This is a genomic window from Enterobacter sp. RHBSTW-00318 (assembly GCF_014101375.1).
In the GTDB taxonomy this organism is placed as follows: domain Bacteria; phylum Pseudomonadota; class Gammaproteobacteria; order Enterobacterales; family Enterobacteriaceae; genus Enterobacter; species Enterobacter ludwigii.
Map to the genome: position 1 here is coordinate 1 of NZ_JABXQH010000001.1, position 54,394 is coordinate 54,394.

Here is a 54,394-nt window from a genome sequence, read left to right on the forward strand (position 1 = left end):
ATGTAGCCCACGCCCCGCACTGTCTGGATCAGTTTTGTCCCGTAATCGTTGTCTATTTTAGCGCGGAGTCGCTTTACTGCGACATCAATCGCGTTAGTGTCGCTGTCAAAATTCATGTCCCAGACCTGAGAGGCAATCAGGGAGCGGGGAAGAACTTCTCCCTGATGGCGAATGAAGAATTCCAGCAAGCTGAACTCTTTACTGGTGAGCACAATGCGGTTCCCGGCGCGGCTGACTTTTCTGGATACGAGATCAACCGAGAGGTCAGCCACTTTAAGCTGGCTTTCCGTGATCATCGTGTTTCCCCGCCTGAGGAGGGTTCTTACCCGGGCGAGCAGTTCAGCAAACGCAAAGGGCTTCACCAGATAATCGTCCGCACCCAGCTCAAGTCCTTTGACCCTGTGTTCAATCGTGCCAAGGGCCGTCAGCAGTAATACCGGCATCCCCTTTCCGGCACTGCGCAGCATACGGATGATATCCCAGCCGTTTACATCAGGCAGCATGATATCCAGGATGGCTAAATCATACTCGGCTGTCATGGCAAGATGATATCCGGTCAGACCATTATCAGCGTGATCCACGACGAACCCCGCCTCTGTCAGCCCCTTGCTGAGATATTCACCTGTTTTAATTTCGTCTTCAACGATTAATATTTTCATCATGCTCCCCGGCTGGCTGCTAATGTCATTTTATTGCGCCCACGATCGTTATCAACGGATTACAGCAAAAATGACAACATTGTCATTATCCTGTCACCCGGCAAACAGAGAGCGTTCGGTAAAGTATCCCTATCAATACTCTGGACTTCGTTTGAACCATTTACCAGGTCTGCCTGTACGAGAAGCGTTATGTTCAAATTAAAATTACTCAGCATCAGTACCATATTCATCCTGGCTGGTTGTGTTTCTCTGGCACCTGAATATCAGCGTCCGCCAGCTCCGGTTCCCCAGCAGTTTTCATTGTCTAAAAACAGTCTGACGCCTGCGGTAAACAGCTATCAGGATACGGGCTGGCGAAACTTTTTTGTCGATCCCCAGGTCAGCAGGCTGATCGGTGAAGCCCTGAATAATAACCGTGATTTGAGAATGGCTGCCCTGAAGGTTGAAGAGGCCCGGGCCCAGTTCAACGTCACGGATGCAGATCGTTATCCCCAACTGAATGCCTCATCCGGGATCACATACAACGGTGGTCTGAAAGGTGACAAGCCGACCACACAGGAGTACGACGCGGGTCTGGAGCTCAGCTATGAGCTCGATTTTTTTGGCAAACTTAAGAACATGAGTGAGGCTGATCGCCAGAACTACTTTGCCAGCGAAGAAGCCCGTCGTGCCGTACACATCCTGCTGGTCTCCAACGTTTCACAGAGCTATTTCAGCCAGCAACTGGCGTACGAACAACTCCGTATTGCGCGGGAAACGCTGAAAAATTATGAACAGTCTTATGCATTCGTTGAGCAACAACTGGTGACCGGGAGTACGAACGTTCTGGCGCTTGAACAAGCCAGGGGGCAAATCGAAAGTACCCGCGCCGAAATAGCCAAACGAGAAGGCGATCTGGCTCAGGCAAACAATGCCCTGCAACTGGTGCTGGGAACGTACCGCGCAGTTCCGTCAGAAAAAGGGATTAAAGGTGGGGAGATCGCACCAGTAAAATTGCCACCAAATCTGTCGTCACAAATATTGCTGCAGCGTCCGGATATTATGGAAGCGGAATACCAGTTGAAAGCGGCTGATGCCAATATTGGCGCAGCGCGAGCGGCTTTTTTCCCGTCCATTACCCTGACCAGTGGTCTCTCCTCTAGGGAAGGTGCGAACAAGTCCCTGATATGAGATCATGTTTGTCATCTGGAGCCATGGAACAGGGTTCATCATGAGTCATCAACTTACCTTCGCCGACAGTGAATTCAGCAGTAAGCGCCGTCAGACCAGAAAAGAGATTTTCTTGTCCCGCATGGAGCAGATTCTGCCATGGCAAAACATGGTGGAAGTCATCGAGCCGTTTTACCCCAAGGCTGGTAATGGCCGGCGACCTTATCCGCTGGAAACCATGCTACGCATTCACTGCATGCAGCATTGGTACAACCTGAGCGATGGCGCGATGGAAGATGCTCTGTACGAAATCGCCTCCATGCGTCTGTTTGCCCGGTTATCCCTGGATAGCGCCTTGCCGGACCGCACCACCATCATGAATTTCCGCCACCTGCTGGAGCAGCATCAACTGGCCCGCCAATTGTTCAAGACCATCAATCGCTGGCTGGCCGAAGCAGGCGTCATGATGACTCAAGGCACCTTGGTCGATGCCACCATCATTGAGGCACCCAGCTCGACCAAGAACAAAGAGCAGCAACGCGATCCGGAGATGCATCAGACCAAGAAAGGCAATCAGTGGCACTTTGGCATGAAGGCCCACATTGGTGTCGATGCCAAGAGTGGCCTGACCCACAGCCTAGTCACCACCGCGGCCAACGAGCATGACCTCAATCAGCTGGGTAATCTGCTGCATGGAGAGGAGCAATTTGTCTCAGCCGATGCCGGCTACCAAGGGGCGCCACAGCGCGAGGAGCTGGCCGAGGTGGATGTGGACTGGCTGATCGCCGAGCGCCCCGGCAAGGTAAGAACCTTGAAACAGCATCCACGCAAGAACAAAACGGCCATCAACATCGAATACATGAAAGCCAGCATCCGGGCCAAGGTGGAGCACCCATTTCGCATCATCAAGCGACAGTTCGGCTTCGTGAAAGCCAGATACAAGGGGTTGCTGAAAAACGATAACCAACTGGCGATGTTATTCACGCTGGCCAACCTGTTTCGGGCGGACCAAATGATACGTCAGTGGGAGAGATCTCACTAAAAACTGGGGATAACGCCTTAAATGGCGAAGAAACGGTCTAAATAGGCTGATTCAAGGCATTTACGGGAGAAAAAATCGGCTCAAACATGAAGAAATGAAATGACTGAGTCAGCCGAGAAGAATTTCCCCACTTATTCGCACCTTCCCTCAGACAATCCCGGCTAATGTCAGTTACAACGAATATCAGTTTGTCATTGTGCAGGCGCGTTCTGACGGTTTCGTCGAAAAAGTGTATCCCCTGACGATTGGCGATCATGTGAAGAAAGGCACTCCGCTTATCGATATCACCATTCCTGAATGGGTTGAGGCACAAAGTGAGTTTCTGCTGTTATCCGGTACAGGCGGTACGCCAACCCAGATAAAAGGGGTTCTGGAGCGACTTCGTCTGGCTGGTATGCCGGAAGAGGATATTCAAAGGCTGCGTTCAACCCGCACAATCCAGACCCGTTTTACCATTAAAGCACCTATTGATGGTGTCATTACTGCATTTGACCTGCGCACCGGCATGAATATTTCCAAAGATAAGGTGGTGGCTCAGATTCAGGGGATGGACCCGGTCTGGATCAGCGCTGCAGTGCCAGAATCTATCGCCTATCTGCTGAAAGATACGTCGCAGTTTGAAATTTCGGTACCGGCTTATCCGGATAAAACATTCCATGTCGAAAAATGGAACATTCTTCCCAGCGTGGATCAGACAACCCGCACGCTTCAGGTCCGCCTCCAGGTTACTAACAAGGATGAGTTTCTCAAGCCGGGCATGAATGCCTATCTCAAACTGAATACCCAAAGTCAGGAGATGCTGCTGATACCAAGCCAGGCCGTTATCGATACCGGCAAAGAACAGCGCGTGATTACTGTTGATGATGAAGGCAAGTTTGTGCCGAAACAGATCCACGTTCTGCATGAATCACAGCAACAGTCCGGCATTGGCTCCGGTCTTAATGAAGGCGATACCGTGGTGGTCAGTGGCCTGTTCCTCATTGACTCCGAAGCCAATATTACGGGCGCGCTGGAACGTATGCGCCACCCTGAAAAAACAGAAAACAGTATGCCAGCAATGTCTGAGCAGCCTGTAAATATGCATTCAGGGCACTGAGGAGACGACGATGATTGAATGGATTATCCGGCGCTCTGTCGCCAACCGTTTCCTGGTCATGATGGGCGCACTGTTTCTCAGCATCTGGGGCACATGGACGATAATTAACACGCCGGTCGATGCGCTGCCTGACCTGTCAGATGTGCAGGTCATTATTAAAACCAGCTATCCCGGACAGGCTCCGCAGATTGTAGAAAACCAGGTCACCTATCCGCTTACCACCACCATGCTGTCCGTACCTGGCGCAAAAACCGTGCGTGGCTTTTCACAGTTCGGTGATTCGTATGTGTATGTCATTTTTGAAGACGGGACCGATCTGTACTGGGCCCGTTCGCGCGTGCTGGAATACCTGAATCAGGTTCAGGGCAAACTGCCTGCGGGTGTGAGCTCTGAAATCGGTCCGGACGCCACGGGAGTGGGCTGGATATTTGAATATGCCCTGGTCGATCGCAGCGGAAAACACGACCTTTCAGAACTGCGTTCTTTGCAGGACTGGTTTCTGAAATTTGAACTGAAGACCATCCCGAACGTGGCTGAGGTAGCCTCGGTTGGTGGCGTGGTGAAGCAGTACCAGATTCAGGTCAATCCGGTAAAACTGTCCCAGTATGGGATCAGCCTGCCCGAAGTGAAACAGGCTCTTGAATCGTCTAACCAGGAGGCCGGTGGTTCATCCGTTGAAATGGCCGAAGCGGAGTATATGGTCCGTGCCAGCGGTTATCTTCAGAGCATTGATGATTTTAATAACATCGTCCTGAAAACAGGTGAGAACGGCGTGCCGGTTTATCTGCGGGATGTTGCCCGCGTGCAGACCGGGCCCGAAATGAGGCGTGGTATTGCCGAGCTGAACGGCCAGGGAGAAGTCGCTGGCGGCGTGGTGATCCTGCGGTCGGGTAAAAATGCGCGCGACGTTATCACGGCAGTGAGGGATAAACTGGAGACGCTGAAGGCCAGCCTGCCGGAAGGCGTTGAAATCGTGACCACCTACGATCGCAGCCAGTTGATCGACCGGGCGATTGATAACCTCAGTTCCAAACTTCTGGAAGAGTTTTTCGTGGTGGCCATCGTCTGTGCCCTGTTCCTGTGGCACGTACGTTCTGCCCTGGTGGCGATTATCTCTCTGCCGCTTGGCCTGTGTATCGCCTTTATCGTCATGCACTTCCAGGGACTAAACGCCAATATCATGTCGCTGGGAGGGATAGCTATTGCCGTCGGTGCGATGGTGGATGCCGCCATTGTGATGATTGAGAATGCGCATAAACGGCTTGAGGAGTGGGATCATCAGCATCCGGGTGAGCAGATTGACAACGCCACCCGCTGGAAGGTGATTACCGACGCCTCCGTGGAAGTGGGACCCGCACTGTTTATCAGCCTGCTGATCATCACCCTGTCCTTTATTCCTATCTTTACCCTGGAAGGTCAGGAAGGACGTCTGTTTGGCCCGCTGGCATTCACGAAAACGTACTCCATGGCGGGAGCGGCCGCGCTGGCCATCATTGTCATTCCGATCTTGATGGGATTCTGGATCCGGGGAAAAATTCCTGCCGAGACCAGTAACCCCCTGAACCGGGTGCTGATCAAAGCGTATCATCCATTGCTGCTGCGGGTCCTCCATTGGCCAAAAACAACCCTGCTGGTTGCGGCCTTGTCCATTTTCACCGTTATATGGCCATTGAGTCAGGTGGGGGGGGAGTTTCTGCCGAAGATCAATGAGGGCGACCTGCTGTATATGCCATCAACATTGCCTGGCGTCTCTCCGGCAGAAGCTGCAGCACTCCTGCAGACGACGGACAAGTTAATCAAAAGCGTTCCTGAAGTGGCCTCTGTATTTGGCAAGACCGGTAAAGCAGAGACCGCAACGGATTCCGCACCGCTTGAAATGGTGGAAACCACGATCCAGCTCAAACCTGAGGATCAGTGGCGTCCGGGTATGACGATTGACAAGATTATTGAAGAACTCGACAAGACCGTCCGTTTACCGGGTCTGGCAAACCTCTGGGTTCCGCCTATCCGTAACCGTATTGATATGCTCTCAACCGGGATCAAAAGCCCGATAGGTATCAAGGTCTCAGGGACTGTCCTGGCCGATATTGATGCGACTGCGCAGAGTATCGAGGCGGTAGCCAAAACCGTGCCGGGCGTGGTGTCTGCCCTGGCTGAGCGACTTGAAGGCGGGCGTTACATCGATATCGATATCAACCGGGAAAAAGCGTCCCGTTACGGTATGACTGTTGGTGATGTACAGCTGTTTGTCTCATCAGCCATCGGCGGCGCAACGGTAGGGGAAACGGTTGAAGGCGTGGCCCGCTACCCGATTAATATTCGCTATCCACAGGATTATCGGAACAGTCCAAATGCATTGAAACAGATGCCGATCCTGACCCCGATGAAGCAGCAGATCACGCTGGGCGATGTCGCGGATATTAAGGTCGTTTCAGGGCCGACTATGCTGAAAACGGAAAATGCCCGTCCAGCCAGCTGGATTTACATTGACGCGCGCGGCAGGGATATGGTGTCGGTGGTTAATGATATTAAAACGGCTATCAGTCAGAAAGTGAAACTTAGACCGGGTACCAGCGTGTCATTCTCCGGACAATTTGAACTGCTTGAGCACGCCAACAAGAAACTTAAATTGATGGTGCCGATGACGGTGATGATCATTTTCATCCTGTTGTATCTGGCGTTCCGCCGGGTTGATGAAGCGTTGTTGATCCTGATGAGTCTGCCGTTCGCCCTGGTTGGCGGGATATGGTTCCTGTACTGGCAGGGCTTCCATATGTCAGTCGCAACCGGAACCGGGTTTATCGCCCTGGCCGGTGTGGCAGCAGAGTTTGGCGTGGTCATGCTGATGTATCTGCGTCATGCCATTGAAGCGCATCCGGAACTGTCAAACAAAGAAACGTTCACACCGGAAGGTCTTGATGAAGCCCTTTATCATGGTGCCGTGCTGCGTGTCCGGCCGAAAGCCATGACCGTGGCGGTGATCATCGCGGGTCTGCTGCCGATACTCTGGGGTACCGGCGCAGGTTCAGAAGTCATGAGCCGTATCGCGGCCCCCATGATTGGCGGGATGATCACAGCTCCGCTGCTGTCCCTGTTCATTATTCCTGCCGCCTATAAACTCATCTGGCTGCGCAGACATAAAAAGAGCGTGTCATAACCCTGAAAGGGCACCCCTGCGGGTGTCCTTTTGCATAAATTCACCCTGACGTCAGGGTTTATATCGATAACATACAGAGGTGAGTATGAAAAAAATAATTTTAATGACCCTGGCTTTTGGCCTTTCACTTCCTGCAATGGCAGGTGAAAAAGTAATAGACATGTACAAGTCTGAAAACTGTGGTTGCTGTTCCCTGTGGGGCAAGGCGATGGAAAAGGACGGGTTTGAGGTGCGGACCCACGTCATGAATGATCAGGCCCTGTCAGCCCTGAAAGAAAAATATGCTGTTCCTGCTGAGCTGAGAAGCTGTCATACCGCAGTTACTGGTAATTTGATCATTGAAGGCCATGTGCCTGCAGCCACGATACATAAGGCAATGCTGTCTGGTTCAGGGATTTATGGTCTTGCCACCCCGGGCATGCCTGCGGGGAGCCCGGGAATGGAGATGGGGGCCCGTAAAGAGGCTTACGATGTTATTTCATTCTCTCCGGAGGGCAGTAAAAAAGTCTTCCAGCGAATCGAATAGTCAGCGGAACGGCTGATAACGGGACGCCGGCAGCAGGCACTCCTGTGCCGGCGACATTCGTGGTAATCGCATCCATGACATACCCTGAAGACAGAAAATGCTTCAGGCATGCATAAGGAGAGTTACTGTGAAAAATGACAATGTAGTGCAACACAACAACCAGACTGCTTCTGAACAGACATTATCCCCGGACGAGAGCCACGTATTGCATAAGGTGAGAGATCCCGTGTGCGGGATGGCATTCCTGCCCGACAAGGCGCACAGCAGCATTCGATACCAGGACCATCAGCTTTATTTCTGCTCTGCCAGCTGTGAGAGTAAATTTACAGCCCATCCCGACCGTTATCTTACCGAAGATGCCAGTGAACATTCCCACCACCACCACGATCACCACGAAGTCAGCCCAGACCAGATAAAACAGCCTCACCATCAGGCGGAGAAAGATATTTCTGAAGGTGTGTGGACATGTCCGATGCACCCGGAGATACGCCGCAGTGGTCCCGGAAGCTGTCCTGTCTGTGGAATGGCACTGGAACCGCTCGTAGCCACGGCATCGACGGGGCCGAGTGATGAACTTCGCGACATGACAAGACGCTTCTGGCTGGGGTTGTTGCTGGCGTTTCCGGTTCTGATACTCGAAATGGGATCTCATCTGTTTCCCGCCTTGAGGAATACAGTACCGCCACAATACAACACATGGCTGCAGCTGCTTCTGGCCTCTCCAGTCGTGTTGTACTGTGGCTGGCCATTCTTCGCCCGGGCCGGAATGTCGTTGCGTAACCGCTCCCTGAATATGTTTACCCTTGTTGCAATGGGGACCGGCGCAGCCTGGGTTTACAGCGTCATTGCAACCGTCTTCCCTTCCTGGTTTCCTGCATCGTTCAGAAACATGGATGGCCTGGTGGCCGTTTATTTTGAAGCCGCAGCAGTAATTACGGTGCTTGTTCTGCTGGGACAGGTTCTTGAACTGCGGGCACGGGAACAAACCTCAGGTGCCATTACTGCGCTTCTGAACCTTGCCCCCAAAACAGCCAGGCGGCTGGATCATGACGGTCATGAAACGGATATTAATGCAGAAGATGTCCTGCCTGGCGATAAGCTCCGCATCAGACCTGGAGAGAGTATTCCGGTCGACGGTATCGTGGTCGAAGGCAAAACAACTGTTGATGAATCGATGGTGACCGGGGAGTCTATGCCGGTTACCAAAAAAGAGGGTGAACCTGTCATTGGGGGGACGATTAATCAGACAGGTAGTCTTATCATCCGAGCAGAGAAAGTCGGTGATGAAACGATGCTCTCACGAATTGTTCAGATGGTCGCTGATGCACAGCGTTCGCGTGCCCCCATCCAGAGAATGGCAGACAGCGTTTCAGGCTGGTTTGTTCCTCTGGTGATACTTATCGCGGTTGTTGCTTTCGTGATCTGGTCTGTCTGGGGGCCCGAGCCCAGGATGGCGCACGGTCTGATTGCGGCTGTGTCGGTCCTGATTATTGCCTGCCCCTGCGCACTGGGGCTGGCCACACCGATGTCGATAATGGTGGGGGTAGGCAAAGGAGCCCAGGCCGGGGTGTTAATCAGGAATGCCGAAGCCCTTGAACGTCTTGAAAAAGTGGACACGCTGGTTGTCGACAAAACAGGCACGCTCACGGAAGGTTCGCCTACGGTGACAGGGATTATCAGTCTCAATCCGGGTGGGGAAGCATCTCTTTTACGTGTAGCGGCCGCAGTGGAAAAAGGCTCGCAGCATCCGCTGGGTATGGCTGTAGTCCGGGCAGCCCAGCACAGGGGGATCATGATACCCGCAGTCAGTGATTTCAATGCTCCGTCGGGGAAAGGTGTTTCAGGCGATGTTGAAGGTCAACGGGTTGTTATTGGTAATGAACTGGCTATGCAGGAAAACAGTATCGTTATTGATAATCAAAAGGCCGTTGCGGATACGTTGCGGATGGAAGGCGCTACCGTTATCTATGTGGCCACAGATGGGTACCTTGCAGGCCTGATAGCTATCTCGGATCCCGTGAAAGCAACCACGCCGGATGCGCTTAAAGCTTTGCGTCAGGCGGGGATCCGCATTGTTATGCTCACCGGGGATAACCAGCTTACTGCTGAAGCAGTCGCACGGAAACTGGGAATAGATGAGGTTGAAGCCGGGGTTCTGCCTGACGGCAAAAAAGCAGTGATAACCCGACTGAAAGCGTCTGGTCATGTGGTTGCGATGGCGGGGGACGGTGTAAATGATGCCCCGGCGCTGGCAGCGGCTGACGTGGGCATAGCTATGGGAACGGGTACAGATGTGGCAATTGAAAGTGCCGGAGTCACCCTTCTCAAAGGCGACTTGATGATACTGAACAGGGCCCGTCATCTGTCAGAGATCACCATGAAAAATATCCGACAGAATCTGTTTTTTGCATTTATCTACAACGCACTTGGCGTGCCTGTGGCTGCAGGTCTGCTTTATCCTGTGTATGGAATACTGCTGTCGCCAGTTATTGCGGCGGCGGCCATGGCTCTTTCCTCCGTCAGCGTCATTGTGAATGCGTTGCGTCTGAAAAGTGTCAGGCTCGGGAAATAACACTGAGTGAAGGGTCAGTTACGAACAGAAGGAGTCCAGTATGAAAAGTACCACCTATGCGCTTATTGCTGTCGCCGCGATCGCGGCATTTGCCCTCCTGCGCGAACACTGGTCACATGTGGCAGGTTACTGGCCATATCTGTTATTGCTGGTCTGCCCGCTAATGCATCTTTTCCACGGCCACGGAGGGCATGGAGATCATCAACATCACGGAAGTGAAAACGATAAAAAAAATTAATCCGGCAGACGGGGCCGCGTCGCGGTCCCGTTATCAGTCCAGGTATCGTTCGTAGTCTCTGACATGCGCAAAGGCATGCTGTTCGAGTTTGTTATCAGCGGGTGCCGCTGCCCGGAACGCCAGAGAGTTAACAGGGTTGTTATTGATGACCAGCTCGTAATGCAGATGAGGACCGGATGAACGTCCGCTGTTACCGGATAACGCAATAGCACCTCCCCGTGTAACCCTGGCCCCTTTAGTAACGAGTATTTTATTGAGGTGGAGATAGCGAGTTTTAACACCGGCTTTTCCCGTTACTTCAACAAAATATCCCATGGTACTGTTGTATTCGGCCCGGGTGATTTTTCCGTCGATGACGCTGACTATTTTCGTGTTCATGGGCATGGAATAATCAATGCCATTATGGGGACTCACTTTTCCCGATACCGGGTTAAGTCTTGCAGGATTGAAAGGCGAACTGAGTCTTGCTGTGGCCGGTAACGGATAATCGAGACTGCCTTTCCCGGAAGTATCGGAAAGGTTATAGAACTTTTTATCTGATATACGATACGCCGTGTAATTAAATGAACCGGACGTAAATTTATAGGCCACGACACGTGATTTTCCCGCTTTCTTTTGCAGTACGAGTTTTAATGATTCATTTTTTTTCAAATGCCGCAGATTAAACCGGGAAGGCAAGGAGCGCTGAAGAGTAGCGATCTCGTTCGATTCCAGCCCCGAGCGGGTGGCTGAAAGGTAGGCATTTTCTTTTACGACATCGGTAGAATACATTTACTGGAATTCGCCGTTAGCATGAACACTGCGGCGTATGCTAGGGGTTTTCAGGAGGCGTGTCATCTGTCAGTTAATCGGGAGCACCGTTGATGGTCGTCATTTTTGTAACATATCTTGTTTCCCGTTTGCTCCTGAAGCTCTGGGAACTGTATGACCAGCCCGACGGTGATGATTAACGGGACTGAAACAGGTTACGGCAGAGCAATATGGGGCTCATGTCCTGCTACGTAACCCGTCAGTAAAGCCCTGCTGCGCACCTGACGCTAAGCACTAACCCGCCTGCAGTTACCTGGAGGAATACAGGCCGCGAAGCTTTCTTGCCTGTGTCTGATGAGCTTCCGCACCGGCATTATTGACCTGCTCATGCACGAGGGCGGCTTTCTCTCCGGCATTCAGTTCGTTAAAAGAAGAAGAGGAGGTCTTTGAATTTGCACCACTGTCGGACAGCATTTTTTTATGTTCCTCAATCATTTTCTGATGTGCATAGGACGCGCTGTTGTTCATAAATGAATGAGCAACAATGGCCCTTTCATGTTCATTCATTTCAGAGAATGAGGGCGTGTTGTTTTTATTAACCCTGTCCGGTAAGTTTTCATGCGTCGAGGAATTCACATGACTGACGGCTGAGGCATTATTAACAAATCGATGTGCTTCATGGGCAATATCACTGGACTGAGCAAAAGCTGCCCCACAAAATAAAGCTGTAAACGCAGTGGCCGTGATTAATATATTCATGTGTAATTACCTTCTGAGGTACATAAAAGATGTCCTTATGATCATATATAAAAATAATCAACCTGTGGGGAAGATGACGTAAATGTAATACAGCTATGTACATTACACGATTGTAATGAATTTGTTTCTTAAGGTGTGCTAGATTCATTTCATTGTAAGTGGATGAACCAGTAATTTAATTTAAATCGGTTCTCGAATTCTGTCAGTAACCATACTTTAAATAAGGGAATGCGCATGCTGTTGAAAACGTCTCGACGAACTTTCCTGAAGGGGTTAACCCTCTCTGGCGTAGCCGGAAGTCTTGGCGTATGGAGTTTCAATGCGCGTTCCAGTCTGAGCCTGCCAGTTGCCGCATCCCTGCAGGGTACTCAGTTTGACCTGACCATTGGTGAAACGGCCGTCAATATCACGGGCAGTGAGCGTCAGGCCAAAACAATCAATGGAGGCCTGCCGGGGCCCGTTCTTCGCTGGAAAGAAGGTGACACCATTACCCTGAAGGTCAAAAACCGTCTTAATGAACAGACGTCCATTCACTGGCACGGCATTATTCTTCCGGCCAATATGGATGGTGTTCCGGGGCTGAGTTTTATGGGCATAGAGCCTGATGATACCTACGTTTACACCTTTAAGGTTAAGCAGAACGGGACTTACTGGTACCACAGCCATTCCGGTCTGCAGGAACAGGAGGGGGTATACGGTGCCATTATCATCGATGCCAGGGAGCCAGAACCGTTTGCTTACGATCGTGAGCATGTGGTCATGTTGTCTGACTGGACCGATGAAAATCCTCACAGCCTGCTGAAAAAATTAAAAAAACAGTCGGATTACTACAATTTCAATAAACCAACCGTTGGCTCTTTTTTCCGCGACGTGAATACCAGGGGGCTGTCAGCCACCATTGCCGATCGGAAAATGTGGGCTGAAATGAAAATGAATCCGACTGACCTCGCGGATGTCAGTGGCTACACCTACACCTATCTCATGAACGGGCAGGCCCCGCTGAAAAACTGGACCGGACTGTTCCGTCCCGGTGAAAAGATACGCTTACGGTTTATCAACGGCTCGGCAATGACCTATTTCGATATCCGTATCCCCGGGCTGAAAATGACGGTCGTGGCTGCAGATGGCCAGTATGTAAACCCGGTTACCGTTGACGAATTCAGGATTGCCGTTGCCGAAACCTATGATGTCATTGTGGAGCCTCAGGGTGAGGCCTATACCATCTTCGCACAATCCATGGACAGGACCGGTTACGCTCGAGGGACACTGGCCACGAGAGAGGGGTTAAGTGCTGCCGTTCCCCCCCTCGATCCCCGTCCTCTGTTGACCATGGAAGATATGGGTATGGGGGGAATGGGACATGATATGGCAAGAATGGACCACAGCCAGATGGGAGGCATGGATAACAGCGGAGAGATGATGTCTATGGACGGTGCTGACCTTCCGGATAGCGGGACATCCTCCGCGCCCATGGATCACAGCAGCATGGCCGGTATGGATCATTCCCGGATGGCCGGAATGCCGGGTATGCAAAGTCATCCTGCGTCAGAAACGGATAACCCACTGGTTGATATGCAGGCGATGAGCGTCTCTCCGAAATTAAATGATCCGGGTATTGGTCTTCGAAATAACGGAAGAAAGGTTCTCACGTACGCGGATTTGAAAAGCCGCTTTGAGGATCCTGACGGACGTGAACCTGGCCGTACCATAGAACTGCATTTAACCGGCCACATGGAAAAGTTTGCCTGGTCATTTAACGGAATCAAGTTTTCAGATGCCGCACCGGTGCTGCTGAAATACGGTGAGCGGCTCAGGATCACGCTGATCAACGATACCATGATGACTCACCCCATTCACCTGCATGGTATGTGGAGCGATCTGGAAGATGAAAACGGTAATTTCATGGTTCGTAAACACACAATAGATGTTCCCCCTGGTACAAAACGCAGTTACAGAGTGACAGCAGATGCGCTTGGCCGCTGGGCGTATCACTGCCATTTGCTCTATCACATGGAAATGGGAATGTTTCGTGAAGTCCGGGTGGAGGAATGATGCGAATGAAGAGAAATTTGAAGGCCATACCTGTTCTGGTCGCCGGTTTGTTTACCTCACAGCTTTCTATTGCGGCGGGCTCCGTCTCTGCAGATCCCCACGCCGGGCACGACATGTCTGCCATGCAGATGCCAGCAGATGAGAATTTCACTGAGATGACGTCAATGGAGCCCATTGTAACTGAGAGCAGAACGCCAATTCCGCCTGTTACCGATGCCGACCGGAAGGCTGCATTCGGCAATTTACAGGGGCATGCGATTCACGACAGTGCGATTAATTATCTGGTTCTGCTGGATCAACTGGAATGGCAACGGTCGGATAACACCAACAATTTCAGCTGGAGTGTTAACAGCTGGATTGGAGGCGACACAGATCGGATTTGGCTAAAGAGTGAAGGTGAACGAAGCAATGGGGAAACGGAGGCGGCTGAAGCGCAGTTACTCTGGGGACATGCGGTTGGCCCATGGTGGGATTTGGTTGCGGGTGTCAGGCAGGATTTCAGACCTGCTTCTGCCCGGACCTGGGCTGCTGTCGGTTTTCAGGGGCTGGCACTCTATAATTTTGAGTCTGAAATTACGGGTTTTGTCAGTAATGGCGGAAAAGCAGCCCTTCGTCTGGGAGGAGAATACGACGTTTTACTGACTAACCGGCTCATACTCCAGCCATCCTATGAGGTGAATTTCTACAGTCAGGATGATGAATCGCGGGGTCGCGGCAGGGGACTGACTGACACAGAGCTGGGGCTCCGGCTGCGCTATGAAATACGCCGTGAGTTTGCACCCTATATAGGCGTTTCCTGGAATCAACTTTACGGGAAAACATCCGATATGGCGAAAAGAGAAGGTGAGAAAGACCATCAGGTAGTATTCCTGGCGGGAGCCAGAATCTGGTTTTAACGCACTGATATAAAACACTCAACTAAACAGGTAAATAAAATGTCGATTTTAAATAAAGCCATTCTTACAGGTGGCCTCGTTATGGGCGTTGCTTTCTCTGCTATGGCCCATCCGGAATTAAAAAGCTCTGTGCCACAGGCTGATTCAGCCGTAGCGGCCCCGGAAAAGATTCAGCTTAATTTCTCGGAAAATCTGACCGTGAAATTCTCAGGTGCAAAATTAACGATGACGGGTATGAAAGGCATGTCATCACATTCTCCGATGCCGGTCGCGGCAAAAGTGGCGCCAGGCGCTGACCCTAAATCGATGGTCATTATTCCGCGAGAGCCTTTACCCGCTGGCACTTATCGTGTTGACTGGCGCGCGGTTTCTTCAGATACGCACCCTATTACCGGTAATTACACCTTTACAGTGAAGTAATATTATGAACGACCTGATTATGATTGTTATTCGTTTTCTTCTTTATCTGGATTTGATGGTAATATTTGGATTGCCATTTTTTCAGATATATGGAATAAGCGGTGTCAGACATGAAACCTATAACCTGACTAATTTCAGGTCGTTTATAACCTTTGCTGTTGTTACAGGCATCATTCTTACTGGCATTAATATGCTCCTGGTATCTAATGCCATGAGTGGAGTAACTGACCTCAGAGAATTATCCATCCATGTTATCGAGATGGTGATAGAAGAAACTGATGTGGGTATTAGCTGGATTGTCAGGCTCTGTGCCCTGTTTACCACACTCGGTGCTTTGTTCCTTTACACTAATAAGAGAGTATTGTCCTGCCTGCTGATGACGATGAGTGGGGGCGTGGCGCTGGCTACACTTGCCTGGGGAGGACACGCCGTTATGCATGACGGTCTGCATTACTATCTCCATTTACTGAGCGATCTGACCCATCTCGGCGCTGCAGGTGCCTGGACAGGTGCTCTGGTTGCATTTGCTATCCTGCTGATGCGCAGAAACGAGCATAATGCACAGAGCGTCATTGTGATATCTGACTCCCTGGCAAAATTTGCCACGGCAGGAACGGTGATTGTTGTAGCCCTGATCCTGAGTGCGCTGGTCAACTATCTGTATATTGCTGAGGGTAACTTAACTCCCTTATTCAACAGTTCCTGGGGGAGGATATTGCTTGCCAAGACGGCTCTGTTTGTTCTGATGCTTCTTCTGGCTGCAGCAAACCGGTTTCACCTGGGTCCCCGGCTTGAAGTTATGGTCAGGGAAGGGAATTATGATCGCAGCGTTGCCCTGATGCGAAACAGCATCCTGACAGAATTCGTTGTTGCGATTATCATTCTGGGCGCCGTAGCGTGGCTCGGAATGCTTGCTCCGTCTCAGGTCAGCTAGGGGACAGCCAAAGCTCATGCGTGAGATTTTTACTTTCATATCAGCGAGTTGACCATGCAGCGTATTTTAATCGTTGAAGACGAACAAAAAACAGGTCGTTACCTGCAGCAGGGACTGGTTGAGGAAGGCTATCAGGCCGATCTCTTTAATAATGGCCGCGATGGTCTCGGGGCCGCGTCGAAGGGACAGTATGATTTGATAATACTGGACGTGATGCTGCCTTTCCTCGACGGGTGGCAAATCATCAGCGCACTGAGGGAGTCCGGGCACGAAGAACCGGTCCTGTTTTTAACCGCAAAGGACAACGTGCGGGACAAAGTGAAAGGACTGGAGCTTGGCGCAGATGACTACCTGATTAAGCCCTTTGATTTTACGGAGCTGGTTGCACGTGTAAGAACCCTACTGCGCCGGGCACGCTCGCAGGCCGCAACAGTCTGCACCATCGCCGATATGACCGTTGATATGGTGCGCCGGACCGTGATCCGTTCGGGGAAGAAGATCCATCTCACCGGTAAAGAATACGTTCTGCTTGAGTTGCTGCTGCAACGCACCGGAGAAGTGTTACCCAGGAGTCTTATCTCGTCCCTGGTCTGGAACATGAATTTTGACAGTGATACGAATGTGATTGATGTCGCCGTGAGACGTCTGAGAAGTAAAATTGATGATGACTTTGAGCCAAAACTGATCCATACCGTTCGCGGTGCCGGATATGTCCTGGAGATCAGAGAAGAGTGAGGTTCAAAATTTCCCTGACCACACGCCTGAGCCTGATTTTTTCTGCGGTGATGCTTACGGTATGGTGGTTATCAAGTTTTATCCTGATTAGCACCCTTAATGGCTATTTCGATAATCAGGACCGCGATTTTCTGACAGGTAAACTTCAGCTCACCGAAGAGTTTCTTAAAACAGAGACGTTCAGGAACAAAACGGATATTAAGTCATTATCAGAAAAAATAAACGATGCGATGGTGGGGCACAATGGCTTATTCATTTCTATAAAAAACATGGAAAATGAAAAAATTGTTGAACTCTATGCCAAAAATTCTGTTGTTCCAGCGGTCCTGCTTAATAAGTCGGGTGATATTCTCGACTATATGATCCAGACGGAAGAAAATAACACCGTGTACCGCAGTATCTCGCGGCGGGTTGCCGTGACGCCGGAACAGGGTAAAAGCAAACATGTCATCATTACGGTTGCCACGGATACTGGGTATCACACCCTGTTTATGGACAAACTCAGTACCTGGCTGTTCTGGTTCAATATCGGTCTGGTCTTTATTTCTGTTTTTCTGGGCTGGCTGACCACACGTATTGGTCTGAAACCGCTACGGGAAATGACCAGTCTGGCTTCCTCCATGACCGTACACAGCCTGGATCAGCGTCTAAATCCCGATCTGGCTCCGCCGGAAATCTCTGAGACCATGCAGGAGTTCAATAATATGTTTGATCGCCTGGAGGGGGCATTCCGGAAACTGTCAGATTTCTCGTCTGACATCGCGCATGAGCTGCGCACACCAGTCAGTAATCTGATGATGCAGACGCAGTTTGCACTGGCTAAGGAAAGGGATGTTTCGCATTACCGCGAAATTTTATTCGCTAACCTGGAAGAACTGAAAAGGTTGTCACGAATGACCAGTGACATGCTTTTTCTGGCACGTTCAGAGCATGGTCTGCTGCGGCTGGATAAACATGATGTGGATCTGGCAGCCGAACTGAATGAATTACGTGAGTTGTTCGAGCCCCTGGCAGACGAAACAGGAAAGACAATCACGGTTGAAGGAGAGGGCGTTGTTGCCGGAGACAGCGATATGCTCCGACGTGCTTTCAGTAACCTGCTTTCCAATGCAATCAAGTATTCTCCCGATAACACCTGTACAGCGATACACCTTGAGCGTGACAGTGACTGTGTGAACGTGATGATTACGAATACGATGTCCGGCCAGGTTCCCGCTAATCTGGAACGTTTGTTTGACCGGTTCTATCGCGCAGACTCATCAAGGTTCTACAACACGGAAGGCGCGGGGCTGGGATTATCAATTACAAGGTCGATCATTCATGCTCACGGCGGCGAGCTGTCAGCAGAACAGCAGGGGCGTGAAATTGTGTTCAAAGTGCGCCTGTTAATGGATTAATCCCGTTGTTCAGGAGAAACCTGGAAGGTGACAAAATTGTCATCATTCAGTCACGCGATAAACAGAGGCGGTTTTTTATAATTATTCATAAATCAGGAGCAGCGTGATAACACAATCACCTGGTTCCTGGAGTGATGATTAACCCGCCCTGAGATCAACTGCTTTCTCTGTTATAAGCCATTGATTGTTTGGGTATGTAAACACCGGAGACCCAACCATGAAAAAGATTCTCGTATCATTTGTTGCCATTATGGCTGCCGCTTCATCTGCCATGGCTGCAGAGACAATGAACATGCATGACCAGGTAAATAATGCACAGGCACCTGCCCACCAGATGCAGTTGATTAGACGTGAGATAAATATAGGGGGTACCGTAAGATAAATGGGACTTTATGGTACGTGATGGGAAGAGACAAACAAAAGGTTATGTAATTCATTTACAGTATATGAAAATTAAGGGGGACGATGCCCCCCACTCATTCAGTAACCAAACAACGCCCATTTTAGTAGTGCATCTGCATCATTCTTCAAACTTCCAAGGTCTTTTCCTGGTGAAATTGTTGCCGCTACACCAAGCGCATTAAGTCGAAGCTGTGCCTGATGGAATCGACTCTCTTGCTGTAGGCCCAGAATTTCATTTTTATTCGCGACAGCATAACGCTGAATGGCTGACTTCGATACGCTGTAACCTTTATCGGCTAACCAGAGCGAGAGCCATTCATAACCGGTGAAGTTTGTGCGCGATAATTCGCTATGAAGCTCGGCACGAACATCCTCTGGCAGTTTATCAATATTGCTTGGTCTGGCCATCTGTCCTCCTATAAATAGCTTAGCTATTTTCCACCTTCTCTGAATCAGAGTCACCATCAAACAGTTTGCCCTGCATCCGATCCAATTCTTCTTTTCTGACCCGCTTCACCACGCTGTAAACCCACTGTAGTGAAACACCGAATTTGCGGGCCAGTTCGTGATGGTTGCGTCCGTCAAACTCCAGGAAGATTTCCCGGTCGCGCTGACTGACCTTCCAGACCATGCCCATCGGAAAATAGACGTTTTGCCCACCCCAGACCTGCATCATGCGGTTCGCGACGGCCTGACCAATCTGGTCGGCAACTGCGGGTTCGATATCAATAATCTCGCGGACGGTCTCAGAGGTATGCTGTGCCAGTTCTACCAACAGTTCCGGCCCTTTACTACGAAACTGATTCAGGTCGCTCATTGCTTCACTCCCGCAGCTCTGCGCTGCCACTTCTTCAGTTTCTCAATCACGCTACTTGCCTGCTCATTGCTGAGCCAGCGTAACGCGCTGATGCCTGTTTCCCGTTTAACCCACAGCGCCAGCGCCTGCTCTGAACTGTCTCGGACGATGCCTGCGGCAGCCATTTCAAGCCATAGCGCACGGATTTTCTTTGACTGCGGATGACTATCCAGCGGTAAGCCGGACTTGGCTTTCCCGGCAGGCTTAATGCGAAAGCCTTTATTTTTCATGGATTCCAGCACGCGGTTTAGCTGTGGGGTATCCATCCCTTTGGTTGAGGCTTTGCCGGTCAGCCCCTGTAGCATCTGGCGGTAGGTATCCTCATCCATCTGGAGGTCGCTGCGGGCAATATGGATGAGTTGAATAAGACGCTGTTTAGTCATCATCGCCGCTCCTTCTACCTGCGCCACCGATATAATCGACATATAAAGGAAGCGCTACAGGCCAGCACAGGAACATAACGGCCCAACTGATCCAATGACTGGCTCCGGTGTAACGTGAATAAAACCCAGAGCGCCGGTGCAATTCAGCAGTACACCAGCCCACAAAACCATACCAGAACAGGGCACAAACAATAGTTTCAGCGATCATAATGAATCCCGCCCCAGTTGATATGAATATTACGGGCCGTAATAATCGGGTTGTTATTCCACCATGCACCTGACATGTAATTTTTAACTTGCTCGCGTCCTGCAATAACACCAATTTGAATCCCAGGCCTTACGTTCTTAAAAAAGGCGCGAGCAAAAAGATATTTAGCAGTAGTACGGCATGGTTTTGATGCTTTCTTCTTGCGTAAGAACTTCATCATTTAGCCCCCAGCTTCCACTGTTCCTGTTCGTTCACTGGCTGGTGACGAAGCATTGCAGCACGACAGTTGTTCCAGCCGTTTACATAGTCATAGGTGTTATCGTGGTCTGGCATAATCTCTTCCGGCACTGGTGGCTGTGCAGCCCTGAATTTCTCAACAATGCGCGATAGTGAGTTGTAATTGATAAATGGAACTTCCTGATGGCCCTTGTAAATATTACCATTCCAGGCGTGCTGGTTGCCGCCAGTAACCTCTGCTACTGCTGCGTTGAGCGCATCGAATGAAACAGGTTCAGACGTACCTGATTTGCGGTGATCTAACAACTCAGCCAGTGCTACAACGCAGTCATGAAATATTGGGTCTATCTTTTGACCGCTGATATAGCTGTTTAATACGGCATCATGATCGGCCCAGCGCTTCAGGCTTTGATAGATAAAGAGCAGACGTTCTTCAGTTAGCTTATTATTCTGTGGCATAAGTCACCCCCAGACGTTTGGCGAGGCGTTCCAGCTTTTGCTGCTTATGATAGTCAATCATCAGGCCCATCCCGTTGAGGCGGAACTGTTCAATCATGATTTCAACGTCGGCCAGTTCGCCAGCCAGGTCAACTTCACTGCCCAGCCCATTCATGTTGCGGGCGGCAGCAGCGGCCAGTTCGGCGGCTTCTTCCATCAACTTCAGCGCCTGTGCTTCAGGGCCGAAGGTTTTCAGGGCCAGGCTATAAATAGTGGAGCGGTTATATAATTTCATGCCTTTCATTTTTTCGCCTCGCAGGGGATGAACTCCATGGCAGGGACTTCCACGTAGTAATGCTGGCTGCAGTGAGGGCATACCAGCGTGACGAGAACCGCAGGGACACGGTATTTACCGGAGGTAATGACGCTGGCCTCGCTGAACTTCATGGTGGTAATACCTTTCTGGCAGTTGGTACATTTGATGGACATGTTTAATTCCTTAAAGCTGTTTTCGGCGTGCAGAAACCCACGACGCTGACGCCGAAATAAAAAGAAATTGAATTAAAATTAAATGGCAGCGATATCTAACGGGATATTAATTAGCTTCCCGTGTTTGTCTTTCTCCCGGAAATTAATATAGGTTTTGGACATGGCTACCTGCAGTGATTCCGATATCGCCTCCATCGCCCGGTTCCAGCGTTCGTCCTGAATTTTGACCCGGCGCAGGGAAAGAATACGCCCGGTATTAAGCTGGCCCTCTTTGTCAACCTGGAAGGCGTCACCAATGATGGCCCGCAGGTTGGCGTTCGCGCCTTCAGACCACTCGGTAACGCACTCGTCAATCAGGTCTTTGGCGATCTGCAGCTCAGGCCCGAAAGTCAGGGTTTCCTGCACACGGATAGTGATTTGTTCACTGCCGTCAAAGCTGCTGAATGTTACGTTACCCTTAACCCCGCCACGTGTTCTGCCGTACTTCTCGGCCACGAGGTCAAGCCAGGCATAGCACTCATCAAAAGCACGCTGCTTGAAGTCGCTGAGGTCAGCACTTTTGACCTTAGCTGCCGCGACCTGCTCTTTGACAAAGGAATCCATCGCCAGATCGTAATCGGACACCTGCGCAACCGGCACCAGACGGCCTTTGCGGTCTTTCATATATTCGTCTTTGTTTATTTCGCTCATTTTTGTTCACCTTGTGGTTAATGTAATGATTCTGACCAGGTAATCCGGCAGCCATGCAACTCAAAGACGCCCTGACGAAAGCGGCCTGAACCGTCATGGCCAACATGGATATAACTTGCTTTCCCTTGTGCAAGCAGGCGGGCACAGTGACCGTTTCTGGCGATGCGGATGACCGGCTTGCTGCCTACAATCATGACGCTCTGAACGGTGCTGTTCATGGCGTTCAGCGCGGCAATGGCAGACTGCAAATGGTGCAACTGCTGGTTGATATCGGTAATACATTTCATTGTTAAACCCCTTTGACGACGTCGGCGTTAACCTGTGGAACCCCGATTTCAGCAGCCAGATTCATGGCGGCTATCACCAGGTTACTGACGGCCAGCGGATACAGCAGGCTGACCATGCTTTTACGGTTGCGGCCCAGATTGCTCAGGCGGGCACGAATGGCGTCCACCGCGCTGGCGTCCATAACATCGGCCAGCTGCTTACCGGCGCGTTGCAGCTTGAACGCCAGAAACTCTTCGAGGCTGTTGTCCAGTGGCAACAGTTCAACCACCTCGCAGCGCTGTACGACTTCACGTACCTCCATGTTGCGTTCAGAAAGTTTGTCTGCCAGCTCCGGCTGGCCAATCAGCACGATGGACAGCAACCGTTTAAACCCGGACTCCAGCTCAAAGAAACGTTTGAGATGCTTTAAAGTTGGGATCGGTAGGCTGTGGGCTTCCTCAATCACCAGAACGTGGCTGAAACCCGCTGAGCAGCTGTCTTTCAGTACGCGGTGCAACTGACGAAAGCGGGCGTCCTGACTGCGTTTGATATTCTCCAGCGGCGCGATGGTGCTGACGATGGCCTCGGCGATAGCTGCCGCCTTCAGGGTCTTCCCTTTCACGTCGTTGTCTTCCATGGCGATGATGTAGGGTTCAATGACCACCACTGGCGCATTCTCACGGTTGATGCGTTCAATCAGGTCGCGGCGTAGCGTGGATTTACCCGCGCCGGACTCACCGATAACCGCCATAAAGCCACCGTGGCGGGCGGTCTGGTAAAGCGCTTCACGCACATAGCGGATATCGGGCGTGGTGAACACATCCTCTGCGCCCTGCATGGCATCATCGGCAAACGGGTCACGGAATAGGCCAAACGCTTTTTTAGTTGCTGGAAATAACACCTGCTTTTTGAGTAACATGTTCTCTTCCTCACTGAGGTTGGTTTTATCGGTAGTACCCGCTGTACGGGGCGTGGCTGCGCCCTGTGCAGCATCAAAACTCTTCGCTGTATCAATCCCCTTACTTTCCAGATACAACGCCAGACGCTGGCGTACCTCTTCGGGGCTGGTGCGGGGCCACTCGTTATGGTTCACAATCTGGGCCAGCGTGGCCTCGGAAACGGCGACGGCTCTTGCCACCACCGCCTGCGGGATGCGGGCCTCTTTCAGTTGTTGCTTCAGTACCAGCATGCCTTCCTCCTCAGTTACCGTTAACGATGCTGATAACGCTGTTGCGGGCCGGAGTGGTCAGGGTGACCATGACCTCATCCAGCGTGGCTTCCGGTACGCCATCCGGGTACTGCGCCGTTAACTGGCGGTAATGTTCCGGCGTCCAGATGTGGCCGTTAACGCTGAACTTCTCGCGCAGGGCTTTCGCGGCCTCCACATGGGTCAGCGGACGCTGCTCAATACGCGGCCCGCGCACGTCTGAAGCCTGACCGCGCTTCGGCATATAGGCCGGAAGCGTGGTGTCGTCGATATGTTTGTACGGGTCAAGTCGCCCGCCGAACGGCAGCGCCTTCGCCTTGCGTGCAGCAGCTGCATCGGTGGCGTTATCGGTGCCCGTGACCAGCTCTTCGATTTCTTTTGCAGCCGTCTGCGCCGGGGTCTCCGGCAGGGCTTTGTAGCTTTCGCCAAATACCGCCGCGCTTTCGGCAAAGCCGAACTCGTTCTTTCTGACCTCTTCGACCAGGAAGAACGTCTCGTGCCCGTCCTCACCGGTCAGTACCACCTGCGCCACATCGTTGCGCCACGGGTTACGGGTAATCATCAGTTTTTCGCCGACCAGTACGCCCGGTACCGTCGAAACGTCAAACTCATTGCCCCGGAACGAGACGCGCAGTTTTGACGTAACCTTGCGGAGTTCAGGTGCGGCCACCGCCAGTTCGCGGCAAACCTCAACGGATGGCGCTTTTTTCAGCTGGTCAGCAGTAATCTTCAGCCAGATATCCGTGCGGGTTTTACCGTGGCGGCTGTGGACCGCCGTGGCGTTAAAGTGGCTGCGCCATTTCACCGCCAGCGCGTTCAGTTCGTCCAGGCTATGAACCGGCTGGAATTTGAGACCTGGCTCCAGTTTGCGTTCGATAATGTCACGGGCCTTTTCCACCTGCCCGGTGGCGCGGGCGTTATGCGGCTTGTGCGCTATCAGATTGATGCCCAGCGAGCGGCACATGTTTTTCGTCATGCCAGCGGTGTTCGCCGAGCCGGGGTCGAGGTAGAGTATTTTGGGCACGCCGTGCAGCACGTCAGCGCCGCCGCGTTCCTGCATGGCGTTAATAAGAACAGAACAGAGGTTCTCACCGGACTCCGCGCCCATCACGTATTCAACGTAAATCCAGCCGCTGGTATGGTCGGTAATCTCATAACTCCACACGCGGTCACTGGCGATGCGGGCGATGTTGGCAGGCTTGTTCTTGTAGAACTTAGCGCTGTCCATCACCTGCAGCCCTTTATGACCGTTGCTCAGGTAGTAAAGCGTACAAAGTGAGGCATCAATCTCCCAGACGTGATTGGGATGCAGGCTGGCCATCTCGGATGACGGAGCCGGTGCGTCAAGCTGTTCCGGGTGCAAACCATAGTTCCGCAGGGCGCGGCTGATGGTGTCCTCAGACAGCGGGAAAAACTCGCCTGTGGCCTCGTCCGTTCTGCCAGCAGTGATAAAGCCGTTTGACCGCAGGGTCTCCACCGCATCCGCGATGGAATACAGGCGTTTACCGTTCTTACGGGTGGCCTCGCGCAGCGTGGCGGAGATCAGCGCGGCCTCGTCGCGGCTCAGGGCGCTGCGCCCGGCATCGGCGCGTTTTTTGCGTTTGTCAGTCACTGATACCTCCTTCAGCTTGCGCAGCAGGGTGGCGCGGGACATGCCCAGTTCAGCGCAGGCGGCGTCGTATATCGCACCGCGCTTACCATGCCCCGCGTCACGTGCCGCGCGGGCAACATAAACCAGTCGTTCAGTCAGGGCGGCACTCATCGGTTATGCCTCCTGCCCGTTAATCTGTGGCGTCGGTTCAGTCAGCCATGAAGGGGCGGCGTTACCTGTCGGCTCATCCGGCAGGTCAAATGTGGAGCGCAGGCTACGCGCGGTGCTTTCCAGCTGGCAGACCAGACCGGCCATAAAGTCTCTGGGGGTATCAATCATATTTTCAGCACAGTATGCGCACAGGGTCTCAAAGGCGCTGGACAGTCGAACGGCGATGGCAGATTCCGCCTCAACCGCTAATGCCGTCACTTCCGCGCGCAGTTTCTTCACCTCTTCGTCAGGCTTAGGGGGCTGGATACGGGATTTCTTCTCCAGTTTGGTGGAGAGAGAGTCGATTTTTTCGTTTTTGTCGGCGAGCACGCGCTGTTGTGCTGCGTTGGTTTCGCGGGCTTCGCGTAATGCAGCCCGGAGTTCGCGGCTGGTCATGCGATCGATATCATCTAGGGTTAAGCCTGCAATGGTGCCGCCTTCGGCTAACTCTGATAGCTCTTCGTCGTCCTCTGCTATTAATTCGAACAGTTTAGTTTTGCCCAAATGTGCCAGCGCTGGCACATTTGATTTCAGTGTGGGAGATAAATATTTAGTAGCAGCCTGCATCATTCTTACGGAAGTTCGGTATGGTAAGCCCAACTCATTTTCGAGGACGTTAATAAACTCCCCATGCGGCTCATTCTCTTTCAATATCACCAAACGCTTACCGGCTTCGAGCATAGACTCGGCACTTTGCGCCATATAAAAGCGAGCCTCATGAATAATCCGATCACGTTCATACGGCAGGCCATCACCGAACTGCTGCATGATTTCGAGGCGATGTTCAGTCATGGCATTAAGACTAATGTTGAGGCCATCACTTACCGGCGCATCTTCCATCAGTTCAACTGGTTGTGATTTTGTGCGTCCCATTTCAACTCCTTAGCGACTGCCAGCCATAACACGCTGGTTGATTTCATTAATACGATCCTGCGCCCGCGCCATCTCGGTGCTGTGCGCCATGGCGATTTGTAAGAGCTGGACTCCAGGGGCGAAGCGCCCGTTATCCAGTTTCAGGGCCAGTCCTTCTTCGATAAGGGTATTGAGCGCACGATTGATATTCGCCGGTGACTCGCCCAGAGCCGATGCCAGTTCACCGTTAGAAACACCGTTCAGGGCGTGGCCACGCAGTGCTTTAAGAACGCGCAGAATGCGGGAGCCAGAACTGGATACATTTGCCTTACTCATGTCACATTCCCCTTTTTGCGATATGTGATAATCTGTTACACGGACTAAAACGTTACGCCGCATTCGAATCTGGTTTCAGACCCAGCTTCACGGCAATTTCGTGTGATTTGCCGTAACGAGCTTTGGTGAAGCCGTTAAGAACACGGTAGACCTCATTGCGGCTGTAGCCGTTTTCTTCAGCCCAGCGGGTGAAAGTGACCCCGCGCTGGCGGAAGAGAGATTTGACTTGTTCTGCAGTCATCGTTGTCTCCTTTGTTCATGCAATGATGTTTGCCTTATGTGTGATAGATTATGGTGCAGATTTCCTCACCAGTCAACTTTAAGAGTGCAGAAATACTCACATGATCGGTTTACGTATTAAAGAAGAAAGAGAACGTCTATCCCTTACGCAGCAAGGGTTAGCTGACGCTATAGGTGTGGCGAAGAGAACTTTCATAGATTGGGAGAAAGATCGCACTTCCCCAACTGCAGTGCAGTTATCTGCACTATCAGAAATCGGCGTGGATGTTTTGTATGTAGTTACTGGGATGAGGAGCCAACCTGTTGTTGCACCTTACGAGTCACAAGAAAAGAAAGAGTTAATGGACGCGTTCGACGACATGAGTCCCGAGCAGCGGAGGGCTATTCTTGAGGTCGGCAAAGTCCTCACTCAGCCAAAGCCCAGCAAGTTTGCTAGTTGAGCACACTGGTAAAAAGGGGCTGAAAGTAAAGATAATGTGGTCGATTTTGCTACCTTTCGCAGGCTAAGTTACAAAAAGAATAAATAGGGTTAGAACGTTCTAACAGACAACATAAGGATATATATGCGTAAGATGTTTTTGGTCTTAGCTCTGTCATTGCTGGTCGGTTGTGATAGTGGATCAGATGGTGTATCGGATTCTCCTTCTACTCCGTCCGTAGAATTCAATGTAAAAACGGACGATTTGACTGTAAACAAGCTGTTGCCTGCTATCAAAAATCTACTGCCAGGGTTAAATCGGTACGCAGATCAGTTCGAAAATATTCACGTTGAGCAAAATCATTGGCTCACTATCGTGTTTCATGTTCCCGAAAATGCAAACATACCCGCAGATTATCTCTCTCAGGGGAATAATTGCTTCATCGAGATCAATAAAGAAGGTACAGCTATAAAAGTGCCTAAAAGAGCCTGTAAATCCGTTGCCCTAGATAGAGTTGTGCAGGATTTAGATAGCGACTATTGGTTCTATTTCAATGCCGACGAATTAACCTATGTGCCGTATGATTTTGCAAAGTTAAACGACAAACAACGTGTAGATATTGGTGTCGCATATCTAAAAAAAATGTGGGATATCGTGCAGATGGTTAAGCAAAAAACAGACTGGCAACCAGATGATTTTCCTAACTACGCCAGATTGTTCAGGCAACTGGAGAGTGAGGGTAAGCAGTTTGTAATGGAGGGGGATATGTTCCCAGCTTATGGCTCTTGCAGGATGGCGGGGGCTAACGCTCAGCAATGGTGGTCTACACAAATTAGCTCACTTAAAGATTTATCTTCAAATGACCCTCAACGAGCGGGTTCCGCTTTAAAACAAATTAAACGTCAATATGACTCATATCATGAAAGCGCTGTGAGTTGTGCAAAAGAAATCAGGCAAGCTCCACCAGTAGAGAAAAAAATGGAGGTGTTACCCCCTACGTCAGACAATAAACCTCCAAGAGCGGGCTGTCTGATGATATTTACACCTGATGACAAGACTAGCTGGAGCTGCCCGATAAACTGACATTAGCAAGGCTTTCTGCTTTGGGGATTGGCGCTGATGGTCAGTCTTATCTCTCCAATGAGTATTCCTTTCAGCTTATTTTCAGGGAGCATTCGTGGCGTTTTCTCCACCTGCTCAAGCGCGGCCTGCATCTCTCTTATTGCCTCTGCCAGATTGTCGGCATTGACGCTAAGTGTGTAGATTTTTGCTGCAGTTTCATGCTCATCGCAGGTTATTCCCATTAAGTATGAGTGTTTGGGTTTATTAGTTGCTGAACTCATGCGTTTCTCCTTTCAGAAATTGCATATCACAAGTTCCTGGCGCGGTGATGACTTACCCGACAGGCTGTAGTTGATGCAAACGGTCTGGATGTTGAGGCCTTTGAAAGCCTGCCTCATCTCTGGGATATCGTTCACCGATATAATCATTTTCCCTTTGATACTCCGCGCCAGTTCCGACATGTGGATATAGTTCCCTATTGGAAAATCCACCCCATAGCCCTCTGTTCCCCAGTACGGTGGATCACAGTAGAACAGCGTATGCGGGCGATCATAACGCTCTATGCATTGGTGCCAGTCCAGATGCTCTATCAGCGTTCTGGACAGGCGCAGGTGTGCCATCGACAGTTCTTCTTCGATGCGCAGGAGGTTAAAGCGCGGCGCACTTGTGGTGGAGGTTCCGAACGAGTGATCGGCCACCTTGCCGCCAAACGCCTGTTTCTGCAGGTAGTAGAACCGGGCCGCCCGCTGAATGTCGGTGAGCGTTTCTTCCGGCGTATCCTGCAACCATTTATAAATCTGACGGCTGACCAGCGCCCATTTGAACTGGCGAACAAATTCTTCCAGATGATGCTTGACCACCCGATAGAGGTTCACCAGCTCCCCGTTGATATCGTTAATGACTTCGGTCTTGCTGGGCGTCTTGAGAAAATAGAGCGCAGCTGCCCCGCAGAACGGCTCCACATAGCAGGTATGGGCCGGAAACAGCGGCAGAATATGTTTAGCCAGACGACGTTTGCCGCCAATCCATGGGACGATGGGTAAAGATTGTTCTTTCATTATCCGTAAGCTTTTTGCAATCAATGAAAATATGGCAGGCTAGTCAGGTCTCGCGAGACTGACTGAACCCTGGTCGGCTCACAGTGCATACCTGTGGGTTGATGACCAGCCTGGTGTTACAGCACCGGGCTGGTCGTTCTTTCAAAGCCATCATGCGGTTCACGTCCGCATCCTCACTATTAACGCTGTTTAAAATCCCTTTCCCCGACCATTTGTGATGCTGTCTCCACTACACAAGGAGACACCCATGAAAAACCTGAAAAAATTCATTCCCCCTGTTAAAAAGCCACGTCTCAGCGGCTGGCTGCTGACCTCAGTGCTGCTGCTCGGCACCATCGGTCTGGTATCGCCCCAGCAGCTGCCGGTGGTTGTCTACAAGCTGTCACTCATCACGCTGGCGGCAGTATTGGGCTACTGGCTTGACCGTTCGCTTTTCCCCAAAGCCAGGCCAGGTCAGTACCTGAAGCATGACGACAGGCTGATGGCCGACGGGCGTTACCCGGTACAGACAGGCCTTCACCTGGTCTTTTCCGCTGCGCTAATCCGCCGTGCGCTGATTGTTGCCGCAGTCTGTCTGGCCGTAGCGACGGGGCTTTAATGATGACCCTCTATATGTACTGGCCTCAGGTTGTCTGGGCCGTGCTGGTACTGCTGGGGCTGGGCATCGAACTGGCCCGCCACGGGCAGGTCCGCACGGGTAAGCACAGTTTCTGGTGGCAGCTCTTTGGTTCAGTAACGGTAGCCTGGCTGCTCTGGTGTGGCGGCTTCTTCAGTCAGGCCCGCGCAGCCCAGCCACCGCAAGCCGCGCTGCAGTATCGCGACGATGTGATCCGTAATGCCCGGCTTGAATGGGGAATGGCTGCGCCGGTGGCAGACTTCGCCGCGCAGCTGCATCAGGAGAGCGGCTGGCGACCTGATGCGGTCTCGCCGGTTGGCGCTCAGGGGCTGGCGCAGTTTATGCCCGCCACCGCCGACTGGATAAGCCAGCTGATGCCGGGGCTTAACAGCCGTGAGCCGTTCAATCCGGCATGGGCCATCCGGGCGCTGGTCAGCTATGACCGCTGGCTGTGGCAGCGCGTCAGCGCCGTCAACGGCTGCGAGCGTATGGCCATGACGCTGTCGGGCTATAACGGCGGTCTGGGCTGGGTACAGCGGGACAAGCGGCTGGCCTCGCAGCAGGGGCTGGACAGCACCCGCTGGTTTGGTCATGTCGCCACGGTGAATGCCGGACGCAGCGCTGCCAACTGGCGGGAGAACCGTCATTATCCGCAGCGCATCCTGCACGAACTGGCCCCCCGTTATCTGACATGGGGGGGCGGCAGCTGTGTGGACTAACCTGCTAAAAAATCTGCCGTGGCGCAGTCTGCTGCTGGCAGTGGTCATAAATGCTTTTCTGATTGGACTTTATTACCTGGGCTACAAAAGCGGGCATGAAAACGCCACGCGCGACGGCGATAAGGCGATCAGTGAGTTGCAGTCAGCATTCGACACGTACAAAACGGAGCAGGCAACGCTTGAGAACGCTGCGCTGCGGGCCTGGGCAAAACGGTATCAGGAGCAGGTTGCCGCCGGGCAGCAGGCTGAAGCCAGTTACCTTGAGCAGATTGCTCAACTGGAGAGCCAGAACAAACAACTACAGGGGCAAATTAACGATGTCACACAGCGCTGGATTGATGAAAAAGGTAAGAGCCATCCCATTGAGTGCGTGTTTACTCGCGGTTTCGTGCGCCAGTACAACGCCGCGCTCGGATATGTCAACGCATCCGTCGACACCGGTCATTCAGACTCAGTTTCCGCCGCTGGCACCGGCTCTGGGGCAGCGTCCGGGCGACCTGAAACCGCTGACGCCTGGCTACGCGACTCAGGCGTCTCCCAGCGTGACGTCCTCGCCAACATCATCGACAACGCGAAGCAGTGCCGCAGCTGGCGCAGCCAGATAAACGGGCTGCTGGACGAACGGGAAGGATTACAGAAATGACGTTGCAGGTTGAATTCTGGACGGTGGTGGGCTTTCTCATCACATTCATGAGCTTTGTCGGCGGTATGGCCAAGTGGCTGTTCAGTAAAGCGGAAGAGCGTCAGGCGGCGCGGTTCGCCTCCCTTGAGCAGTCGCTACAACAGTCCGCCTCCAACTGGGGCGAGCTGGAAAAAGAATTTATGCGGTTTAAGGCGGATTTACCGCTGAACTACGTCCGCCGCGAGGATTATATCCGGGGCCAGACGGTCATCGAAGCCAAGCTGGACGCGCTCTACAACAAACTGGAACTGGTACAGCAGTACCGCCATACAGGAGGTCGTAATGGTTGATATCGCCCGCGTGCGCCGGGAGTCCCTGCGCTGGAGTCTGCTGGTTGCTCTGAACAAAACCCGCCCGTACACCGCCAGCGAGACGCTGCTGCTGGACGTGTCCCGCGCCATCTACCCGGACACCACACCGCTGGAACTGCGCCGTGAGCTGGATTATCTGGCTGATCGCAAAATGGTTGATCTGGAGAAAAAACCCTCCGGCGACTGGTTTGCCGACCTGACCCGCCTCGGTGTCGATCTGGTTGAGTACACCGTGGAATGCGGCCCCGGCATCGCCCGCCCGGAAAAGTACTGGAGTGAATGATGGCCAGACGCAGCACGATAGAAAAGCTGCCGGAAGACGTGCGTCGCTGGCTTGAGCGGGCGCTGACTGAATCCGGCTTCAGCGGGTATAACGAGCTGGAGTCCCTGCTGCGTGAGCAGGGTTATGTCATCAGCAAATCGGCTATCCATCGCTATGGCCAGAAGATTGAGCGCCGCTATGGCGCTATCCGTGCAGCCACTGAAGCGGCCCGGATGCTGACCGAAGGTGCGGCTGACGATCAGGATGCACGTTCGGAGGCGGTGATCGCCCTGATTCAGACCGAGCTGTTCGAGAGCATCGTCCAGCTGCAGGAAGCGGAAGAAGGCGAAGTCGACCCCAAAGAGCGCGTGGCGCTGTTGTCGAAGGTGGCAAAGAACGTGGCCACGCTGTCCCGCGCTTCCGTCAACCTCAAGAAGTTCCAGTCTGAAGTCCGGGCCAGAGCGCAGCAGGCGGCCAGCAACGCCGAGAAAATTGCCCGTAAGGGTGGACTGTCAACCGATGCGGTACAGGCGCTGCGTCGTGAAATTCTGGGGATTGCCTCATGAGCCAGCTTGCTCCTGTTTTGCCTGACACCTCGGCGCTGGATATCCCCGCCGTTCTGATGCCCTACCAGCAGCGCTGGGTGGCTGACACGTCTCCGCTCAAGGTGATTGAGAAGAGCCGCCGTACCGGTATCACCTGGGCTGAGGCGTCCGATGACGTGCTGACCGCAGCCTCTTCAGCCCCTGCGGGTGGGATGAACGTGTATTACATCGCCTATAACCAGGACATGACCGTCGAATATATCCAGGCGTGTGCGATGTGGGCGCGGGCATTCAACTATGCCGCCAGTGAAATCGAAGAGGGTTTCTGGGAAGAGGACGAAGACGACAAGCATATCAAGACCTACACCATCAAATTCCCTGACTCCGGCTTCCGCGTTGTCGCGCTCTCCAGCCGTCCGTCTAACCTGCGTGGCCGTCAGGGCATCATCGTTATCGACGAAGCGGCGTTCCATGAGCAACTGGACGAACTGCTGAAGGCGGCGCTGGCGATGCTTATCTGGGGCGGTAAAGTGCGCGTTATCTCCACCCATGACGGTGACGATAACCCGTTCAATACGCTTATCGGTGATATCCGGGCCGGGCGTCAGGGGGGCAGCGTACATCGCATTACTTTTCAGGAGGCTGTGTCCCAAGGGCTGTTCCACCGCGTCTGCCTGCGTACCGGGAAAGAATGGTCGGAAGCATCCGAGCAGGCGTGGATGGCATCGGTGTACAAATTCTACGGTGCCGGTGCATCGGAGGAGCTTGACTGTGTTCCGGCCAACGGTGGCGGAGCCTGGCTGTCCCGCGCCCTGATTGAGTCCCGTATGTCGGCTGGCACGCCGGTGTTGCGTCTGACCTGCCCGGAGGGTTACGAGCTGAAGCCCGATGATGTCCGCTGGAGCGAGACGCAGGAGTGGCTTGATACACATCTGAAACCGTTGCTGGAGGCGCTCCCCGCTGACGCACGTTCTTTCCTGGGTCGCGACTTTGGCCGCAGCGGTGACCTGTCGGTGGACTATCCCCTGCTGCAGGAGAAGAACCTGGTTCGCCGCGTGCCGTTCGTGCTGGAGCTGCGCAACGTGCCGTTCAAACAGCAGGAGCAAATCGCCTGGTACCTGATGGACGGCCTGCCAAACCTGATAGGCGCGGCGCTTGATGCCCGTGGTAACGGCTCTTACCTCGCCGAATACGCCATGCAGCGCTACGGCTCCAGCCGGGTTAAGCAGGTGATGCCAACTGAAAACTGGTATCGCGAGCATATGCCGCCGGTCAAGGCTGCGCTGGAAGATGGCAACCTGGTGGATTTACCGAAGGATGAAGATACGCTGGATGACCTGCGGGCCGTTCAGGTGGTAAACGGCGTTCCCCGCGTGCCGGAACAGCGCTCAAAAGCGAAGTCTGACAGTGGCAAGCGTCACGGGGATTCAGCCATCGCACTGGCGCTGGCGTACTTCGCCAGTCGTGAAATTAACAAAGGGCCGGTGAAGGCAAGCTCACGCCGTCGTCGTCAGGCGGCCCGTATGCTGGAGGATTACTGATGGCCCGTGGACTCTGGGTTTCACCCAGTGAGTTCGTCAAATTTGCCGAACCTAATAAAACACTGACGGAGCAGATCGCCTCGCGCAGCCGTTCCATCGACTTCTTCGGGCTGGGGATGTACCTGCCTAACCCTGACCCCATTCTGAAATCTCAGGGCCGGGATATCCGCATCTATCGCGAGCTGCGTACCGACCCGCTGGTCGGTGGCTGCATCCGCAGGCGTAAGGCGGCGGTCAAATCGCTGGAGCGCGGTCTTGAACGTGGTCATGCCCCGGCGCGGGTATTCAGCTTCATCCGGGATATGCTCGACGATCTGGATCTGTCCCGCATCATCGGCGAGATGACCGACGCCGTTCTCTACGGGTATCAGCCCTGTGAGATCATGTGGGGACGCTCTGTTAAATCCTGGGCCATTGCCGATATCGTAGGTAAACCCCCTGAGTGGTTCCAGTTCGACAACGACAACCTGCTGCGCTTTCGCGCCAAGGACGCCGGGCTGGAAGGCGAGCCGGTACCGCTGAACAAGTTTGTGGTACCGCGTCAGGACGCGACCTACGATAACCCGTATGGCTTCCCTGACCTGTCGATGTGCTTCTGGCCCGTGACCTTCAAAAAAGGCGGCATGAAGTTCTGGGTGCGCTTTGCCGAGAAATATGGCTCACCGTGGGTTATCGGCAAGCATCCGCGCGGTACCGCTCAGGGTGAGATTGACCTGCTGCTGGATTCCATGGAGGCAATGGTGGAAGACGCGGTGGCCGCTATCCCCGACGATTCCTCCATTGAAATTAAGGAGGCCGCAGGCAAGGCCGACAGCAGCGATATTTATCAGAACCTGATCACGCTTGCCCGCAGTGAAATCTCCATCGCCCTGCTGGGGCAGAACCAGACCACCGAGGCCAACAGTAACCGCGCCTCCGCGCAGGCCGGACTGGAAGTCACCGATGATATCCGTGACGCTGACGCTGATATCGTGGAAAGCGCGGTGAATCAGGCCATCAGGATGGCGGTATCAATGAACTTTGGCGATGTGGCCAGCCCCGTCTGGAAGATGTGGGAACAGGGAACGGTCGACGATACCCAGGCAACCCGCGACGAGAAACTCAGCCGTGCCGGTGTGGTCTTCACCCCGCAATACTTCAAGCGTGAGTACCAGCTGCAGGACGGTGATATTGACGAGACACCACCGTCAGAACGCCAGAAGAACATGCTGCCGCTGTCATTTGCCGAGGCGATTGATGCCGATATTCAGGCACAGCAGGCCCTGGACGACGCGCTGGATATTCTGATGAACGGAGGCGCGTTAAATGGCACGCTGGAACCCGTACTGGCTCCTCTGTTTAAGCGGGTTGAAGATGGCGTCAATCCGTCTGAGCTGCTGGGCGAACTGGCCGAGCTGTACCCGCAGATGAACGCTGAAGACCTGCAGGAACGGCTGGCACGGATTATGTTTGTTGCAACTGTCTGGGGGCGTCTGCATGAGCGTGACAACGGCTGAACTGGCGTACTGCATGACGCTGCCCCCCAAACGGGCTATCAGTTACCTGAAGTCCAAAGGGTATAGCTTCACGTGGGACTGGGAGGAGATGTGGCAGGATGCCCATGCCCGCGCCTTTACCGTCGCCAAAGTGACCCGCCTTGATATCCTGGAAGATATTCGCGGGGCACTGCAGCAGGCTGTCGATGAAGGAAAAACAGGCCGCTGGTTCCGGCAGGAGCTGGAGCCGGAGCTGCAGCGCAAGGGATGGTGGGGGCCACGTGATACCACCGACCCGGTAACGGGCGAGCCGGTCACCATCCAGCAGGGCAGCCCGTGGCGGCTCGACACCATCTTTCGCACCAATATGTCCGTACTCTACAGCGCCGGTCGCTGGGCCGAGCAGATGGAGAACGTCGACGACAGGCCGTACTGGATGTATACCGGCATCAACGACAGCCATACCCGCAAGAGCCATCTGGCGCTGCATGGTCTGGTGCTGCGCTATGATGACCCGTTCTGGCAGGCGTTCTACCCGCCGAACGGCTGGCGCTGCCGTTGTGGCGTGATTGCCCTGAGCGCGGCGGATGTGCGTGCCCGTGGCCTGAAGGTGTCAGGTTCTGGCTCAGCCATGGGATGGGAGCTGAAGCTGGTCTCAGAGAAAACAGGCGAGATGCAGAATGTCGCTACCTTCAATACCGGCACCACGAAGGTGGCCACCGACGTCGGCTGGTCTTATGCGCCGGGGGCTGCATACCGTCCCGACCTTGCCCGCTATCAGGGTACGCTTCAACCGCTGGCACAGCAGGAACTGAGAGGATAACGATGGCTTCCGATAACCTGGTCAATGTCACCATTAACGATGAATCCCTGCGCCGGAGCCTCCGTGCGCTGGATCTGGCTGCCACAGACCTGGAACCCGCGATGCGCAAAATCGCCGGAACCCTGCTGGCGGAAACGCAGTTTAACTTTCTCGATGAGGGGCGTCCGGGGTGGACTCCCTCGCTGGCAGCGCAGGAGCGCGACGGGCAAACACTGCAGGATACCGGGCGTCTGATGGGGTCAGTATCAACCGATCATGATGACCGGCAGGCTGCTGTCGGCACTAACGTTGTTTACGGCGCTATTCACCAGTGTGGGGGTAAAACGGGGCGTAATGAGTCCGTCGAACTTCCGGCCCGTCCTTTCCTGCCGCTGACGGGGGACGGTGAACTGCAGCCTGAAGTGGTTGTCCCCATCCTCGATACGATTGTCCGCCATCTTGAAGCAGCGGCCCGTCGCTGAGTTTTGTCTCTACAGGCGGGTGATTTATCATTGCCAGCCGCTGAGGGGCTGTATTACCTTTATAAAGGCTTTACAGCCCCCGCTTTGCACCACTATTCGCCTGCAGCGTGACATTCCCCGTACTGATACCCCCGATTTTTTCTAAAGCAGATTAAAAGCGCCGCTGACGCTTTTTCCACAGACTGTCCCCGACAACGTAACGCGGGACAGCAAAATGCCAGCCATTCACATTTTTAAAGCCGGTACTCATACCGATATGCACGGCACGAAACTGCCGTTCACGCAAAGCGATCTTGCCGCCTGCGTGAAAGCCTATGACCCGTCCGTCCATGAAGCACCACTCGTTATTGGCCACCCAAAAACGGAAGACCCGGCGTGGGGCTGGGTGAAGTCCCTGTCGCTTAACGGCGGCGATCTGCTGGCAGAGCCTGACCAGCTCGACCCGCAGTTTGCCGAACTGGTGGGCAACGGACGCTTCAAGAAGGTCTCCGCCTCGTTCTATCTCCCTGACTCACCGAACAACCCGAAGCCCGGCACGCTTTACCTGCGTCATGTCGGCTTTCTGGGGGCGCAGCCACCTTCCATTAAGGGGCTGAAGCAGGTTTCGTTTGGTGAGAAAGAAGAAGGCGTCGTGGAGTTTGCCGACTGGAGTGATATCACCAATGCCTCTTTATGGGGCCGTCTGCGCGATTTTCTGATTGCTCAGTTCGGGCTGGACGAGACCGATAAGGTGCTTCCTTCATGGCAGGTGGACTCCCTGCGTGAAGAGGCTTACCGCGACACCGGGAAGTCTGAACCGGACTTCAGTGAGCACAATCCCAACCCTCAACAAGAGAACAGCACCATGACTGAAGAAGAAATCAAAGCGCTTCAGGCGGAAAACACACGTCTGAAAGCGGAAGCCACCCAGCGGGCAGAACAGGAAGCGAAGAGCAAGCAGGACAAACTGCACGCGGAGAACGTCTCCTTTGCCGAGAAGCTGGTTGGCGATGGCCGCCTGGCCCCCAAAGCGAAGTCGGTAGTCGTGGCCATCCTGGACGCGGTTTCTGCAGGTGACAAGCCGGTTGAGTTTGCTGAAGGCGATACCCGCACCCCGCTGGCCACGGCGTTTAAGACGCTGCTGGACAGCACTGATCCGGTACTGAATTTCAGTGAGCACGCGACCAAAGACCGCGTGAACACGGATATCAAAACGACGTCAGCGGAGTTTGCTGAAGCCGACCCGGAACGTCTGGCGCTGCATCAGAAAGCGCTGGAACTGTCGAAAAAAGAAGGCATCAGCTACGACGCTGCTGTCTCCCGCTGCCTGTAATTAAGGAGAGAACATGTCTGACTATTTAAAGGGTAAGCGCGTCGTTGACCCGGTGCTGACCAGCATCGCACGCGGTTATAAAAATGCCGAGTTCATCGGCGAACGCATCTTCCCCATTGTCCTTACCGATAAGGAAGGTGTGACCGTGCCGACCTTCGGTAAATCCGCTTTTGTGGAGTACGACACCGAGCGTGCCGTGGGGGCTGACAGTAACGTTCTGGTGCGCGAGAAAACCGGCAAGCTGGACCTGGTTCTCAACGAGCACGATCTGGCTGCGCCGGTGGACTATCGCGAGCAGGCGGAGTCGATGTTCAACGAAGAGGCCAAAGCCATTCGCCGTGTGACGAGCGGCGTCAACCTGAAGCGCGAACTGTATGCGGCCCGTCTGGCCCAGGACAAAAACGTCTATCGCGCGGCTAACGTCAAAGCGCTGGCTGCGGCTGACCGCTGGGGCGGTGGCAAGGGTGACCCGATTGGCATCATTGAAGGCGGGATCGAAGCGGTGCGTAACGCCACCGGCCTGCGTCCGAACCTGATGACCATGGGGGCCAGCGTGATGTCGCTGCTGAAGTTCCACCCGGCGATTCAGGCCGCGATTGGTGCCAACGAGCGCAAGCGTATCACCATCGAAATTCTGAAAGACCTTTTCCAACTGGAAGATGTGGCGATCGGCGAGCCGGTCTCCATGGCCTCCATGAAAGACGCGCAGAACAAGGACAAAGTCCCGACCGATATCTGGGGTGACAACCTGATGCTGCATTACGTTGGCAAACCGCAACCAGGCACCGACAGCGCCGACGAAAACGAGCCGTCATTCGGTTACACCCTGCGCCGTAAAGGGATGCCGGTGGCGGATAAATACGACGGTGTCGGCGGCAAAGTGAAGTACTGCCGTTATACCGATATCTACAAAGTCGCCGTGGTCGGTGGCGATGCCGGGTATCTCGTCACCAACATCGTGAAATAAGGAGACGGTCATGGGTACAACTCAACAGGTCATTCTGACCACCACCGTGACGGCCAGCGCGGCGCTGACGCAACAGCGCTTTGTCGGTGCCGATAATGGCCCCTGTCAGGCCGGTGCCGTGGCGCTCGGTGTGGCAGAGGTGGATGCTGCTGCCGGTGATGTAACGCCGGTCAACGTACTGGGTATTGTTGCCGTCGAGGCTGGTGCTGCGATTGCTAAAGGGCAGAACGTCCAGTCGGATGAGAATGCCTGCGCCGTTCCCCAGACAGCCGCATCGGGCGAGACCCCGGCGGGCATTTCTGCCGGGATTGCGCTGGATGAGGCGCTGGCCGAAGGTGACGTTATCCGTATCCTGCGCGGGGTGTGATATGTACTGCACCCTCGCGGATTTGCTTGAACAGGTTCCTGAGCGGACGCTAATCCAGCTCACCAATGAGGAGCTGGACTTCGACTCGCCCGCGACGGTGAAAACTGAGGTGGTGGACAGCTGTATTCGCTATGCCGATGAACTGATTGATGCCCATCTGCGCGGACGCTATACCCTGCCGCTGGCGGAGATACCGACCGTTCTGCGGGACATTGCCATCACGCTGGTGCGTTACCGGCTCTACACCCGCCGCCCGGAAGGGGCTGTCCCGGATACCGTGAAGGATGACCACAAAGAGGCCCGGCGACAGCTGGAGGGGTTGCGTGACAACAAGCTGACGCTGGGGCTGCAGTCCACTCAAAAAGACGTGCCTGAGTCCGGTGAAATCCGGGCGCGGGCACGTCGCCCCACCTTTGGCGGGCGCGATGGCTTACTGGAGAAATACTGATGAACGTTCTGCCCGTCCTCGATGCAGTACTGACCCGGTTACGGGAGAAGCTGCCGCAGCTGCAGGTGGAGTACTTCCCGGAGAAACCGGCTGAGTATCGCCTGAATCATCCGGTTGGGGCGCTGCTGGTGAGCTATGCCGGGTCGCGCTTCGATAAGCCGAATGATATCGGTGCGGTGCTCCAGACTCAGACTATCCAGCTCTGCGTCACGGTAGTTTTCCGCCAGCTCAACGGTAAAAGAGGCGCGATTGACGTTCTGGATGCAGTCCGTCGCATCCTCGGTGGCTACACCCCGCCGAACTGCCGCCGTCGCATCTGGCTGACCCGCGAGGTGTTTATCGGTGAGGTCAAGGGGCTGTGGCAGTACGCCCTCGACTTTGCCACTGAAAGCGTCTTTATCGAAGACAGCGATTTACCGTCCGGCCCGCTGTTAACCGAAGTGAACTATGAGGAAAGCGAGTGATGAAAGAATACCGCTATTCCGGCCCGGCCAGCGGCGTCACGCTGTCGGACGGAACCGAAATCCTGCTCTGGCCGGGGAAGAATGTTTCCCTGCCGGAGGAGCATGACTATGTGAAGGTACTGGTGGCGCTGAAGCATCTGACACCGGTATCTGAAGAGACTAAACCCGCCAGCACACCGGTTGTGCAGTCACCAAAGCGCAGGAACGCCGGCGACAACGATGTGAAAACGGAGGACTCCCATGGCAGCTAACTATCTGCATGGCGTCGAAACCATTGAGGTGGAAAACGGTGCCCGCCCGGTAAAAACGGTGAAGTCTGCCGTCATTGGCCTGATTGGTACCGCCCCGATGGGGGACGTCAATACGCTGGTGCAGTGCCTGTCTGAGAAAGATGCAGCGGCGTTTGGCAGCCAGCTCACCGGTTTTACCATTCCGCAGGCGCTGGATGCGATCTACGACCATGGGGCAGGCACCGTTCTGGTCATTAACGTGCTTGATCCGGCTGTGCATAAAACCGCTGTGGCCGATGAAGATGTAACGTTCGACAAGGCGACGGGCAAAGCGAAGCTGGCTAATCCGGTGGTCGCGCAGCTGGTACTGAAACCGGACAGCGATGGCCAGCCTTATGTGGAAGGTCAGGACTACTCACTTGATGCACAGACCGGGGTGATTACCAACCTCGGTAAGAGCATCGCGGCAGATGCAACGGTGAAGGCCAGCTATAACTATGCTGATCCCACTAAAGTCACCCCGGCTGATATCATCGGTGCCGTTAATGCGGCGGGCAACCGTACCGGCATGAAGCTGCTTAACGACAGCTTCAACCTGTTTGGCTACTTCGCAAAAATCCTGATTGCCCCGGTCTTCTGCACCCAGAACAGCGTCTCGGTTGAGCTTATCGCCATGGCTGAGAAGCTGGGCGCGGTGACCTACATCGACGCGCCGATTGGTACCACTTTTGCTCAGGCTCTGGCGGGGCGTGGCTCGGAAGGCACCATTAACTTCAACACCAGCTCCGACCGCGTCCGTCTGTGCTACCCGCACGTCAAGGTGTACGACGCGGCCACCAACAGCGAACGGCTGGAGCCGCTGAGCCAGCGTGCTGCAGGTTTGCGTGCAAAGGTCGACCTGGACAAGGGCTACTGGTGGTCGTCCTCCAACCAGGAGATTCTGGGTATCACCGGCGTGGAGCGCCAGCTGTCAGCAATGATTGACGACCCGCAGAGTGAGGTGAACCTGCTCAACGAACAGGGCATCACCACGGTCTTCAGCAGCTACGGCAGCGGCCTGCGTCTGTGGGGCAACCGTATGGCGGCATGGCCAACGGTCACCCATATGCGCAACTTTGAGAACGTTCGCCGCACCGGTGATGTGATCAACGAGTCCCTGCGTTATTTCAGCCAGCAGTACATCGACATGCCGATCACCCAGGCGCTGATTGATGCGCTGACAGAGTCGGTCAACGCCTACGGTCGCAAGCTGATTGGCGACGGTGCGCTGCTGGGCTTCAGCTGCTGGTTTGATCCGGCCCGCAACGAAGAGACGGAGCTGGCCGCCGGTCACCTGTTGCTGAGCTACAAATACACGCCGCCACCGCCGCTGGAGCGACTGACGTTTGAGACCGAGATCACCTCGGAATATCTGTTAACCCTGAAGGGGAATAGCTGATGGCAAAGATTGAGATCAACCGCATCACGAATTCCAACATCTACCTGGATGGCGCTAACCTGCTGGGCCGGGCCGAGGAGGTCAAACTGCCTGACGTCTCCATGACCATGCAGGAGCATAAGGCGCTTGGGATGGTGGGCAAGGTGGAACTCCCGGCAGGCTTCGACAAGCTGGAGGGTGAGATCAAGTGGAACAGCTTTTACCGCGATGCGATGCTGTCTGCCGCGAACCCGTATAAGTCGCTGGCGCTGCAGTGCCGTTCCAGCGTCCAGCGTTACAGTTCGCAGGGGCTGATTGACGAAATTCCGCTGGTCACATTCCTGACAATCATGTTCAAGAAGAACCCGCTGGGGACGTTCAAACAGCACGAGAACGCTGAGTTCTCCAGTAGCTTCACCTGCACATACATCAAGCAGGTACTGGATGGTGAAGAGCTGCTGGAGCTGGACTATCTGGCCAACATCTTCCGCGTCGGCGGCGTTGACCAGTTGACCGACTACCGCATCAATATCGGGGGCTGACGGTGACCGTCGAGATTGAAGATAAAGGCGGGAACTGTGGTTCGATTGGCATGGGAAATGGTACGTGGTTTACCATCCTTGATATTCCGGGGGTGGAAAACCTTTTTAATACCCAGAAAACCAATTACCCGATTGACTGCACACGCTCTAAAGCACGAAAGCTCGCTGACCTGATTGAGGCATGGGAGCCACCTGACCACTGGTTCACCGGCATCGGCAAATCTGAAGGAAAGGCGCTTCTTATCGCCTTCCTGCGTAACTGCAAAGGCTTTCGCACTCACTGATATCACAGGGGCTTCGGCCCCTTTCTTCTTAATCCCCTTTAATATCCGTCACGTCCACCTCCAGACATACTGCTCTGAACTTACACAGGAGCACGATCATGTCACAGACCCAATCCGATACTTTTAAGCTGTCTTACCCCTTCACCACCGCAGCAGGCACCAGAGTTGAGCAGGTTGAACTGAAACGCCTGACGGTCAAAGACCTGAAGCAGGTGCGCAAAATCAGTAAAGACCCGGCTGACTGGGACGAACCGCTGATTGCCCGTAGCACCGGTATTCTCCCGGAAGACCTCGATAACATGGATCTTGCTGACTACATGGAGCTGCAGAAACGATTTCAGCAAGTCACTGGGCTGGGTAAGAGCGACGAAAACGCTGATGCAGGCGCAGGGGCTGCTGGCGAGGTGGTTTAGATTTCAGCCGGGGGAGATTGATGCCCTCGATACTGACGATCTGGAGATGTGGCTGGAGCAGGCTGAAGAGCAAATCAAAAGCGAGTTCGGCGACAATAAGTAACACCTCATCACTTAACAGCCGCCACACGCGGCTGTTCTGCATGCCTCTCAGACACTTTCCTTCCGTTTTTCCGCTTTCAGAGGATAACCACCGTGGCCAGTGAATTTTCAGTCGGCGTCATTATTGGCGGCATTGTCGGGAGCAGCTTCCGCTCAGCCGTCAGTGGCACCCGACGCGCCCTTGATTCCCTGGGTGATACATCCCGACGCCTGCAGGAGCGCCAGAACGCCTTAACCCGTGCAACTGAACGTTATGGCCAGTTAGGCTCTTCCCGGATGCAGCGCCTCAACAGTGAGCTGCTGCGGGTAAGCCGCACAATGGAGCAAATTGAACGCCAGCAGCGCCGTCTGTCAGCAGTATCAGCCACCAGTGACGCGCTGAAAGCTAACCGCATGGCGCTCTATGGCCAGGGGGCAGAGACTTATGGTATCGCCCGAACGCTGGGCGCACCGGTCATGGCCTCTGTCAAACAATATTCATCGTTTGAATCCCAGCTACGCGATATCAGTGTCACCGGTGATCTGGATTCAAGGCAGGAACAGGCCATCGGTACTGCCATTCGTCGGGCATCCCTGCAGGTCAATCAGCTCCAGGAATCTCTGTTGGGCGGCGTGGGTCAACTGGTTGCCGATGGCATGAATCCGCAGCAGGCAGCGACCTTTGCCGGGATGCTCGGTAAAGCGGCCACGGCCACCAAAGCGGATATGACTGACCTCGCAAAAATGACCTACGCCTTTAGCGATGCGCTGAAAATTACCGATGCCAAAGAGCTGGAGCAGGCGTTTGGGATTGCGGCAACCGGGGCCAAGCTAGGCTCGTTTGAGCTGAAGGATATGGCGAAAGCGTTACCCGGTATGGCCAAAGCCTTCGCTGCACGTGGTATTTACGGCAAAGACGCTATAACCCAGATCGTCGCCAGTCTGGAAGTGGGTAAAGGCAGCGGCTCAGCGGAAGAGGCCGTCACCAATATGTCAAACTGGCTGGCGGCAATGGGACGCGGAGATACCACGCAGAAATACGCTAAGGCTGGCGTGGATTACCAGGGATCAATGCAAAATTATGTAGCCCAGGGGTTCTCTCAATATGAAGCCTCCCTGATGATTGCCAACCGGTTTATCGACGGTAAAGGCAAGGCATTTGTGCAGCAATGGAAGGCGGCAGGCTCAAGAGGCGATCAGGAAGGCCAGCAGAAGCTGATGGAGTCCTTCGGACTGGCGGAAGTCTTTACCGATATCCAGACCGTGAACCATCTGCTGTCTATGCGTCAGGGCTGGGATAAGTACCAATCTAACAAGCAGGAAATGAACACTCCCTCTGCAATGTCTACGCTGGACAAGGATGCAGCGAAACAAAATGATACGCTCGAAGGACGTTGGCGCAGAACGCAGATTGGGTTTAACGACTCGGCCATTAGCATCGGAGAATCATTACGTCCGGCGTTGATCCAGCTGGGGGAAACATTCATCCCCTTAATGAACAGCGTTGGAAAATGGATAGCGGCTAATCCGCAACTCGTGAGCGGCACAATTCAAGTGATTGGCGCATTACTTGCGTTCAAGATGGCAACCATCGGCCTCAAGCTCGGGCTGAATCTCCTTATTTCACCTTTCGTCAACGTCTGGAAAAATGCCGTGCTCCTGCGGGCCAACTGGCTTCGCCTGACACTCGCACTGGGTGAAGGCGGCAAACTTCGCTGGCTGGTGACCGGCTTCAGCGCCGTCGCCAGAGGAGCCAGAACTCTGGGGGGGGCGCTGTCAGGCGGGCTGGTTCGCGGCATTATGATCGCCGGGCGTGCCGTTCTCTGGATTGGGCGGGCACTGCTGATGAATCCCATTGGTCTTGCTATCACCGCCGTCGCGGCGGCGGCTTATCTTATTTACCGCAACTGGGGCGCAGTCAGTAGCTGGTTTAAACAGCGCTGGGCTGACATTAAAGAGGCTTTTAACGGCGGTATCGTGGGGATTGGTAAGCTGCTGATTAACTGGTCGCCGGTTGGTCTGCTCTATAAAGCCTTTGCGGCTGCGCTGAAATATCTCGGCGTTGATCTTCCCGCGAAGTTCACTGACTTCGGTGGCCATCTTATCGACGGGCTGATAAACGGCATCAAAAACAAATGGGAGTCGCTCAAAACCACCGTCACAGATATGGGCGACAGTGTCGGCGGCTGGTTCAAGGAAAAGCTGGGCATCCATTCGCCGAGCCGCGTGTTTATGGGCTTTGGTGACAACATCGCGCAGGGTGCTGCTATCGGCCTGCAGCGTACCACACCATTGGCCGCACTCGCGGGGCAACGTCTTGCCACCGAAATGACCCCGGACGTTCCCCGCATCCCGTCGCCGGAAATCATGGCTGCGGGATATTCAGGCCGTGGCGCAACTGCAGCCGGAGGCGGTACATCTGGCGGTATTCAGGTCAGCTTTAACCCTCAGTTTTTCCTCAATGGCAAAGAAATCGCAGCGCCTGCCGGACTGACCGGCGCACTGAATATGAGCCTGCATGAACTGGAGAAAATGCTGGAACGTCTGCTGGCTCAGAAACAACGTCGGGGATACGAATAATGTTTGCGGTACTGGGTGATATTGAGTTTGAACTGATTACCTACTGGGACGGCTTTGAGGCCACTTTCGGTGTCGATTATGCCGAACATGCCCGCATCGAGGGTAAGCCCGGCCTGCAGTTCGTCGGCGATAAGCTGGACGAAATCCAGATAAGCCTGGTCTTCCATCAGCATTATTGTGTGCCTGACGTGGAGCTGGCGCGTCTTCGAACGGCCATGAAAGCCCATCAGGCGCTGGCGCTGGTTTTCGGCAACGGTGACTATCGAGGCTGGTTCGTGATTACCGACGTGACCGCGACCAGCGAGCAGACCGACAGCACCGGCAACGTGCTGGCCGTTAATGCCACCGCGTCTCTCCGGGAGTACATTGGCGACCCGAAAAACCCGCTGCAGCCGCCTGCAATAAGCACTCAGGTACCCGGCGTCGGGGCAGTCTCCGGTGCCGTTCCTTCACCTTCTGGGGTAGCGCAGTACGTCCGTGACGGCGTGAACTACGCCAAACAGGCGCAGTCTGTTCTCCAGACTACTATCAGTGCCGTTCGGGTGGCGCAGAAAATGAAGGATAACCCCGCCGTTGCACTGACCCGTGTACCGGGGCTGATGAGCGGGCTGGGCAATGTATCCGGGGCGTTAGGCCAGAGCGTTCCGGCGTTTAATGCTCTCTCTGAATCCATGCCTGATGCCATCAGTCTGGCCAGAGCCACCAGTGATGCGGCAACGTATGTACAACAGGCACAGTCTTCGCTGAGCGGAGTGGACGGCAGCAATATCGCAGCGGCGCTGGATGCCGTTTCCGGGCAGCTTAACTCCGCCAGCACCACGTTCACCCGGATGTCGCCAGGGTTAAGCACCATGGCAGCTAAAATTCTGGCGAGGAGTGTGTGATGTTTCTTGAACATGTCACCCGTGACGGAGAGCGCTGGGATTCTCTGGCATGGCAGTACTACGGCGACCCACTGGGCTATCCCCGGATAATTGCCGCCAATCCGCACGTGGCCATTACGCCGGTGCTGCCCTCCGGGTTGTTGTTACTGATCCCGGTGATCGAGGCTGAAGAAGTCAGTACAGAAGAGGATATTGCCCCATGGCTGAGATAAACAGCACTGCACAGGCCGCATCAGCGTTAACCGGCGTCAGCGATGTTCTGAGTCCGGTGTTCACGCTGTGGTATCTGCAGAAGAACATCACCACCGATATCGCCCCCTATGTCACCCGCGTGACCTACAGCGATAACATCAAAAGCGAGTCCGATACCATTGAGGTGGAGCTGGACGACACCGATGGCCGCTGGCTGGATAAGTGGTATCCGGGCAAGGGGGACACGCTGACGCTGAAAATGGGTTATCAGGGCGAGAAGCTGCTGTCCTGCGGTACGTTCTCTATAGACGAGATCGAGGTGAGTTCGCCCGCGTCCGTTGTCGCTATCCGGGGTGTGGCCACGTCGGTCAACAACGCCCTGCGGACTAAATCCAGTCGTGGTTTCGAGAGCACCACGCTGGCGGCCATCGCAGGGCGGATTGCCAAAAAGCATCAGCTGAAGATGGTTGGCAGTATTGAGTCCATCAAAATTGACCGGGTGACCCAGTACGCTGAAACGGACGTGGGCTTCCTGCGTCGGCTGGCCAGCGAGTATGGTTATGCCGTAAAAGTGGTCAGCGACCAGCTGATTTTCTCTCATCTGGCCACACTGCGCGGTCAGGAGCCGGTAAAACAGTTGAAGCCACAGGATGTGGCCAGCTTTTCCCTGCGTGACACCATCAACCGCGTCTACAAATCCGCAAAGGTAAAACACCAGAAGAGCAGCGATAAAAAGCTGATCGTCTACGAAGCTGATGGCGGTACCAGCGAAAGCGACAAACAAACCAAAGGCGGTAAGGTCACCAGTGCCGACTCACTGAAGGTCAACAGCCGCGTCAGCGACCCGGACAGCGCCCGGATTAAAGCGGATTCGGCGCTGGCCAAGCATAATGAATACCAGCAGAACGGCTCCCTGACGCTGATGGGGACGCCTCAACTGACTGCAGGCAACAAAATTGAACTGGTGGGTTTTGGACAGTTATCCGGGCCATGGCTGATAACCACTGCCCGCCATGCGTTTGACCGCAACAGCGGCTATATCACCGAACTGGAGGTGGCGCGAGGGCCGGTCACGCAGGGCAAGGCGAAGAAAGGTAAAAAGACCGGCAAGAGTCAGACACTGACCGTCTATAAACCGGACGGCAGCACATCTACGGTAACAAAGGAGAAGAAATAATGGCAGGTGTCACCCGTCAGGTCGGTACGGTCAGCGCCGTCGATGCCGACAAGGTTCAGGCCCGCGTTCGTCTGCCTGAGTGCGATAACCTGCGCACTAACTGGCTTAACGTACTCCAGCGCAACACCCAGGATAACAAGGATTACTGGCTCCCTGACGTGGGGGAGCAGGTTGAGGTGCTGCTCGATGCCAACGGCGAGGATGGTGTCATTCTGGGCGCGGTGTACTCAGACGTCGATAAGCCACCGTTCAGCGACAAAAACGTCCGGGGCACGAAATACGCGGATGGCGCAGAGTTCAGCTATAACCGCGCGACCCATACGCTGACGGTCAAAGGTGGTATCGAGCGCGTAGTAATCGAGGTTGCGGTAGGTATCAGCCTGAAGGGGAAAACCATTGATTTGACCGCTGACACCACCACGGTGAACGGCAACCTTGAAATCAACGGCAATGCCCACTCCACAGGTAGCATGCTGTCTGACGGCCAGAACTCTAATCACCATTCCCACTGACCTTCTTAAACGCCTTTAATATCGGCGTTCCCGCACAGGGGCAATACTGCCCCCATGAAAACAACTTCCGTATTCTGGCAACCGGCCCTGCAGGCCCCTGGCGAAATCGTCCGGGGGCTGGATGATATCTGGCAGGCCATTCAAATCATCCTGCGAACTCCTCGCGGCAGCGACCCGCATCGCCCGGAGTTCGGCAGCAACCTGCATCTTTATATCGACTGGCCCATCGACCGGGCTATCCCACATGTGGTGCGCGAGTCCGTTGATGCCATCCGGCGCTGGGAGCCTCGCTGCCAGCTTATGTCGGTTAAACCCGCCGTCGACGGCGAACATCTTACGCTCCGGGTGAGCTGGAAAGGCTCTGACGGACAGCCCCGGACTCAGGAGTTGCTATGGCGCTGACAGAACCCGATTTTATTGAACGTGATGCCGACAAAATCACGGCTGAAATGATTGCACAGTACGAAGCCGCAACCGGCAAAACGCTGTACCCCGCTCAGGCTGAGCGCCTGTTGATTGACCTGTGGGCATACCGCGAAATGCTGGTCAGGGTAGCGGCGCAGGAAGCAGCCAAACAGAATCTGGTCGCCTTTGCCCGTGAGCCGATGATTGATTACCTCGGTGAACTGGTCGGTGTTTACCGCCTTGCCGCGCAGCCTGCCACCACCACGCTCCAGTTCTCCGTGGATGAGGCACTGGCCATTGACGTGCTGATTCCGGCGGGTACCCGCGTCAGTGCTTCCGACAGCATCATTTTTGCCACCGACACGGACGTGGTGTTAAAGGCCGGATTGCTGCTGGTCAATGCCACGGCCACCTGTACCGAGCCGGGGGCCGCTGGCAACGGCTGGCAGCCTGCACAGGTCAGTCAGTTGCTCGATGAAATTGATAACGTCGACCTGCAGGTGACCAATCTGGCGGCCAGTTCTGGTGGTTCAGAGCAGGAAGACAATGACAGGCTCCGCGAGCGTATCAAACTGGCCCCGGAGTCATTCACCAACGCCGGAAGCCGTATGGCATACCGCTTTCATGCAATGCAGGCTCATCCCAACATCGTCGACGTCGCTGTGCTCTCCCCGGTTCCCGGCACCGTAGAACTGTATCCGCTGCTCAGTACCGGCCTGCCGGACGACAGCATTCTCACGCTGGTAGAGAGTTTCTGCTCGGACGAAAAAGTCAGGCCGCTCACTGATACCGTGCGGGCTAAAACACCTGTACAGGTGGATTACGCCATTGAAGCCAACATGACTATCTATCGTGACCAGGATGCCAACTCGATAAAGGACAATGCCAACAGCGCCATACAGAACTGGGTAGCGTCCCGTACCGCCACGCTGGGGCGCGATATTGTCCCCAGTCAGATTATCAGCGTGCTGTCCGTTGCCGGAGTGTATCAGGTCGAACTGGTGACACCGGTGCTGAAGGTCGTGGCAGAAAACGAATGGGCAAACTGTACGGCGATCACTCTTAACATGACTGGAGTGTCTGATGGCTGAGCCGCTACAACTCCCGCCGCCGCTTGAGGGTGATATCAGTCTCAGAACGCTGGGAAGACTGGCCGGGCGGCTGGATAACATCGACCTGAGCGTACTGATGGTCTATCTCGTCGATATCGTCGACAGTTCCGCGCTGCCATGGCTGGGCGAGCAGTTCTCACTGTTCGGCGATGGCTGGGAGCTGGCGGAATATGACGATGTTCGCCGCATGCTTATCAAATCCGCTATCGAGCTGCACCGCTACAAAGGGACGCCGTGGTCAATCAGGGAAATTATCCGCCGTTTCGGCTTCGGCGAAGTGGATCTGATTGAAGGCACTGGCCAGATTGGCTACGACGGCAAACACACTTACAACGGGCTTTTCGTTCATGGCGATGCGGAAGCCTGGGCGGTATATCGCGTCATCCTTCAACAGCCCATCACTAACGATCAGGCGGCGCTGTTACGCCAGACGCTCGCTGCTTTTGCTCCGGCCCGCTGCCATCTGGCAAGCCTGGAGTATCAGTCTGTCGCCATTCGCTACAACAACACCGTCAACTATGACGGCAGCTATAACCACGGGAGCAGTTAATTATGGCAAACCTACCCGAAACCCCGCAGTGGGAAGAAGGCATCTACCAGATTGAGGTCTCTGACCCCGTTCTGGGTGGGCCTGACGGAATTTCTAACCGTCAGGGTAAACAACTGGCCAGCCGCACGCTGTACCTGAAACAACAGGTTGAGAAAGGCGGTACAGACCTTGCGAAACACATCGCGGCAGCAGACCCGCATACCCAGTACGCACCGAAAGCCAGCCCGACATTCACTGGCACGCCAACAGCGCCTACGCCTGCAAATAGCGACAACAGCAAGAAGCTGGCGACGACGGAGTTTGTGGCCAAAGCACTTGCGGCGCTTGCAGGCAGCGCCCCTGAGACGCTGGATACGCTCAAAGAGCTGGCTGATGCCCTTGGTAACGATCCAAACTTTGCAACCACGGTCCTGAACAAGCTGGCGGAGAAGCTGGCCAAAGACCAGAACGGCACAGATATTCCTGACCCGGCGCTCTTTGTCAAAAACCTTGGTTTGGGAGATGGCACAGGAAGACTTATAAATGCCCAGACTTTTACAGCTAGCGGGACATATACCCCAACGGCCGGAACTAAATTTGTTATCGCTGAGGTTCTTGGCGGTGGTGGCGGCGGTGGTAGTAATGCGGCTACGCCAAGCGCAGGGGCTGCCGCAGGTGCCGGAGGAGCTTCAGGTGCTTATGCGGTTTGCAAGCATACACCGACAGGGCCGGTGAGTATTGTTATTGGTGCAGGTGGGGCTGGCGGAGTATCTACGGCAGCTGGAGCCGATGGTAGCACAGGAGGAACTTCATCTTACGGCGCGGTTTCAGCTCCCGGTGGTCGTGGAGGCCCCAGAGGCGTAGCGTTTAATACCTTCCCTACGGGTGGAAACGTTGCGACAGGTTCATCTGGTGTTACTGGTTCCGTTATTGTTGGTACACCAGGTACCGGCGGATCATATGGCATTCTTTATTCAGATTCGAATGCTACAGGCGGCGGTGGAGCAAACAGTATTTATGGCGCAGGCGGAATTGCCATAACAATCAACAGCGGTGGATCAGGTACTACACAAGGGTCTGATGCCAGTGGTTATGGTTCTGGTGGCGGTGGTGCTGTTTCTGTGCATACGGCGACAGCAGCCAGTTCACGTGGAGGCAATGGCACGCCGGGGATTGTAATTATCTGGGAGTACGCATAATGAAAGAGTTTGCAGTAATTAAAGATGGTCTGGTGGTTAATATTATATTGTGGGATGGAGAAGATAATGCCTTTGCGAAAGATATTGATGGTGAGCTTATCGCAATTCCAGAAGATACTCAGGTCGGTATTGGCTGGAGTTATGACGGTAAGAAATTTACATACCCTCCTGAGCCCGATAAAACCAAAGAGCAGCTTATTCAGGAAGCAAACCTTGAAAAAGAGGGGCGCATAAATTCAGCTAATGATTACATGAACAGCAGGCAATGGCCCGGTAAGGCAGCGATAGGAAGACTCAAAGGAGATGAGCTGACACAGTATAATCTATGGCTGGATTATCTTGATGCACTGGAGACTGTTGACACCTCCAGCGCACCTAATATCGAGTGGCCTACATCCCCGGTGGTATAGGCCAGTTAAGGTCCGGAGCAGCTGATACGTCAACGGCTCCGATACTGTCAAGGTAATCCAGCCAGGCGTTATATTTCGCCTTATCTGTATCGTTCAGGCGGCCCATGGCCGCTTTTCCTGGCCACTGATTGCTGTTTATAAAGTCATTCGCAGCATCAGTTCGGCTCTGCTTTTCAACCCCCGCTTGCGCCACAATTTCTTCACGGGTCGGAGGGGGAATGTCTTCCCATTCAGGAAATCCATTTTTTCCAGCTACTCTTTTTTGTCCTTGAGGAGGCTCACCTGTAAATTCGCTGTATACCTGTTCTGTTACCTCGACTGCATCCTCTGGCCAACCGATGCCATTGATATAATCATCTTTAAGCTCAAGCGGGAAAAAGCTGTTGTGTTTAGCGCTATAAAAATATGTGTTCACATTAACTCCCAATAGCAAAAAAGTATGCATTGAAACCGCCTGCGCCGGACATATACGCCCCAAATCCTGCGCCGTTTACTGTATTATTCACCACCGCTAAAGTTGGCGAGGGGGTTACACCAGAAAAGTTAATATCTGCAAATGTAAGCTGAATATTGCTAACCACACTGGGGAAATTGATAGGGAAAGGAACTGAAATCTGAGTTTGCCCCACAGGAAAACCTGCTTTTCCCCACTGTAATATTTTCCCACCTGGCAATTTTTGCCACCCACTCGCGTTGGTAAAGCTGGACATGTCAGGTATCTGTCCGGCACCGACTCCTACGTTCTTCGTTGCCGCTGTTCCCAAACCAAGGTTTTTGGAAAAGCGGTTACACATAGCGAAATCTGTAAAAATCCTCCCTCCGCGACATAGAGGAGGAGAATTGATGGCCGTCATTGGTTATATCCGTGTATCAACAATCGACCAGAACAGCGATTTACAGCGTAATGCACTCACAAGCGCAAACTGTGACCGCATTTTTGAAGACCGTATGAGCGGAAAAGTTGCCAGCCGCCCCGGTCTGAAACGCGCTTTAAAGTGCGTTAATAGCGGAGACACCCTGGTTGTGTGGAAACTGGACAGGCTGGGGCGCAGCGTTAAGAACCTGATCGCACTGATATCAGAGTTGCATGAGCGCGGTGCCCACTTCCGCTCTTTAACAGACAGTATTGATACCAGCACTGCCATGGGGCGTTTCTTTTTCCATGTGATGTCGGCACTGGCGGAGATGGAACGTGAGCTAATCGTCGAACGTACACTTGCCGGACTGGCAGCAGCCAGAGCACAGGGACGCATAGGCGGAAGGCCCAATGCATTAAAGCCGCATGAGCGGGAACAGATTGGGCGGCTATTAACTAAGGGGCATACCCGCCAGCAGCTGGCTATTATCTACGGGGTGGGGTTATCGACGCTCTACCGGTATTTTCCGGTAGATGGTCAGAGGAAGGATGACGCGGTAGGATTGTAATTCTTTTGCAACTACTGAAACGCCGCAGCGGTGCCATTTATCTCACGGAAATGGGCGCATTTATCGCGCGGCGCATCATGCAGTCATCTGCTGAAAAAAGTGCAATTCAGGGAGACAGCATGACAATGATGGATATGAGCAGTCACGATCAGGCCGCAATGTCCCATGACATGATGCAAAACAGCAATTCTGCTGCCCACCAGGACATGGCTGAAATGCATAAAAAAATGATGAAAGCTAAACCCGGAGCTACCAACGAAACAGCAAAGTCATTTTCTGAAATGAGCGAGCATGAGAAGGCCGCAGCTGTACATGAGAAGGCGAATAATGGTCAGTCTTCCGTTGTTCACCAGCAGCAGGCTGATAAGCATCGCAGTCAGATCACCCAGAATTAACCCGCAGCTCCACTTGTTAGACCCTCATTTGACGCCGAAGTCACTGGCTTACGCTCCCGTCCGGGAGCGTTTTTTTTTCCCATATATCAAACTTTAACTCTGAAGAGGTGGAAGTATCTGACCAACACTGTCACGTAACGCCAGATAACTACAAAAACACCTTTTTCCTCCTGTAAATTGCAGTTCCTGCAAGAACATCAAGGCATAATGTTGGAACAGCGTGTGATACACACTTAGCATCATGTTTTGTATGTGTTTTTTTTAAAACTTTACAACTTTAAAGTCTT

The 54,394-nt window shown here is 53.8% G+C and carries 66 protein-coding genes and 5 pseudogenes; 49 read left to right on the forward strand and 22 right to left on the reverse strand.

Going from position 1 to position 54,394, the window contains the following annotated elements; genetic code table 11:
* On the reverse strand, positions 1-659 hold a 659-nt coding region (gene silR, locus HV157_RS00005), incomplete at its 3' end, for a copper/silver response regulator transcription factor SilR (protein ID WP_182269181.1).
* A 189-nt stretch (positions 660-848) separates the two neighbouring features.
* Here silR and silC point away from each other — a divergent pair.
* From silC to HV157_RS00040, 7 genes and pseudogenes are all read left to right on the forward strand, one after another.
* Positions 849-1,799, forward strand: a pseudogene (gene silC, locus HV157_RS00010) (Cu(+)/Ag(+) efflux RND transporter outer membrane channel SilC); the annotation flags it as partial.
* A gap of 70 nt (positions 1,800-1,869) precedes the next feature.
* Positions 1,870-2,850 (forward strand): IS5-like element IS5 family transposase, encoded by a 981-nt coding sequence (locus HV157_RS00015; RefSeq protein ID WP_000019402.1) that lies wholly within the window; start codon positions 1,870-1,872, stop codon positions 2,848-2,850.
* A 148-nt stretch (positions 2,851-2,998) separates the two neighbouring features.
* Positions 2,999-3,946, forward strand: a pseudogene (gene silB, locus HV157_RS00020) (Cu(+)/Ag(+) efflux RND transporter periplasmic adaptor subunit SilB); the annotation flags it as partial.
* A gap of 10 nt (positions 3,947-3,956) precedes the next feature.
* Positions 3,957-7,103 (forward strand): Cu(+)/Ag(+) efflux RND transporter permease subunit SilA, encoded by a 3,147-nt coding sequence (silA, locus tag HV157_RS00025; protein WP_032231520.1) that lies wholly within the window; start codon positions 3,957-3,959, stop codon positions 7,101-7,103.
* Between the two features lie 85 nt (positions 7,104-7,188).
* Positions 7,189-7,629 carry a DUF411 domain-containing protein gene (locus HV157_RS00030; protein WP_001549797.1) on the forward strand — a complete coding sequence of 147 codons (441 nt, stop codon included), beginning with the start codon at positions 7,189-7,191 and terminating at the stop codon, positions 7,627-7,629.
* Between the two features lie 97 nt (positions 7,630-7,726).
* The gene (gene silP / locus HV157_RS00035; RefSeq protein ID WP_182268701.1) at positions 7,727-10,201 is read left to right on the forward strand and encodes an Ag(+)-translocating P-type ATPase SilP; all 2,475 of its coding nucleotides are present in this window, start codon (positions 7,727-7,729) and stop codon (positions 10,199-10,201) included.
* A 40-nt stretch (positions 10,202-10,241) separates the two neighbouring features.
* A complete protein-coding gene (locus tag HV157_RS00040) occupies positions 10,242-10,439 on the forward strand; it encodes a DUF2933 domain-containing protein (protein ID WP_000843494.1) in 198 nt (65 codons plus the stop codon).
* A 33-nt stretch (positions 10,440-10,472) separates the two neighbouring features.
* Here HV157_RS00040 and HV157_RS00045 read toward each other — a convergent pair whose 3' ends face one another.
* Positions 10,473-11,210 carry a peptidoglycan DD-metalloendopeptidase family protein gene (locus HV157_RS00045; protein ID WP_000287502.1) on the reverse strand — a complete coding sequence of 246 codons (738 nt, stop codon included), beginning with the start codon at positions 11,208-11,210 and terminating at the stop codon, positions 10,473-10,475.
* Positions 11,211-11,498: 288 nt separating this feature from the next.
* Entirely contained in the window at positions 11,499-11,948 is a 450-nt protein-coding gene (locus HV157_RS00050) for a hypothetical protein (protein WP_001023231.1), read from the reverse strand.
* Between the two features lie 234 nt (positions 11,949-12,182).
* On the opposite strand from HV157_RS00050, the gene pcoA reads away from it, so the two are divergent.
* The 7 genes and pseudogenes from pcoA to pcoE form a co-directional block, all read left to right on the forward strand.
* Positions 12,183-14,000, forward strand: coding sequence for a multicopper oxidase PcoA (pcoA, locus tag HV157_RS00055; RefSeq protein WP_000925243.1), 1,818 nt, complete (start codon positions 12,183-12,185; stop codon positions 13,998-14,000).
* Between the two features lie 5 nt (positions 14,001-14,005).
* Positions 14,006-14,896, forward strand: coding sequence for a copper resistance outer membrane transporter PcoB (gene pcoB / locus HV157_RS00060; protein WP_001378118.1), 891 nt, complete (start codon positions 14,006-14,008; stop codon positions 14,894-14,896).
* 39 nt (positions 14,897-14,935) lie between these two features.
* The gene (pcoC, locus tag HV157_RS00065; protein WP_000025662.1) at positions 14,936-15,316 is read left to right on the forward strand and encodes a copper resistance system metallochaperone PcoC; all 381 of its coding nucleotides are present in this window, start codon (positions 14,936-14,938) and stop codon (positions 15,314-15,316) included.
* Between the two features lie 55 nt (positions 15,317-15,371).
* Positions 15,372-16,250, forward strand: a complete 879-nt coding sequence (gene pcoD / locus HV157_RS00070; protein ID WP_229692861.1) for a copper resistance inner membrane protein PcoD — start codon at positions 15,372-15,374, stop codon at positions 16,248-16,250.
* Between the two features lie 54 nt (positions 16,251-16,304).
* Entirely contained in the window at positions 16,305-16,985 is a 681-nt protein-coding gene (gene pcoR, locus HV157_RS00075) for a copper response regulator transcription factor PcoR (RefSeq protein WP_001188930.1), read from the forward strand.
* Complete coding sequence (gene pcoS / locus HV157_RS00080; protein ID WP_001211180.1) at positions 16,982-18,382, forward strand: copper resistance membrane spanning protein PcoS; 1,401 nt, start codon at positions 16,982-16,984, stop codon at positions 18,380-18,382. The genes pcoR and pcoS overlap by 4 nt, the downstream gene beginning before the upstream one ends.
* A 217-nt stretch (positions 18,383-18,599) precedes the next feature.
* Positions 18,600-18,722: pseudogene (gene pcoE / locus HV157_RS00085) on the forward strand (copper resistance system metallochaperone PcoE); the annotation flags it as partial.
* A gap of 140 nt (positions 18,723-18,862) precedes the next feature.
* Here pcoE and HV157_RS00090 read toward each other — a convergent pair.
* From HV157_RS00090 to HV157_RS00160, 15 genes are all read right to left on the reverse strand, one after another.
* Positions 18,863-19,192, reverse strand: coding sequence for a phage protein Gp27 family protein (locus HV157_RS00090; protein WP_023304082.1), 330 nt, complete (start codon positions 19,190-19,192; stop codon positions 18,863-18,865).
* 19 nt (positions 19,193-19,211) lie between these two features.
* Positions 19,212-19,601: a Mor transcription activator family protein gene (locus tag HV157_RS00095; RefSeq protein ID WP_020803523.1), complete on the reverse strand. Its 390-nt coding sequence runs from the start codon at positions 19,599-19,601 to the stop codon at positions 19,212-19,214.
* Complete coding sequence (locus tag HV157_RS00100; protein WP_249421980.1) at positions 19,598-20,026, reverse strand: regulatory protein GemA; 429 nt, start codon at positions 20,024-20,026, stop codon at positions 19,598-19,600. Before HV157_RS00100 ends, HV157_RS00095 begins: the two co-directional genes overlap by 4 nt.
* Positions 20,016-20,231 carry a hypothetical protein gene (locus tag HV157_RS00105; RefSeq protein ID WP_072001271.1) on the reverse strand — a complete coding sequence of 72 codons (216 nt, stop codon included), beginning with the start codon at positions 20,229-20,231 and terminating at the stop codon, positions 20,016-20,018. Before HV157_RS00105 ends, HV157_RS00100 begins: the two co-directional genes overlap by 11 nt.
* Positions 20,221-20,451: a hypothetical protein gene (locus tag HV157_RS00110; protein WP_032636365.1), complete on the reverse strand. Its 231-nt coding sequence runs from the start codon at positions 20,449-20,451 to the stop codon at positions 20,221-20,223. The genes HV157_RS00105 and HV157_RS00110 overlap by 11 nt, the downstream gene beginning before the upstream one ends.
* Positions 20,448-20,927: a hypothetical protein gene (locus tag HV157_RS00115; RefSeq protein WP_032636366.1), complete on the reverse strand. Its 480-nt coding sequence runs from the start codon at positions 20,925-20,927 to the stop codon at positions 20,448-20,450. Before HV157_RS00115 ends, HV157_RS00110 begins: the two co-directional genes overlap by 4 nt.
* On the reverse strand, positions 20,914-21,210 hold the full coding sequence (locus tag HV157_RS00120; protein WP_182378373.1) for a hypothetical protein: 297 nt from the start codon (positions 21,208-21,210) through the stop codon (positions 20,914-20,916). Before HV157_RS00120 ends, HV157_RS00115 begins: the two co-directional genes overlap by 14 nt.
* Positions 21,207-21,395, reverse strand: a complete 189-nt coding sequence (locus tag HV157_RS00125; protein ID WP_032636369.1) for a hypothetical protein — start codon at positions 21,393-21,395, stop codon at positions 21,207-21,209. Before HV157_RS00125 ends, HV157_RS00120 begins: the two co-directional genes overlap by 4 nt.
* A 78-nt stretch (positions 21,396-21,473) precedes the next feature.
* Positions 21,474-22,085: a DUF3164 family protein gene (locus HV157_RS00130; RefSeq protein WP_032636370.1), complete on the reverse strand. Its 612-nt coding sequence runs from the start codon at positions 22,083-22,085 to the stop codon at positions 21,474-21,476.
* Between the two features lie 17 nt (positions 22,086-22,102).
* Positions 22,103-22,372, reverse strand: coding sequence for a hypothetical protein (locus HV157_RS00135; RefSeq protein WP_032636371.1), 270 nt, complete (start codon positions 22,370-22,372; stop codon positions 22,103-22,105).
* A 2-nt stretch (positions 22,373-22,374) separates the two neighbouring features.
* Complete coding sequence (locus HV157_RS00140) at positions 22,375-23,541, reverse strand: AAA family ATPase (RefSeq protein ID WP_182378376.1); 1,167 nt, start codon at positions 23,539-23,541, stop codon at positions 22,375-22,377.
* Positions 23,542-23,551: 10 nt separating this feature from the next.
* Positions 23,552-25,321 (reverse strand): DDE-type integrase/transposase/recombinase, encoded by a 1,770-nt coding sequence (locus tag HV157_RS00145; RefSeq protein WP_182378377.1) that lies wholly within the window; start codon positions 25,319-25,321, stop codon positions 23,552-23,554.
* A gap of 3 nt (positions 25,322-25,324) precedes the next feature.
* Positions 25,325-26,233 (reverse strand): DUF3102 domain-containing protein, encoded by a 909-nt coding sequence (locus tag HV157_RS00150; protein WP_032438823.1) that lies wholly within the window; start codon positions 26,231-26,233, stop codon positions 25,325-25,327.
* A gap of 9 nt (positions 26,234-26,242) precedes the next feature.
* Entirely contained in the window at positions 26,243-26,548 is a 306-nt protein-coding gene (locus HV157_RS00155; RefSeq protein ID WP_020803508.1) for a helix-turn-helix domain-containing protein, read from the reverse strand.
* Between the two features lie 52 nt (positions 26,549-26,600).
* Entirely contained in the window at positions 26,601-26,789 is a 189-nt protein-coding gene (locus tag HV157_RS00160) for a DNA-binding protein (protein WP_032438825.1), read from the reverse strand.
* A 100-nt stretch (positions 26,790-26,889) separates the two neighbouring features.
* Here HV157_RS00160 and HV157_RS00165 point away from each other — a divergent pair, with 100 nt between their 5' ends.
* On the forward strand, positions 26,890-27,228 hold the full coding sequence (locus HV157_RS00165; protein WP_032438826.1) for a helix-turn-helix transcriptional regulator: 339 nt from the start codon (positions 26,890-26,892) through the stop codon (positions 27,226-27,228).
* A 123-nt stretch (positions 27,229-27,351) separates the two neighbouring features.
* The gene (locus HV157_RS00170; RefSeq protein ID WP_032438828.1) at positions 27,352-28,290 is read left to right on the forward strand and encodes a hypothetical protein; all 939 of its coding nucleotides are present in this window, start codon (positions 27,352-27,354) and stop codon (positions 28,288-28,290) included.
* A gap of 2 nt (positions 28,291-28,292) precedes the next feature.
* Here the strand turns inward: HV157_RS00170 and HV157_RS00175 are convergent, their stop codons facing one another.
* A complete protein-coding gene (locus HV157_RS00175; protein WP_032438830.1) occupies positions 28,293-28,550 on the reverse strand; it encodes a hypothetical protein in 258 nt (85 codons plus the stop codon).
* Positions 28,551-28,562: 12 nt separating this feature from the next.
* Positions 28,563-29,327 (reverse strand): DNA adenine methylase, encoded by a 765-nt coding sequence (locus HV157_RS00180; protein WP_032438832.1) that lies wholly within the window; start codon positions 29,325-29,327, stop codon positions 28,563-28,565.
* A gap of 247 nt (positions 29,328-29,574) precedes the next feature.
* On the opposite strand from HV157_RS00180, the gene HV157_RS00185 reads away from it, so the two are divergent.
* The 31 genes and pseudogenes from HV157_RS00185 (at position 29,575) to HV157_RS26405 (ending at position 52,287) form a co-directional block, all read left to right on the forward strand.
* A complete protein-coding gene (locus HV157_RS00185; protein ID WP_182378379.1) occupies positions 29,575-29,925 on the forward strand; it encodes a putative holin in 351 nt (116 codons plus the stop codon).
* 14 nt (positions 29,926-29,939) lie between these two features.
* Positions 29,940-30,662 (forward strand): transglycosylase SLT domain-containing protein, encoded by a 723-nt coding sequence (locus HV157_RS00190; RefSeq protein ID WP_072186041.1) that lies wholly within the window; start codon positions 29,940-29,942, stop codon positions 30,660-30,662.
* A complete protein-coding gene (locus HV157_RS00195; protein ID WP_054622932.1) occupies positions 30,652-31,305 on the forward strand; it encodes a hypothetical protein in 654 nt (217 codons plus the stop codon). Before HV157_RS00190 ends, HV157_RS00195 begins: the two co-directional genes overlap by 11 nt.
* Positions 31,302-31,634, forward strand: coding sequence for a hypothetical protein (locus HV157_RS00200; RefSeq protein WP_058676526.1), 333 nt, complete (start codon positions 31,302-31,304; stop codon positions 31,632-31,634). Before HV157_RS00195 ends, HV157_RS00200 begins: the two co-directional genes overlap by 4 nt.
* Positions 31,627-31,938, forward strand: a complete 312-nt coding sequence (locus HV157_RS00205) for a hypothetical protein (protein ID WP_006122433.1) — start codon at positions 31,627-31,629, stop codon at positions 31,936-31,938. Before HV157_RS00200 ends, HV157_RS00205 begins: the two co-directional genes overlap by 8 nt.
* The gene (locus HV157_RS00210; RefSeq protein WP_000124057.1) at positions 31,938-32,483 is read left to right on the forward strand and encodes a DUF3486 family protein; all 546 of its coding nucleotides are present in this window, start codon (positions 31,938-31,940) and stop codon (positions 32,481-32,483) included. The genes HV157_RS00205 and HV157_RS00210 overlap by 1 nt, the downstream gene beginning before the upstream one ends.
* Complete coding sequence (locus HV157_RS00215; protein ID WP_059329515.1) at positions 32,480-34,003, forward strand: hypothetical protein; 1,524 nt, start codon at positions 32,480-32,482, stop codon at positions 34,001-34,003. The genes HV157_RS00210 and HV157_RS00215 overlap by 4 nt, the downstream gene beginning before the upstream one ends.
* On the forward strand, positions 34,003-35,499 hold the full coding sequence (locus tag HV157_RS00220) for a DUF935 domain-containing protein (RefSeq protein WP_006687283.1): 1,497 nt from the start codon (positions 34,003-34,005) through the stop codon (positions 35,497-35,499). The genes HV157_RS00215 and HV157_RS00220 overlap by 1 nt, the downstream gene beginning before the upstream one ends.
* Positions 35,480-36,301, forward strand: coding sequence for a phage minor head protein (locus HV157_RS00225; protein WP_032438840.1), 822 nt, complete (start codon positions 35,480-35,482; stop codon positions 36,299-36,301). The genes HV157_RS00220 and HV157_RS00225 overlap by 20 nt, the downstream gene beginning before the upstream one ends.
* Positions 36,302-36,303: 2 nt before the next feature.
* Complete coding sequence (locus HV157_RS00230; protein ID WP_032438841.1) at positions 36,304-36,762, forward strand: phage virion morphogenesis protein; 459 nt, start codon at positions 36,304-36,306, stop codon at positions 36,760-36,762.
* Positions 36,763-36,976: 214 nt separating this feature from the next.
* Positions 36,977-38,074: a hypothetical protein gene (locus HV157_RS00235; protein WP_032438842.1), complete on the forward strand. Its 1,098-nt coding sequence runs from the start codon at positions 36,977-36,979 to the stop codon at positions 38,072-38,074.
* Positions 38,075-38,087: 13 nt separating this feature from the next.
* Positions 38,088-39,041, forward strand: a complete 954-nt coding sequence (locus HV157_RS00240) for a hypothetical protein (RefSeq protein ID WP_155033402.1) — start codon at positions 38,088-38,090, stop codon at positions 39,039-39,041.
* Between the two features lie 10 nt (positions 39,042-39,051).
* The gene (locus HV157_RS00245) at positions 39,052-39,408 is read left to right on the forward strand and encodes a DUF2190 family protein (RefSeq protein ID WP_000537462.1); all 357 of its coding nucleotides are present in this window, start codon (positions 39,052-39,054) and stop codon (positions 39,406-39,408) included.
* A gap of 1 nt (position 39,409) precedes the next feature.
* Positions 39,410-39,856 (forward strand): DUF1320 domain-containing protein, encoded by a 447-nt coding sequence (locus tag HV157_RS00250; protein ID WP_000271666.1) that lies wholly within the window; start codon positions 39,410-39,412, stop codon positions 39,854-39,856.
* A complete protein-coding gene (locus HV157_RS00255) occupies positions 39,856-40,320 on the forward strand; it encodes a Gp37 family protein (RefSeq protein ID WP_001101809.1) in 465 nt (154 codons plus the stop codon). The genes HV157_RS00250 and HV157_RS00255 overlap by 1 nt, the downstream gene beginning before the upstream one ends.
* On the forward strand, positions 40,320-40,571 hold the full coding sequence (locus HV157_RS00260; protein WP_000666495.1) for a hypothetical protein: 252 nt from the start codon (positions 40,320-40,322) through the stop codon (positions 40,569-40,571). The genes HV157_RS00255 and HV157_RS00260 overlap by 1 nt, the downstream gene beginning before the upstream one ends.
* Entirely contained in the window at positions 40,561-41,988 is a 1,428-nt protein-coding gene (locus HV157_RS00265; RefSeq protein ID WP_182378380.1) for a phage tail sheath subtilisin-like domain-containing protein, read from the forward strand. The genes HV157_RS00260 and HV157_RS00265 overlap by 11 nt, the downstream gene beginning before the upstream one ends.
* A complete protein-coding gene (locus HV157_RS00270) occupies positions 41,985-42,509 on the forward strand; it encodes a phage major tail tube protein (protein WP_175072529.1) in 525 nt (174 codons plus the stop codon). Before HV157_RS00265 ends, HV157_RS00270 begins: the two co-directional genes overlap by 4 nt.
* Before the next feature lie 2 nt (positions 42,510-42,511).
* Positions 42,512-42,793 carry a hypothetical protein gene (locus tag HV157_RS00275; protein WP_175072517.1) on the forward strand — a complete coding sequence of 94 codons (282 nt, stop codon included), beginning with the start codon at positions 42,512-42,514 and terminating at the stop codon, positions 42,791-42,793.
* Positions 42,794-42,891: 98 nt separating this feature from the next.
* A complete protein-coding gene (locus tag HV157_RS00280) occupies positions 42,892-43,206 on the forward strand; it encodes a phage tail assembly protein (protein ID WP_000084225.1) in 315 nt (104 codons plus the stop codon).
* Entirely contained in the window at positions 43,172-43,309 is a 138-nt protein-coding gene (locus HV157_RS00285; protein ID WP_182268333.1) for a GpE family phage tail protein, read from the forward strand. The genes HV157_RS00280 and HV157_RS00285 overlap by 35 nt, the downstream gene beginning before the upstream one ends.
* Positions 43,310-43,401: 92 nt before the next feature.
* Entirely contained in the window at positions 43,402-45,867 is a 2,466-nt protein-coding gene (locus HV157_RS00290) for a phage tail tape measure protein (protein ID WP_175072607.1), read from the forward strand.
* Positions 45,867-46,751, forward strand: a complete 885-nt coding sequence (locus tag HV157_RS00295) for a phage tail protein (protein WP_175072606.1) — start codon at positions 45,867-45,869, stop codon at positions 46,749-46,751. The genes HV157_RS00290 and HV157_RS00295 overlap by 1 nt, the downstream gene beginning before the upstream one ends.
* Entirely contained in the window at positions 46,751-46,963 is a 213-nt protein-coding gene (locus HV157_RS00300; RefSeq protein WP_172943175.1) for a tail protein X, read from the forward strand. Before HV157_RS00295 ends, HV157_RS00300 begins: the two co-directional genes overlap by 1 nt.
* On the forward strand, positions 46,951-48,120 hold the full coding sequence (locus HV157_RS00305; protein ID WP_175072605.1) for a contractile injection system protein, VgrG/Pvc8 family: 1,170 nt from the start codon (positions 46,951-46,953) through the stop codon (positions 48,118-48,120). The genes HV157_RS00300 and HV157_RS00305 overlap by 13 nt, the downstream gene beginning before the upstream one ends.
* Positions 48,120-48,632 (forward strand): phage baseplate assembly protein V, encoded by a 513-nt coding sequence (locus HV157_RS00310; protein WP_000929399.1) that lies wholly within the window; start codon positions 48,120-48,122, stop codon positions 48,630-48,632. Before HV157_RS00305 ends, HV157_RS00310 begins: the two co-directional genes overlap by 1 nt.
* Before the next feature lie 54 nt (positions 48,633-48,686).
* Positions 48,687-49,034, forward strand: a complete 348-nt coding sequence (locus HV157_RS00315; RefSeq protein ID WP_000859115.1) for a GPW/gp25 family protein — start codon at positions 48,687-48,689, stop codon at positions 49,032-49,034.
* Positions 49,025-50,128, forward strand: a complete 1,104-nt coding sequence (locus HV157_RS00320; protein WP_097455064.1) for a baseplate J/gp47 family protein — start codon at positions 49,025-49,027, stop codon at positions 50,126-50,128. Before HV157_RS00315 ends, HV157_RS00320 begins: the two co-directional genes overlap by 10 nt.
* Positions 50,121-50,699, forward strand: a complete 579-nt coding sequence (locus HV157_RS00325; protein ID WP_182268332.1) for a phage tail protein I — start codon at positions 50,121-50,123, stop codon at positions 50,697-50,699. The genes HV157_RS00320 and HV157_RS00325 overlap by 8 nt, the downstream gene beginning before the upstream one ends.
* A 2-nt stretch (positions 50,700-50,701) precedes the next feature.
* Positions 50,702-51,208, forward strand: a pseudogene (locus HV157_RS26400) (phage tail protein); the annotation flags it as partial.
* A 668-nt stretch (positions 51,209-51,876) separates the two neighbouring features.
* On the forward strand, positions 51,877-52,287 hold the full coding sequence (locus HV157_RS26405; protein ID WP_220471077.1) for a tail fiber assembly protein: 411 nt from the start codon (positions 51,877-51,879) through the stop codon (positions 52,285-52,287).
* Here HV157_RS26405 and HV157_RS00340 read toward each other — a convergent pair.
* Both HV157_RS00340 and HV157_RS00345 read right to left on the reverse strand, forming a co-directional pair.
* The gene (locus tag HV157_RS00340) at positions 52,268-52,732 is read right to left on the reverse strand and encodes a tail fiber assembly protein (RefSeq protein ID WP_182268331.1); all 465 of its coding nucleotides are present in this window, start codon (positions 52,730-52,732) and stop codon (positions 52,268-52,270) included. The two genes, HV157_RS26405 and HV157_RS00340, sit on opposite strands and share 20 nt — an antisense overlap.
* Positions 52,704-53,141, reverse strand: coding sequence for a hypothetical protein (locus HV157_RS00345; RefSeq protein WP_249420946.1), 438 nt, complete (start codon positions 53,139-53,141; stop codon positions 52,704-52,706). Before HV157_RS00345 ends, HV157_RS00340 begins: the two co-directional genes overlap by 29 nt.
* Between HV157_RS00345 and HV157_RS00350 the strand changes: the two genes are divergently transcribed.
* The gene (locus HV157_RS00350) at positions 53,131-53,712 is read left to right on the forward strand and encodes a recombinase family protein (protein WP_006118565.1); all 582 of its coding nucleotides are present in this window, start codon (positions 53,131-53,133) and stop codon (positions 53,710-53,712) included. The two genes, HV157_RS00345 and HV157_RS00350, sit on opposite strands and share 11 nt — an antisense overlap.
* Before the next feature lie 77 nt (positions 53,713-53,789).
* Positions 53,790-54,107, forward strand: a pseudogene (locus tag HV157_RS00355) (copper-binding protein); the annotation flags it as partial.
* Between the last annotated feature and the right edge of the window lie 287 nt (positions 54,108-54,394).

Excerpts from the sequence above, each read along its gene's own strand:
- HV157_RS00015 (WP_000019402.1), top strand. The coding sequence starts at position 1,870 with ATGAGTCATCAACTTACCTTCGCCGACAGTGAATTCAGCAGTAAGCGC.
- silA (WP_032231520.1), top strand. The coding sequence starts at position 3,957 with ATGATTGAATGGATTATCCGGCGCTCTGTCGCCAACCGTTTCCTGGTC.
- HV157_RS00030 (WP_001549797.1), top strand. The coding sequence starts at position 7,189 with ATGAAAAAAATAATTTTAATGACCCTGGCTTTTGGCCTTTCACTTCCT.
- silP (WP_182268701.1), top strand. The coding sequence starts at position 7,727 with ATGCTTCAGGCATGCATAAGGAGAGTTACTGTGAAAAATGACAATGTA.
- HV157_RS00040 (WP_000843494.1), top strand. The coding sequence starts at position 10,242 with ATGAAAAGTACCACCTATGCGCTTATTGCTGTCGCCGCGATCGCGGCA.
- HV157_RS00045 (WP_000287502.1), bottom strand. The coding sequence starts at position 11,210 with ATGTATTCTACCGATGTCGTAAAAGAAAATGCCTACCTTTCAGCCACC.
- HV157_RS00050 (WP_001023231.1), bottom strand. The coding sequence starts at position 11,948 with ATGAATATATTAATCACGGCCACTGCGTTTACAGCTTTATTTTGTGGG.
- pcoA (WP_000925243.1), top strand. The coding sequence starts at position 12,183 with ATGCTGTTGAAAACGTCTCGACGAACTTTCCTGAAGGGGTTAACCCTC.
- pcoB (WP_001378118.1), top strand. The coding sequence starts at position 14,006 with ATGAAGAGAAATTTGAAGGCCATACCTGTTCTGGTCGCCGGTTTGTTT.
- pcoC (WP_000025662.1), top strand. The coding sequence starts at position 14,936 with ATGTCGATTTTAAATAAAGCCATTCTTACAGGTGGCCTCGTTATGGGC.
- pcoD (WP_229692861.1), top strand. The coding sequence starts at position 15,372 with ATGGTAATATTTGGATTGCCATTTTTTCAGATATATGGAATAAGCGGT.
- pcoR (WP_001188930.1), top strand. The coding sequence starts at position 16,305 with ATGCAGCGTATTTTAATCGTTGAAGACGAACAAAAAACAGGTCGTTAC.
- HV157_RS00090 (WP_023304082.1), bottom strand. The coding sequence starts at position 19,192 with ATGGCCAGACCAAGCAATATTGATAAACTGCCAGAGGATGTTCGTGCC.
- HV157_RS00095 (WP_020803523.1), bottom strand. The coding sequence starts at position 19,601 with ATGAGCGACCTGAATCAGTTTCGTAGTAAAGGGCCGGAACTGTTGGTA.
- HV157_RS00100 (WP_249421980.1), bottom strand. The coding sequence starts at position 20,026 with ATGATGACTAAACAGCGTCTTATTCAACTCATCCATATTGCCCGCAGC.
- HV157_RS00105 (WP_072001271.1), bottom strand. The coding sequence starts at position 20,231 with ATGATCGCTGAAACTATTGTTTGTGCCCTGTTCTGGTATGGTTTTGTG.
- HV157_RS00110 (WP_032636365.1), bottom strand. The coding sequence starts at position 20,451 with ATGATGAAGTTCTTACGCAAGAAGAAAGCATCAAAACCATGCCGTACT.
- HV157_RS00115 (WP_032636366.1), bottom strand. The coding sequence starts at position 20,927 with ATGCCACAGAATAATAAGCTAACTGAAGAACGTCTGCTCTTTATCTAT.
- HV157_RS00120 (WP_182378373.1), bottom strand. The coding sequence starts at position 21,210 with ATGAAAGGCATGAAATTATATAACCGCTCCACTATTTATAGCCTGGCC.
- HV157_RS00125 (WP_032636369.1), bottom strand. The coding sequence starts at position 21,395 with ATGTCCATCAAATGTACCAACTGCCAGAAAGGTATTACCACCATGAAG.
- HV157_RS00130 (WP_032636370.1), bottom strand. The coding sequence starts at position 22,085 with ATGAGCGAAATAAACAAAGACGAATATATGAAAGACCGCAAAGGCCGT.
- HV157_RS00135 (WP_032636371.1), bottom strand. The coding sequence starts at position 22,372 with ATGAAATGTATTACCGATATCAACCAGCAGTTGCACCATTTGCAGTCT.
- HV157_RS00140 (WP_182378376.1), bottom strand. The coding sequence starts at position 23,541 with ATGCTGGTACTGAAGCAACAACTGAAAGAGGCCCGCATCCCGCAGGCG.
- HV157_RS00145 (WP_182378377.1), bottom strand. The coding sequence starts at position 25,321 with ATGAGTGCCGCCCTGACTGAACGACTGGTTTATGTTGCCCGCGCGGCA.
- HV157_RS00150 (WP_032438823.1), bottom strand. The coding sequence starts at position 26,233 with ATGGGACGCACAAAATCACAACCAGTTGAACTGATGGAAGATGCGCCG.
- HV157_RS00155 (WP_020803508.1), bottom strand. The coding sequence starts at position 26,548 with ATGAGTAAGGCAAATGTATCCAGTTCTGGCTCCCGCATTCTGCGCGTT.
- HV157_RS00160 (WP_032438825.1), bottom strand. The coding sequence starts at position 26,789 with ATGACTGCAGAACAAGTCAAATCTCTCTTCCGCCAGCGCGGGGTCACT.
- HV157_RS00165 (WP_032438826.1), top strand. The coding sequence starts at position 26,890 with ATGATCGGTTTACGTATTAAAGAAGAAAGAGAACGTCTATCCCTTACG.
- HV157_RS00170 (WP_032438828.1), top strand. The coding sequence starts at position 27,352 with ATGCGTAAGATGTTTTTGGTCTTAGCTCTGTCATTGCTGGTCGGTTGT.
- HV157_RS00175 (WP_032438830.1), bottom strand. The coding sequence starts at position 28,550 with ATGAGTTCAGCAACTAATAAACCCAAACACTCATACTTAATGGGAATA.
- HV157_RS00180 (WP_032438832.1), bottom strand. The coding sequence starts at position 29,327 with ATGAAAGAACAATCTTTACCCATCGTCCCATGGATTGGCGGCAAACGT.
- HV157_RS00185 (WP_182378379.1), top strand. The coding sequence starts at position 29,575 with ATGAAAAACCTGAAAAAATTCATTCCCCCTGTTAAAAAGCCACGTCTC.
- HV157_RS00190 (WP_072186041.1), top strand. The coding sequence starts at position 29,940 with ATGTACTGGCCTCAGGTTGTCTGGGCCGTGCTGGTACTGCTGGGGCTG.
- HV157_RS00200 (WP_058676526.1), top strand. The coding sequence starts at position 31,302 with ATGACGTTGCAGGTTGAATTCTGGACGGTGGTGGGCTTTCTCATCACA.
- HV157_RS00205 (WP_006122433.1), top strand. The coding sequence starts at position 31,627 with ATGGTTGATATCGCCCGCGTGCGCCGGGAGTCCCTGCGCTGGAGTCTG.
- HV157_RS00210 (WP_000124057.1), top strand. The coding sequence starts at position 31,938 with ATGGCCAGACGCAGCACGATAGAAAAGCTGCCGGAAGACGTGCGTCGC.
- HV157_RS00215 (WP_059329515.1), top strand. The coding sequence starts at position 32,480 with ATGAGCCAGCTTGCTCCTGTTTTGCCTGACACCTCGGCGCTGGATATC.
- HV157_RS00220 (WP_006687283.1), top strand. The coding sequence starts at position 34,003 with ATGGCCCGTGGACTCTGGGTTTCACCCAGTGAGTTCGTCAAATTTGCC.
- HV157_RS00225 (WP_032438840.1), top strand. The coding sequence starts at position 35,480 with ATGAGCGTGACAACGGCTGAACTGGCGTACTGCATGACGCTGCCCCCC.
- HV157_RS00230 (WP_032438841.1), top strand. The coding sequence starts at position 36,304 with ATGGCTTCCGATAACCTGGTCAATGTCACCATTAACGATGAATCCCTG.
- HV157_RS00235 (WP_032438842.1), top strand. The coding sequence starts at position 36,977 with ATGCCAGCCATTCACATTTTTAAAGCCGGTACTCATACCGATATGCAC.
- HV157_RS00240 (WP_155033402.1), top strand. The coding sequence starts at position 38,088 with ATGTCTGACTATTTAAAGGGTAAGCGCGTCGTTGACCCGGTGCTGACC.
- HV157_RS00245 (WP_000537462.1), top strand. The coding sequence starts at position 39,052 with ATGGGTACAACTCAACAGGTCATTCTGACCACCACCGTGACGGCCAGC.
- HV157_RS00250 (WP_000271666.1), top strand. The coding sequence starts at position 39,410 with ATGTACTGCACCCTCGCGGATTTGCTTGAACAGGTTCCTGAGCGGACG.
- HV157_RS00255 (WP_001101809.1), top strand. The coding sequence starts at position 39,856 with ATGAACGTTCTGCCCGTCCTCGATGCAGTACTGACCCGGTTACGGGAG.
- HV157_RS00260 (WP_000666495.1), top strand. The coding sequence starts at position 40,320 with ATGAAAGAATACCGCTATTCCGGCCCGGCCAGCGGCGTCACGCTGTCG.
- HV157_RS00265 (WP_182378380.1), top strand. The coding sequence starts at position 40,561 with ATGGCAGCTAACTATCTGCATGGCGTCGAAACCATTGAGGTGGAAAAC.
- HV157_RS00280 (WP_000084225.1), top strand. The coding sequence starts at position 42,892 with ATGTCACAGACCCAATCCGATACTTTTAAGCTGTCTTACCCCTTCACC.
- HV157_RS00285 (WP_182268333.1), top strand. The coding sequence starts at position 43,172 with ATGCAGGCGCAGGGGCTGCTGGCGAGGTGGTTTAGATTTCAGCCGGGG.
- HV157_RS00295 (WP_175072606.1), top strand. The coding sequence starts at position 45,867 with ATGTTTGCGGTACTGGGTGATATTGAGTTTGAACTGATTACCTACTGG.
- HV157_RS00300 (WP_172943175.1), top strand. The coding sequence starts at position 46,751 with ATGTTTCTTGAACATGTCACCCGTGACGGAGAGCGCTGGGATTCTCTG.
- HV157_RS00305 (WP_175072605.1), top strand. The coding sequence starts at position 46,951 with ATGGCTGAGATAAACAGCACTGCACAGGCCGCATCAGCGTTAACCGGC.
- HV157_RS00310 (WP_000929399.1), top strand. The coding sequence starts at position 48,120 with ATGGCAGGTGTCACCCGTCAGGTCGGTACGGTCAGCGCCGTCGATGCC.
- HV157_RS00315 (WP_000859115.1), top strand. The coding sequence starts at position 48,687 with ATGAAAACAACTTCCGTATTCTGGCAACCGGCCCTGCAGGCCCCTGGC.
- HV157_RS00320 (WP_097455064.1), top strand. The coding sequence starts at position 49,025 with ATGGCGCTGACAGAACCCGATTTTATTGAACGTGATGCCGACAAAATC.
- HV157_RS00325 (WP_182268332.1), top strand. The coding sequence starts at position 50,121 with ATGGCTGAGCCGCTACAACTCCCGCCGCCGCTTGAGGGTGATATCAGT.
- HV157_RS26405 (WP_220471077.1), top strand. The coding sequence starts at position 51,877 with ATGAAAGAGTTTGCAGTAATTAAAGATGGTCTGGTGGTTAATATTATA.
- HV157_RS00340 (WP_182268331.1), bottom strand. The coding sequence starts at position 52,732 with ATGCATACTTTTTTGCTATTGGGAGTTAATGTGAACACATATTTTTAT.
- HV157_RS00350 (WP_006118565.1), top strand. The coding sequence starts at position 53,131 with ATGGCCGTCATTGGTTATATCCGTGTATCAACAATCGACCAGAACAGC.
- HV157_RS00345 (WP_249420946.1), bottom strand. The coding sequence starts at position 53,141 with ATGACGGCCATCAATTCTCCTCCTCTATGTCGCGGAGGGAGGATTTTT.